We start from the raw sequence: 57,671 nt of genomic DNA on the forward strand, positions 1-57,671 counted from the left end.
TTTGTATATGGTATGGCTAATGGACTAGTTTCTGTTTCTGCATCTAATTGCGTTAGGTAATAACTTACCGCATAGTCTGGGTTACCTCCACTAATCTCATTGTTTTTAAGACTTAAATCTATACTTGTAAATCCGTCTGGTGTACCATCATCACAAACTTCTAATGGTGTTGGTGTGATTGCTGTAGGTTCAGGAAAAGATGTAATAGATTGATTAGTTGTAGTCGGACAAGGTCCATTTGTAGTGTAATCAATGCTATAAGTTGTATTTGGATTACCTCCAGAAATTAAACCTGTAGCAGCATCTAACATAGCGCTATCACCTGCTGCTGGTGGTGTATTAAATGTAAATGTACCTCCTGACAAACCATCTACTGTCGCTATAGCACCATCACATGTTGGCACATAACTAAATGACGAATCATCAGCAGCCAAAACGTTTAATACTTGTGTACTTGAATCGATACAAGCTCCAGCTGTTGTATATAATATAGTATAGCTTGCGCCTGGAGTTGCAAAAGTAACTGTTCCTGTAGCTGCATCAATAACTGCTGTATCTGTTACAAGAGTATCAAAAGAAAATGTTCCGCCTGGAGTAGCTACAAAGTCAACAGTTCCACCATTACAATCAGCAATTAATGTAAATGCAGGATCGTCTTGATTTAAAACTGTAATATTTTGGAAACTATTATCTGGACACGGTCCTGATGTAGTATATTCTACAGTATAAGTTACACCTGAAACTCCATTAGTTACCTCTCCTGTTACAGGATCGATAGACGCTCCGTCTGAAACAGCCGGATTAAATGTAAATGTCCCTCCTACATCTCCAATAATGGTAGCAGTACCACCATCACAATTTTCAAAGACAGAGAATGTTGCATCTTCTGTTGGATAAACAGTAACATCTTGCGTAGAACTAGCAGAACAAACGCCTCCTGTAGTGTATTCCACGGTATAAGTTGTTCCTGGAACACCATTAGTAATAGTTCCTGTCGTTGGATCTATGGTTTCGGTTCCAGTTGGTACTGGGTTAAAAGCAAAAGTACCTCCTGTTGTCGCTATTGTATCTACCACTGCTCCATCACAAGTAGGCAACATTGTAAACGATGGATCATCAGTCGCTAACATTGTTAATGACTGATCTGTAGATGAAGGACAAATTCCTGTAGTAGTATATTGAATAGTATAGTTTGTACCTACAACACCGTTAGTTACTTCTCCTGTTGCTGGATCTATTGTTGCTCCATCTGCTAAATCAGGATTAAATGAAAATGTCCCTCCTGTTGTTGCAACAGCAGTAACTGTTCCTCCATCACAGGTTGGATCTATAGCAAAAGAAGAATCATCAACAGCATTAACAATCAAGTTAAAAACTGGTAAAGGAGAAGCTATATAACACGCATCGTCTCCAATTACTTGAACTCTTACGTAAATAGGCTGTGGGTTAACTGTATTTGTATAATCACTAACTAAAGCTGTACTTGCTACTCCAGCATCTGCATCTGCAAATGACAAATAATAAGTTACCACAAAGCTAGCAGGTGATTGAGTGCCCAATATAGCAGCATTTTGACTTTCTAAATCAAAAGGCTCAAAACCATCATTTGAAGCATCATCACAAACCTCCATATCTGGAGCCGGATTTATAGTTGGTTGTGTTGTAATATTTAGTGTAAAAGATTCTACTTCATAACATCCTGAACTCAAATATTCAACTCTTACATAAACAGTTTGAGGTACTCCTAAAACTGCAGACGAAGTATAGTTAGTTGGCGTTGCAATTGCTGCTGTGTCAGCCTCTGCATCTGCAAGCGTTTCATAATAAGTAATTACTAAGTCACCAGGAATAGCAGATGGACCTGTTATAGCTGAATCATTTTCAGTTAGATCAAAAATATATGGTGGTGCTCCAGGATTACATAAAAATAAATCGTTTGGTAAACCATTATCAATTTCTGGTAAAACATCAATACACACTACTTCTGTATATTCGCAACCAAAGTCATCTGTTGTTCTATAAGTATAACAATGTGTTCCAGCTGTTGTTGGTTGAACAGTAATATCATTTCCTGTCGTGCTTGTTATTGATGGATCTGCATCCCAAGCTTCAGAGACTGTGACTGGAGTAAATGATAATTCTGGAGGTTGTAAAGCTGGATCAAATTCAATTCCCCAAGAAAATATGTAACCATTATCAACATTTAAATTATCAATAATTTGAATACACCAATCTCCATTTAATGGGCTACCTAACAAAGTATTTAAAGAGCCTTCAGGAAGATAAGTACCAGGTGTGTATGATGCTCCTGGAGGATTAGATCCCGCTGTTATTGTTGGTGCGTTTTCCAAAATAACCGTACCACTTGCAGAAAAACAATAATCTGCTCCAACACCTGGTGTTATTGAGCCATCATCATTAGCTCCTCCAAGATAAGTACCACCTCCTCCTGGATATTCTTTTAAAACAGCTATTTGTCCTGTTGGACTAATAATATTAATATCTAAATCTCCTGCAAAAGAGTGTTCCATATTTACACATATAGAAACAATTTGATTTATATCTGTTAAAGTCTGACCTGAGTCATAGCAATCTACTGTAACACAAGTTTGATAAACAGCTCCTCCACCATCTGGCAAAAAAGTTGTACCACTAATAGGTGGTGTACAATCATTAATAAACTCGGTTGGAGTTACAACACCATTTAGTGTTGTTGAGTCTCCAAAACAAATAACACTATCTACAGCTTGTGTACCTGTAAAATCTGGCTCTGTACCAACCTGAACAACTTGATTGATCAAATTCGTGTTAGAACAACCTGCAGGATCTGGATCTGTGTTTGTATCAGTTACATTTAAATTGACAATGTAAACTCCAGGTGTTGCATATGAAAAGGTTGCATTTTCTCCACTTATAAAATTACCATCTCCTAAATCCCATTCATAAGTAGCACCAGTTCCATCATTTGAAAAAGTTGCACTTCCGTTTAATGTAATATCTTCACCTGGACATACCCAAATATAACCATCTCCATTTGGAGCTGGCGTTGCACTATCTATTTGAGACACTATGGTTTGACAAGGCTCGTAACAAGCAACTGTCGCTGCCCAACCGGAAGTATTTGCACTTCCATCAGAGGTAAACTCTATTGTTAAACATCCTGTTGGGTTAGTCGGAGTTGCAGAGAACATTCCAGGATTTGCTGCTGCTCCACCTCCAGAAAATGTTCCAAAAGCGTTTGCAGTGTTATCATCTCCATCATATATTGTTAACTCATCTGCATTTAATTGTGTACTAAAAGCAGTAAAATCTAATTGCACTTGTTGTCCAGGAGAATCTGGACAAATCGTTAAAATAAAACTTTCTCCATCTGCATAATTTGCAGAAGGTCCTCCTGAATCATAAAAAACGCCACCACATTGACTGACAGTTGTTGTTTGCATTAAAATATCCTGAGAGAAGGATATAAACGAATTTAAAAATAATAGTGCTAGTAAAAATTTTTTCATTGGTATGTGTTTAAAATACAACGTTAAAAAAAAACGTAAATATTATTTTTTATAGGTTTGTGGTTTAATAATTACAAAAAAATTGGTTCCGTCTATCTTATATATAATGGATCCCATTCTGTAAAACTCTAAATTATACTTTAAAGGATTAAAAGTACTTTTATTAAAAGCAACATCTCTTTTAAGGCTTGGATTATAAATATCAAATAACTCAACTTCTGATAAAAGTGTATACTTATCATCATCCTTTAAATTTGTAATTTCTTTAATTACAATTCTATTACGTAAAAGATGTTTTAAATTTTTTAATTTTTGAGGCTTACTTAATACGTATGCATCTAATTTATCTTGATACACTTCCTTCATCATTGACAACTCTTGAGCTGTTAATGGTGCATCTACATTTTTACCAAATTTAACTAATTGCGTATTTTGTTTTTTCTGAGTTTGAGCTATTCCGTTTTGTGTAAACATCACAAATCCAAATAAAAGGGGTAAGAAGATTCTAAGAGTCATTGTTTCTAAGATAAAATTAAGTGGGAAAATTAAGAAAATTTTAATAAAGTAAATGTTAATATGGGTATCTAATTATGTTTTTTATGATTTATAATAGTATAACAGCTATAATTAATAAATACCTACCCTTATTCAAATTTATTTATTGTTTATCTTTGCAAACTATTTTAAACACCTTTTACAGACTTTATTTAAATGAAGATTGATAACAATATAGATAATACAGATGCTATCGGAGAAAACCACATTAGCACTAATCACGATACGCCTTTAAGAGATGATGCTTTTGAATTATCAGACACTGATAAAATTGATAGCATAAAAAAAGACGTAACAAATATTTTACAAACATTAGGTTTAGATCTTACTGACGACAGTTTAAAAGGAACACCTAATCGTGTAGCTAAGATGTTTGTTAACGAAATTTTTGGTGGGCTTCATCCTGACAAAAAGCCAAAAGCTTCAACTTTTGATAATAAATACCAATATGGCGAAATGCTTGTAGAAAAAAACATTACTGTTTATTCTACCTGTGAGCATCACTTACTACCAATAGTAGGTCGTGCACACGTAGCATACATATCTAACGGAACCGTTGTTGGTTTATCTAAAATGAATCGTATTGTAGATTATTATGCTAAACGACCTCAAGTACAAGAGCGTTTAACAATCCAGATAGTAAAAGAGTTACAAAAAGCTTTAGGCACAGATGATGTTGCTTGTGTTATCGATGCTAAGCACTTATGTGTAAATTCTAGAGGAATTAGAGATATTGAAAGCAGTACAGTAACCTCAGAATTTGGAGGACAATTTAAAAAGAAAGCAACAAGACGCGAATTTTTAGATTACATCAACTTAGAAACAAAATTTTAGAAAAACAGTAATGGAACTTTACAAACAACAACACATAAAAATATATAATTCGCTTTCTGGCGAAAAAGAGAATTTTAAAGCTATTAACGATGGTTATGTTGGTATGTACGTTTGTGGTCCTACTGTATACAGTAATGTACATTTAGGTAATGTCAGAACATTTATGTCTTTTGATGTTATTTTTAGATACCTAAAACACCTAGGATATAAAGTACGTTACGTTAGAAACATAACAGACGCTGGACATTTAGAAAATGATGCAGATGTTGGAGAGGACAGAATTGCTAAAAAAGCAAGACTAGAAGAGATCGAGCCAATGGAAGTCGTGCAACGTTACACGGTAGATTTTCATAATATACTAAACACCTTCAATTTTCTTCCCCCAAGTATAGAGCCTACCGCTACTGGACATATTATTGAGCAAATAGAACTAATAAAAACCATCATAGATAATGGTTTTGGATATGAAGTAAATGGCTCTGTATATTTTGATGTCCATAAATATAACCAAACTAATAATTACGGAATTTTAAGTAAGCGAAAGTTAGAAGACTTAATCCATAATACTAGAGAACTAGAAGGACAATCAGACAAGAAAAATCCTCAAGATTTTGCACTTTGGAAAAAAGCCGAGCCAACACATATCATGCGTTGGCCTTCTCCTTGGAGCGATGGATTTCCTGGATGGCATCTAGAATGTACAGCTATGAGTACCAAATACTTGGGAGAGCATTTTGACATACATGGTGGCGGAATGGATTTAAAATTCCCTCATCACGAATGTGAGATTGCACAAAACCAAGCTGCCAAAGGAAAAACACCTGTTAACTACTGGATGCATGCCAACATGCTAATCATGAACGGTAAAAAAATGGCAAAATCTACAGGTAACTTTATATTACCAACCGAGATTTTTACAGGTGAAAACAAAAACATCACCAAAGCATTTACACCAAGTGTCGCTAGATTTTTTATGCTTCAAGCACATTACAGAAGTATTTTAGATTTTACAAATGATGGGTTATTAGCTAGCGAGAAAGGCTACAACAGATTAATGGAGGCTATAAGTCAATTAGAAGATTTAAAAACATCAGACAATACAACGTTAAACATTGCTGCATGGACGCAAAAATGTTACGATGCCATGAATGACGATTTTAATACACCTATCCTAATTGCTAATTTATTTGAAGGTGTAAAATACATCAACCAAATAAAAGAAGGCACAGAAACTATTACTACAAAAGATTTAGAAGATTTTAAAAACACAATCAACGCTTTTGTATACGATATATTAGGATTAAAAAATGACAAAACCAATGCTGCAAACGGAACAGATAAACTATCTGGAGCAGTACAATTATTAATAAAACTACGTCAAGAAGCCAGAATTAATAAAGATTTTGCACTGTCAGATCAAATCAGAGACGAACTAGCAGAAGCTGGCATACAACTTAACGATGGTAAGGAAGGCACAACCTTTTCTACCAATTAAAACTAATTAAGTCCTTTCGGTAAGAGAGGACTTTTTTATTATGAAAAAAATAATATTAGCTCCATTTCTATTTTTAATCAAGGTTTATCAAACCCTAATTTCTCCATTTACACCAGCCACTTGCAGGTACCAACCAACCTGCTCACATTACACCAAAGAAGCCCTATTAAAACACGGTTTATTAAAAGGACTAAAACTAAGCATAAAACGTATTTTAAGTTGCCATCCTTGGGGAGGAAGCGGTTACGATCCTGTACCATAAATACATTTTTTTAAATTTGGGCGTTTTAACAGGCTGTCCGTTATATCTTTTTTAAGAAAAATAAAAAAGGATGCCACTTCCATCCTTAACGCACTAGCGCCAAGAATTAGCACAAACATTAATTTATTGCTAAACCTTTGTCAAGTAATTCTAATAAATAAAGCATAAATACTATATTTACACTTACAAAAATTAAACTATGTACTTACTTAAATTCGATTGGAATCCTTTAACTGGAATCGATATTATCGGAAATTTTAAAATTCATTTTTACAGTGTCATGTGGATTGCTGCGTTTGTTATTGGACATGCCATAATGAAACGTATTTTTAAACGCGAAAAAATAAATATAGAATTTTTAGACCCATTATTTATTTACACTGTTTTAGCAACCATGTTAGGTGCGCGTTTAGGACATGTCATTTTTTACCAACCAGAACTAATTACCCAAGACCCATTAAGTGTTTTATTACCTTTTAAATTTAACGGTGGATTCGAGTTTACCGGTTTTCAAGGATTAGCTAGTCATGGTGCAGCTATTGGTATAATCATAGGAATGATATTATATCGTCGCAAATACAACTACAAATCCTTAATGTGGATTTTAGATCGCATTGTAATACCTGTAGCGTCTGGAGCAGTTTTTATTAGAATAGGTAACTTTATAAATTCCGAAATTATTGGAAAAGTAACAGACTCTGATTTAGGTGTTAGATTTGTGCAAGAGTATTATAATAAGTATGAGATTGTACAAAAAACAGGAATTAAAGACGTAAAAAAGGCATACGCATCTATAACAGACAATCCTAACATGTCAGAGTTATTAAACGCTATACCTTATAGACACGCAGCACAGTTATACGAGTCGTTTTGCTACATATTTGTATTTTTAATTTTATGGTTTGTATATACTAAAACAACTAAAAAAGATCAAACAGGATTTTTATTTGGATTATTTTTAATACTACTATGGAGTGTTAGATTTTTTGTCGAGTTTGTTAAAGAGCCACAAGGAGAAGAGTTTATTAATTGGTTTGGACTTAACACAGGACAATGGTTAAGTATCCCATTTATATTAATTGGATTATATTTTATGTTTTTATTTAAACCAAAAACAAGTATCAAATAATGAGAAATTTAAAAAACTATACGACTATACTTTTTAGCTTAGTTTTACTTGTAAGCATTACGTCTTGTAAAAAAGAAAAGGAAGCTATTGCTCCTGTTGAAGTAAACTTTAAAAAGGAAGGAGAGTTAACTTTGTTTAAAGGGACTACAGATACTATTATTAAGGTTTTTAATATAGAGATTGCTAAAACAGATTACGAAATCCAAACAGGCTTGATGTATCGTGATAGTATGAAAGATGATCAAGGTATGTTGTTTGCTTTTAATGACGTACAAATGCGATCATTTTACATGAAAAACACGCGTATACCATTGGATCTTATCTTTTTTGATCATAATAAAACTATTGTTAGTTTTCAGGAAAACGCAAAACCAATGGATCAAAGCAGCTTACCATCTAACACTCCTGCACAATTTGTGTTAGAGGTTAATGCAGGAACAGCACAAAAACTTTTACTTGACGTAGGAGATAAAATGGACTACTTTGAGTATATGTTAGAAAAATAAAACCATTATTTATAGATATAAAAAGCCTAATTGTAACTTTTACAATTAGGCTTTTTTTGTGCTTATATTTTAGGTTATAAGTTATTACATTAATAACCTCATCTATTTAAAGCATGACTAATACAATACAAACTAATTACGCATGATAGTGCTTAAGACTCTATGTGGTTTAAAGCTTTAATTGATAATATACTTATGGCTTAGTCATTAGTTTAAACTTTAGTGTTGGTTTAATGTAAGGTCTGCGTTTGCGTTAAGGATAGATGTGGAAATCCTTTTTGTGAGGCACGAGCAAAAAGATTGTAACGGAAAGCCTGACGTACTTTTGCTACTAAAAGCAAAAGTAGGTAACGCCCAAAAAAATATCATATGGCCTGATTTAAAAAGATTCCTTCGTGCTACTGACAATGACGCAAAACAAAAAAGCCTTTCTAAATTAATAGAAAGGCTTTTTTTATACTGTTTAGTTTATGACTACTTCACTACTGTTTCGTCAACTACTACTTCTTTCTTTTTTAACGCATCTGCTGCATTTCCTTTTTTAACAAAGTCAAACATGATTGGCGTTGCTATAAATAAAGATGAGTACGTACCTACTACTACACCAATTATTAATGCAAACATAAATCCTCTGATTGAGTCTCCACCAAAAATAAAGATTGCTAATAACACAACCAAAGTAGTTAAAGACGTATTTAATGTACGACTTAATGTACTGCTTAATGACGTATCAATTACTTTATTAAATGGCCAGTCAGTGTGCTCGTTAAAAAATTCACGAATTCTATCAAATACTACAACCGTATCATTTAATGAGTATCCAATTACTGTAAGGATTGCTGCAATAAATGCTTGGTCGATTTCCATTGAGAATGGCATAAACTTGTATGTTAAAGAGAATACTCCTAATACGATGATAACATCATGGAATACTGCTGCTACTGCACCAAGTGAGAATTGCCATCTCTTGAAACGGAATAAGATATATAAGAACACTACAACTAAAGATCCTAAGACTGCCCAGAAAGACGCTTGCTTAATATCATCTGCAATTGATGGACTTACTTTGTATTGATCCATAATCCCTACTTGCTTGTTAGCTTTAGATAGGTCTTTAAAATCTTCAAACGACACACCTTTTAAGTAAGGTTGTAATGCATCATACATTTTAACTCTAACTTCTTCGTCAATTTCGTTAGCTGTTTCGTTAATCTTATACTTAGTCGAAATTTTTAAGTTATTATCGTCTCCAACAGTTTTTACTGTAGCACTTCCAAATACCTCTTGAGAGGCTAAAAGCCCTTCAATCTCTACTGCACTTACTGGCTCTGCAAATCTAACTTGTGTTGTACGTCCTCCAACAAAGTCAATACCTTGATCTAATCCGTTTGTAAATAAAGATCCTAAACTTACTACTAATGCTACTGCAGAAATAATGTAAGCTACTTTACGTTTTGTAAGGAACGCGATATTAATGTTTCTGAATAAGTTTTTAGTTAATCCAGTTGAGAAGTCTAATTTACCACCTCTGTTAGCATACCAATCTACTAATAATCTAGTGATAAAAATAGCTGTAAATAAAGATGTACCAATACCTATTAATAAAGTAGTTGCAAATCCTTTAATTGGTCCTGTACCAAAAACAAATAAGATTAATGCAGTTAAACCTGTTGTAATGTTGGCATCCAAAATAGATGATAATGCATTACTAAATCCATCTTGAATTGCTGACTTCTGATCTTTTCCTTTTGATAGTTCTTCCCTGATACGCTCAAAGATAAGTACGTTTGCATCCACAGACATACCAATTGTTAAAACGATACCTGCAATACCTGGAAGTGTTAACACTGCTCCAATACCTGATAATACTCCAAAAATTAATAAGATGTTAAATAACATTGCAATGTCTGCAAATAAACCTGCTTTACCATAGTAAAATGCCATCCAAATTAAAACTAATGCTAATGCAATACCAAATGACATTGTACCACTTTCAATAGCTTCTTGACCTAATGAAGGTCCAACTATACTACTTTGAATAATCTCTGCACGAGCTGGTAATTTACCTGCACGTAAAACGTTTGCTAAATCCGTAGCCTCACTTAATTTGAAGCTTCCAGAAATCTCTGTGCTACCTCCTGCAATTGGTCCAGAAGATGATGTAGGTGCAGAATATACTGTGTTATCTAAAACAACTGCAATTTGACTTTGAGTTTTAAAAGCATCACCTGTCATTTTTTCCCAGATTTTTGCTCCTTTACTATTCATTTGCATGCTAACTACAACCTTGTTTGCTTGGTTGTACGATTGACGTGCATCTGTAACTACTGCTCCATTTAATGGTGGCTCATTATCTCTGTTTCCATTTAATACAAATAGGTCTACTAACTCACTGTCTTCAGCTGGCTTACCAAATAAAAACTTAGTATATTTTAATTCTGATGGTAATAATGCCACAACTTCTGGCATAGCTAAATAGCTTAATACTTTGTCTTTATCTTCAATATTAAACTGTGCTAAAGTTGCTCCAAAACCAGGACCTGCAATTAGATCTAATAATGGGTTTACTTCATTTACTGTTTCGTTTTCTTCACCTGTAAGCGCAGCGATAGCTTTCTCTTCATCAGTCATTTCTGCATCTGCAGCAGGAGTTTCTCCTTCTGTAGTTTTAGTTTCAAGCTTTGCTTTTAATACATCGTTAGCTTGAACTAAAAATTGATTAAACTGCTCTGCTTTTAATCCTTCCCAAAACTCTAATTGTGCAGTAGTTGTAATTAACTCTGTAGCACGTGCTACGTCTCTAACACCTGGTAATTCTAATAATACACGTCCAGAGCTACCTAAACGTTGGATGTTTGGAGATGTTACACCAAACTCGTCAATACGTTTACGTAATACTTCAAAAGCAGAAACAATAGACTCGTCTACTTTAGTTGCTAATACAGCTTTAGCATCACTATCTGACATGTTTAAATCAATCTCGCCAACTAAAGATCTGTTAGCAAAAATATCTGGAGATGCTAATTTTTTGTCTCCTTTGATTGCATCAAATGCAGTAAAGAAGTCATCTAAATAAGTATTTTGACTATCTTTTTGCATTTCGTCAGCATCATCTAATGCTTTTCTAAATGTAGGATCCTTACTCTCGTTAGATAATCCCATTAATAAGTCTCTTACAGAGATTTGAAGTATTGCCTCTAAACCTCCTCTAAGGTCAAGACCTAACTTCATTGAGTTTTGCTTAACGTCTCCATAAGTGTTTCCTAAAAATACACTTTCTTTTGATGTTGCCAACGAGTCTAAATACTTAGTAGCATACTCACTTACTTGGTTTTTACGGTCATCTGCTGAAGCATCAATTTTGCTTTCAGCCACTTGTGCTGCATTGTTTTCAATCGCATTATTTTTAAATGTGAAAGACAATTGGTAAATACTTACCAATCCAAACAATACTGCAAATAGTTTTACTAATCCTTTATTTTGCATGGTTTTGTTTATTTAGTCAAATTTTTAATCGCGCAAATATATAGTTTACACGAAGATTTGACAATTATTTTTAATGGTTTAAAATGAATTGTTTAACGCCTAAATAGCAAGCACTATATAGCGAAAAAGGTTTTACTAGAAAAGATTAAGCTTGTGGTCCTGCTCTACCTTCTGGAATGTTGAAGTTTCCTTTATCTATACTAATAGAGTTATTAGTATTTACTTTTGGAGTTACTTTTACAGGACTGGTTAATTGTAATATATTTTCTGTAATCCCAGAAAATGATAGCACTACCTGTGATGCTCTAGTATACTCTTGTTTTGCTTCTACTATAAACTTTCCGTCAAAACCAATTCCTGATTGTGTGTTGGTTTTAATTTCAAAAACATCTACGTTATAACCATTATCTAAAGGACTATTTGGGAGATTTTCTTTACCGCTATTGTAGATTAGTTTTTCTTTTAATAAAAAAGATTTCACCTCAGTTATTGCTATATCGCTGTAATAGGTGATTTTTAAAATTCCGTTTTGCTCAAAAACTTGTGTGTTTTTTACACCAATATTTTCAAGTTGCGCTTTTATAGCGTGTATTGCTTTTTCTGTTTGAGAAACAGTTGCTTGATTATCGGAAAATTGAAATACAATTTGTTGGTTAGGTACAGTGATTTGTTGTTGACTAACAACAAAAAATGTAAGCGCAGTGATTACAATACCAAAGTACCATTTAGACTTCATGTGCCAAATATAAAAAATAAGACTTTATTAGTATAGTCTTTAAGTCATTAAATAAACTTTTAAAGCAAAAAAAAGAGTGACTTTTTAAGGTCACTCTTTTAAATATCTAAAAAATGTAATTATTACATTCCTTCCATTAACTCATATCCTTCTGGAGGCGTCATAGAAAACTTATCGTCTGCAACAGTTTCTTTTTTAACTTCTGTTACTTCATAAGTCATTGACATATCCATACCAGCTTGATTTACATTAATATTCATTAATAATGGAAATCCTTTAAAATCTTCTCCAAACTCTACAGTCTGTTGGTTTGCAGCAACAATAGCTTCGGTAGTATAAACATCCATTTTCATGTCAACACCATCTTGATTCATTACAACGTTATACTCTTGACACTCGTAACCTAAGATAGTCTTAGTTTCGTCACCTTTAGTGATTTTAACATCAGACTTATCAGGAGATTCTGCTATATCAGTTAACGAATACATTTTACCCATCATTGGGTTATTAAGTAAAGTTAACATCTTTTTAGATTGTGTATCAATAATAGAAACTGTTTCTCCAGACATTGGATTGTTAGTTTCTGATCTTGTTTTGTCTGCTTTAAAATAAGTAACAATAGCAATATCGCCAATCATAGCAAACTGCTCATTCATTTGTTCATTACTACTTGACATTGTCATTTTAGAAGACACTACACCTTCTGTAATCTGCTCTTGAGCAACCATAGACAAACTAAAAGTTGCCACTAATAAGAATACTAATTTTTTCATTTTTGTAAAATTTGTTAAGGTTAATTAAAATTTATGTTGTTTTTACTTATTATAGGCAATTACCTTGCCATAACAAATTTTACAACTGGTATTAAAAATTAAAGTTCTAATAATCCGTTTGTTGCAGATACACCTTTTGCACTTTCTTGCATGTGTGCTTTTTCTGCATCACTAAGGTTTATCTCTACAATTTTTTCGATTCCGTTACGACCTAAAATTACTGGAACACCAATACATAAGTCTTTTAATCCGTATTCTCCATCTAATAATACAGAACATGGGAACATTTTTTTCTGGTCACAAGCAATAGCCTGAACTAATCCGCTTACTGCTGCTCCTGGTGCATACCAAGCAGAAGTACCTAATAATTTAGTTAAAGTTGCTCCACCTACTTTAGTATCTTCTTTTACTTGATCTAATCTGTCTTCAGATAAAAACTCAGATACTTTTACACTGTTTCTAGTTGCGTGTGCAGTTAATGGTACCATCCCTTTATCAGAGTGTCCACCAATTACCATACCGTCAACATCGCTTATTGGCGCACCTAAAGCTTCTGCTAATCTGTATTTAAAACGTGCAGAATCTAAAGCTCCACCCATTCCGATAATTCTATTTTTTGGTAAACCTGTAGTTTTGTGTACTAAATAAGTCATTGTATCCATTGGATTACTAACAACTATGATTATTGTATCTGGCGAGTTTTTAATTAAACTAGCTGATACTGTTTTAACTATTCCTGCATTAATACCAATTAACTCTTCACGAGTCATCCCTGGTTTTCTAGGAATACCAGAAGTAATAACGCAAATATCACTACCTGCAGTTTGACTATAGTCATTAGTTACACCTGTTATTTTTGTATCAAAACCGTTTAAAGAGGCTGTTTGCATTAAATCCATTGCTTTACCTTCCGCAAAACCTTCTTTAATGTCTAATAAAACAACTTCTGATGCAAAGTTTTTAATGGCAATATATTCTGCACAACTTGCTCCAACTGCTCCTGCTCCAACTACTGTTACTTTCATATGTATTTTGTATTTAAAAAATTAATTGTGTTTGTTTTCAGTTTTACAAAATTAACATTTTAAAATTACTTTTTATTAAGAAAATAATAATTCTAGAACATGAAATTAATTCCAAGGGATGCTGTGTCAAAATCTGCTAAGGTATATGATGCATTTATGCCAAAAAATCCAGCCTTCACATTTGCACCAAGTGTTGCTGTAACTCCGTTTGTTTTGGAGTCTACAGAAAAAGGATCGACAATTTCTTCTGAAAATAAAATACCATCAGACACTCTGTATGTACCCAATAAATCAGTTTCTGATGTTGCACTTAAGTAACCTACTGCACCATAAAAGTTTAATACCTTAAAATTTGTTCCTGCTATTAACTGAAACAATAAACTGCTAACATTGGTTTGTACTTGTTGATTTTCGCCATCCACTACTTCAGTATTTGTAAAATCATAATTTGCGTCTAAATGTGTGTACGATACTAAACCTGATATGGCTAACGGAAAATTACTGTCTTCTGGTAACCAGGTGGTAAATTCTTGCTGTATACCAACACCATACAATCCTATCTTAACGTCATCAGTTTCTACTTTTGGAAAAAATCGACCTTTGATTTGTGTCCCTTCAAACAATGCAAAACTACCTTGCAAAAAAGCTGTTGGAATTAAATCTACATTTGATGATCCAATTCCTGTTGGTAAAGTCAATTCTACTTCTTGATTTCCAAATATTGGATCTTGATAGGTTACCAAAACAGTAACCTCTGGATCATTATGGCCTAATGCTGTCGCTACATTTTTTGAAGGACTATTGTCCGGAAATCTAATGTTTTCGAAATCAGAAACATTTAAATTAAAACTTTTATTTTCATCTTTAATAAAAGAAGTATTACCAACAATAGACAATTCAAAACTATGCTTTTTAGGGGTTTTTGCATTGTTAAACCAACCCGAACTTATACCATAAGCCAATCCATTTGTGGCTGGTAATAAATAGCTTTCAGAGAAGGTTTTTGCATCATTAACACCTGCTGCTAACAAATCGTTTAAATTTTGCTGAGCGACATTGCTTTGAGAAAAAAGTATTAAACTTATTACTGTAAGTAGTTTTTTCATTTTAAAAATTTTTAATTATAATATATTTTACGATAATTTTGATGAAATGGTTTTAAATAAAATTATAATTTAAACCAATAACAATGTTAGAGTAAGCGCCAAAGGTCAACATTGTATTTATTGAAAAATTATTTAAGTTGTAGTTAACAGACAAATCTGATTTAAAATTTGTTTTACTTTTACTTAACGTTTTTAAACCTGTATTAAGTATCTCTAGCAGCAAATCACCTTCTCCTCCTACTTTATAATCAAAATTTGATGTTGTCAAACCCAAGCCTAGTGAGACGTCAAAATTGCTAAAGGTTTTAGATGAAATAAGATTAAATCCATACGATTGACCATCCACTTTTATTGCGTTAATCTTACCTATTATTAAATCTGCTTCGTTAAAATCCTCGTCAACAGAATAATTAGAATACGTTCCTAAAAAAGCAAAATTATAAGTGCTATTTTTAATTCCTTTAAACCACTGATTTAGATTATGCATTACTCCAAAACCTAACGATTTATATACAGAGCTATTAATTTTAATACTTGGAGCTAACCTGACAATTACATTTGTTTTTTTCCATAAACCAATACTTGCTTGGACTTGACCATGCTGTACTGTATTCGCATTTACACCTTCTGGTGCGTCAAATTCAAAAACCTCATCATTTATTGAGCCTTCTAAAACCACAGTATTATCTCCTCCTAAAGCGGATGGTATTAGTGACGAAGTAGCACTACCCTGAATTGCAATATTTTGAAGTTGTGCTTGGTTTACTAAAAACGTTTTTTGATTATCTGGAATTAGTAACATGTTATATTGAATAGATAACTCTACATCAAATTTATTTTTTGGATTAGCACTAGTATACCATCCTCCAGAAGCCTGAAATACTGATGCATTGGCTGCTGGTGTAATGTATTGATCTGTTAAAAAAATTAAATCTTCGGCTACAGCTTTGACATCTTCAAATTGAGAATAAGCCGAGTTACAAAATACAATTGCAACAATAAATAAAAGCTTTTGCTTTAACATGTTTAAGTTACTTTTAGTTTAGATTTGGGCGTAAAAAAAAGGAAACATTTAAAAAAATGTTTCCTTTGCAATATAAAATTATATTTATTATTTAAGCATCGATGTTTGCGTAAATAGCATTTCTCTCAATAAAATCACGACGTGGTGGCACCTCGTCTCCCATTAACATAGAAAATACACGATCAGCCTCAACACCATTATCGATTTGGATTTGACGTAGCGTTCTAAATTCAGGATTCATTGTTGTATCCCAAAGTTGTTCTGCATTCATCTCTCCAAGACCTTTATAACGTTGGATTTTTGCTGATTCTCCAAAATCTTTCATAATAGCAACACGCTCTTCATCTGACCAAGCATATTGTTTTTTAGCTCCTTTTTTAACTAAATATAAAGGTGGAGTTGCAATGTAAATGTGTCCATTTTCAATTAACTCTTTCATAAATCTAAAGAAGAACGTTAAAATAAGTGTTTCAATGTGCGAACCATCAATATCGGCATCACACATGATTACTATTTTGTGGTATCTTAATTTAGAAAGGTTTAATGCCTTACTATCTTCTTCGGTACCAATAGTTACACCTAAAGCTGTAAAGATATTTTTAATCTCTTCGTTTTCAAACACCTTGTGTGTCATTGCCTTTTCAACATTCAAAATCTTACCACGTAATGGTAAAATGGCTTGAAATGCACGATCACGACCTTGTTTTGCAGTTCCACCTGCCGAATCTCCCTCGACTAAGTAAACCTCACACTTTGATGGGTCTTGCTCTGAGCAATCCGATAATTTTCCAGGTAAACCACCTATACTCATTACTGTTTTACGCTGTACCATTTCACGCGCTTTTTGAGCTGCATGTCTAGCTTGGGCTGCAAGAATTACTTTTTGAACAATGATTTTAGCATCATCTGGATGTTCTTCTAAATAATCAGATAACATTTCTGATACTGCCTGACTTACAGATGCAGACACTTCGCGGTTACCTAATTTAGTTTTAGTTTGTCCTTCAAATTGTGGCTCTTGTACTTTTACAGATACAATTGCTGTAAGACCTTCACGGAAGTCATCTCCTGCGATATCAAACTTTAACTTGTCTAACATTCCAGACTCGTCAGCATACTTTTTAAGTGTATGCGTTAATCCACGTCTAAAACCTGAAAGGTGCGTACCACCTTCATGTGTATTAATATTATTTACATAAGAGTGTAAGTTTTCTGCATAACTAGTATTATATACCATTGCAACCTCAACAGGTACTCCATTTTTTTCTCCTTCAAAAGAAATTACGTCTTTCATTAAAGGCTCTCTGTTTCCGTCTAAAAACTTGATAAACTCTTTAAGACCTTCTTCACTATGAAATGTTTCTCCTTCAAAAGAACCATCTTCTTTAGTAAATCTTTTGTCTACTAAATGGATTGTAATTCCTTTGTTTAAGTATGCCAATTCACGCATTCTACTTGCTAATGTATCGTAATTATACTCTAGCGTTTGTGTAAAAATTGTCGAATCTGGTTTAAAAGTTACAGTTGTACCTCTTTTATCTGTATCACCAATTGCCTTAACAGGATATAAAGATTTACCTCTTTCGTATTCTTGTTCCCATATTTTACCGTCTCTATAAACGGTTGCTGTTAGGTGCTCTGATAATGCATTAACACAACTTACACCAACACCGTGAAGTCCTCCAGAAACCTTATAGGAATCTTTATCAAATTTACCTCCAGCACCAATTTTAGTCATTACAACTTCTAATGCAGAAATACCTTCTTTTTTGTGAAGATCTACAGGAATACCACGTCCATCATCTTCTGTAGTGATTGAGTTATCCTCGTTAATTGTTACTGTGATGTTATCACAATGACCAGCTAAAGCTTCGTCAATCGAGTTATCTACAACTTCATATACTAAATGGTGTAAACCACGTACACCAACATCTCCAATATACATAGAAGGACGCATACGTACATGCTCCATCCCTTCTAGCGCTTGGATACTATCAGCAGAATAATTGTGTTTGTTAAACTCTTCCTTTTTTTCGCTCATATTTATATTATTTATGATCTATTTCTGTTATTAAGGCATAAAAAAAGATGCGATTAAGCATCCTTTTGAATACAAACAAATATACACAATTAAAAACGTTTTTCAAGTGTATTTAAGCGTTCTCCTTAAAAATTATTAACATTTGTTAATTATTAAAAAAGTGTCTTAAAAGGCTTAAAAACCACTTTAAAATAGATTTTGATAATCTTAATTGTTTTTTTAAAGACCAAAAAACACAAAACCTCGCATTTGCGAGGTTTTGAAGCTATTAATATATATACTTTATGCTAATTTTTACTTAATTAAGATGTAGCATAAGACTTATCATGGACGTTTGCTATTGCACGACCACTTGGCTCATTCATGTTTTTAAAAGCCTCATCCCACTCTAACGCTGTAGCTGTACTACACGCTACACTTGCTTCTTGAGGTACACTTTTTGCTGCAGCATCACTTGGGAAGTGCTCTTCAAAAATAGAACGATAGTAAAACTCTTCTTTGTTTTGTGGTGTTTGTATTGGAAAACGGAATTTAGCATTAGCCATTTGATCATCTGTGACTGCTTCATTAACAACTTCTTTAAGTGTGTCAATCCAACTGTAACCAACACCATCGCTAAATTGTTCCTTTTGTCTCCAAGCTACACTTTCTGGTAACATATCCTCAAAAGCCTTACGTACTACCCATTTTTCCATACGTTCTCCATTAATCATTTTATCTTGAGGGTTAATGCGCATCGCTACATCCATAAACTCTTTATCTAAAAATGGGACACGTCCTTCAATTCCCCAAGCAGCTAAACTTTTGTTTGCTCTTAAACAATCATACATGTGTAATTTATCTAGCTTACGCACTGTTTCTTCATGAAATTCTTTTGCATTTGGTGCTTTATGAAAGTATAAATAACCTCCAAAAATTTCATCTGCACCTTCTCCAGATAACACCATTTTAATTCCCATAGATTTAATAACTCTAGCCATTAAATACATAGGTGTTGACGATCTTATGGTTGTTATATCATAGGTTTCTATGTTATAAATTACATCTTTAATAGCATCTAAACCTTCTTGGATTGTAAATTTAATTTCATGGTGCACAGTACCAATATGGTCTGCAACTTTTTGTGCTGCAGCTAAATCTGGCGAGCCTTCTAACCCAACAGAGAAGCTATGTAATTGCGGATACCAAGCATCTGACTGGTCATCTGACTCTATACGTTTTTGCGCGTATTTTTTTGCAATTGCAGAAGTCACAGAACTATCTAATCCTCCTGAAAGTAAAACTCCGTAAGGCACATCACTCATTAACTGTCTGTGAACTGCTGCTTCTAAAGCTTCTTTAACTTCAGCGATACTAGTTTCGTTATCTTTTACAGCCTCATAATCACTCCAATCTCTATTATACCATTTTACAAATTCACCATCTTTACTTGACATGTAATGTCCTGGAGGAAATAATTCAATTTTAGTACAAATACCTTCTAAAGCTTTTAATTCTGAGGCTACATAAAATGTTCCGTTTTGATCCCAACCAATGTATAATGGGATAATTCCCATGTGGTCACGTGCTATAAAATATTCATCTTTTTCTACATCATAAATTGCAAACCCAAAAATTCCGTTCATTTCATCTACAAAATCAACACCTTTTTCTTGGTACAATGCTAAGATTACTTCGCAGTCACTTTGCGTTTGAAAATCATATTTACCTTCAAATTGCTTACGCAAATCTCTGTGATTGTATATTTCGCCATTTGCAGCTAAAACCAATTTATTATCAGGACTAAACAATGGTTGTTTTCCTGAAGCAGGATCAACAATTGCTAAACGTTCATGCGCTAAAATAGCTTTATCATCACTATAAATACCTGACCAATCTGGTCCACGATGACGAATAGTTTTAGACATTTCTAACACTTGAGGTCTTAAATCTTCACTTTTTTGTTTTAGGTCGAAAGCACATACAATTCCACACATAATTTTATAATTTAAATTCTTTAATTCTAATTGATGAAGCAAATATTAGCTTTATGTTTCATAATTAAAACACTAAACGTATTAATGCTTACATTTTTACATCATTAAATAATATTATGTTACAATATGTTACTTTTTAGTTAGTTAAAAGTATTCTTAACTTTACAATCTGATAGTTAACCCCAAACCACAATGAGATTATTTGTTCTTTTATTTATTTTGTTTAGCTTAAATGTAACTGCTCAAGCTACTTGGCAACCATTACCTAATATTACTTCTAATCCTAATAATCAACGTTTTGATGACGTGTTTTTTTTAAATGATAATTTAGGTTGGGCTGCAAATGGCTTTTATGCGTCTGTTTATAAAACTACAGATGGTGGTATAACATGGTCAGAACAACTAAATCAAACGGATTTGGGTAGTAGTCATTATTTTAGAAATATTGAATTTTTAAATGAAGACGTAGGCTTTTTAGGCACTTTAAATGGTCTTTTTTACAAAACTACAGATGGTGGTATAACATGGACAACTATAACTAATATAACACCAAATCCAGTTGCTATTTGCGGATTAGATGCAGTTGGAACCTCAACAATTTATGGTTGTGGTGCTTACTTTAGTCCAGCTTTTATAATTAAATCTTCAGATAGTGGTAACAATTGGACATTTATAGACATGACTGCGTACGCTGATGCTTTAGTAGAAATTTATTTTGAAACTGAAACTATTGGTTATGCTTCTGGAAAAAGTGCAACAGGAGGCATCATTTTAAAAACTATAGATGGAGGAACTTCCTGGACAGAGATATACAACTCTAACATTATTGGAGATTACGTTTGGAAAATACAAATATTAGAAAGTAATACAAATGTAATTTTTGGAGCTGTGGAGTCCACAGCAACTACATTAGGTCAGTTTATTAAGTCAACAGATGGTGGTGCAACTTGGTTTAGTACCAACGCACCAGAAACCCACTTGCAAGCAGTTGGATTTACATCCGAAACCCATGGATGGATTGGAGGACACACCACAGGTTTTTACGAAACCACAGATGGAGGACTAACTTGGACCAACTTAAACATTGGCAATAATTTAAACCGAATATTTGTTACCTCATCAGGTCAAGCTTACGCATCAGGTACTACTATTTACAAATACACAGACCAAACTTTAAATACTGAAGATTTCTCTGTACCAGCAAAATCGCCATTACAGATTATATTACTAAAAAATCCAGTTGAAAACAATCTTGAATTTTCAATAGATTTTAAAAGTGATGATAATTTATTAATTGAGCTTTATGACGCTAACGGTAGATTTGTCAAACAACTTTCTAGAGAAATAATTAAAACTAATGGTACCCAAAAACAGTATAAATTTCCGGTTACAGACTTAGCAACTGGAATCTATTTCTTAGATTTTCATAATAATAGTGGACGTCAAACAGTTAAGTTTATAAAACAATAGTTACACTTTTACATGTCCCCAATTTTCACCAGTTTTAATACGATGTAATTGCATTTCTGAAACCCCAAATTGTCGCGCTAAAATCTTTAATCTAGTACGTCTATTTGGATCAAAAAGACGCTTTTTAAGTCTAATCACCTCTGTTTCGGTTAATTTAGAGGACGTTATCACTTTTTTTCTAGTAAGATAATGCGGATTTTTAAATTGATGGATTTCCTTTTCACGTTTAGTTGCCCATTTTAAATTTTCGACTGCATTATTACATTTATCGTAATCTAAGTGGATTACAAATTTTGCGTCTTGTGGTTTATCTAAATGATGTTGTGCAACTAATTTGTGAATATATCTTGCTGTACGCTTGCCATCTTTTTTTATAACAGGAACTGTACTATACCCATTAATAGGGTATTGGTTTTCTATCAAAACATCTACTCCATCTTCAACTTTACTAAGTCGTCCATGGTTTGATATTTTAAAAGACATATTTTCAGAAACATTGTCATCAAATTGGACAGGCTTCCATTTTTCATTGTAAAAATTTCTAATCATAATGTTAAGTTTATAAGGATTACTTACGCTATGATTAATAGCTATAGTTGCAAAATACAACTATTTTACGGAATATTAAGATACTTGTGTGTTTGTAGTGACACTTTCCATTTAGGATTAGCCATAACATAATCTACAATCATTGGTATCATTGTATCACGTTTACTCCATTCTGGTTGTAAATATAAAATACAATCTCCATTAACTTTAGCTGCTTGCGCTTCCGCAAACTTAAAGTCATCTTTGTTATAGATTATACATTTTAGCTCATGTGCCTTATCATAAACACCTTGAGTAGGCAGTTTCATTTTTTTTGGAGACAAGCAAATCCAATCCCATTGACCAGTTAACTCATAAGCACCAGAAGTTTCTATATGGATTTTACAACCTTCAGCCTTAAGCTTATCGGTTAATGCTGTCATATCCCAAGTTAATGGTTCTCCTCCTGTTACTACTACAGTATCGCTATACTTTTTAGCATTGGCAACTATTACATCTGTACTAGTTGGAGGATGTAAATCTGCATTCCAACTTTCTTTAACATCACACCAATGACAACCAACATCACAACCACCAATTCTTATAAAATAAGCAGCAGTTCCTTTATGGAAACCTTCACCTTGGATAGTGTAAAACTCTTCCATTAAAGGCAACATTAATCCTTTGTTAACTAAATCTTGTGTCTCTTGCTTCATAGCTTGCAAATATAATCTTATCTAATGGAAAATTTAAGCATTTAAAGTTGAAAGTTTTCAATGATTTACGGTAAGATTAGTATTTTTACATCAAATATTTTTAGAATGAGTAGACAAGACGAATTTTTTAATCATATCACAGAAGGAAACACCTGTAAAGGCGACTACATTACGTTAGGTTCGGCAATGTTAGATGGTCAAACTATAAAAGATGCTTTTGTAAACGTACCATTAAAAACTATGAATAGACATGGTTTGATAGCTGGTGCAACTGGAACAGGAAAAACAAAAACACTGCAAGTGTTGGCAGAAAACCTTAGTGACAAAGGGATTCCGGTCTTACTTATGGATATTAAAGGAGATTTAAGTGGTATTGCACAACCTAGTCCAGGACATGCTAAAATTGACGAACGTCATGCCAAAATAGGTTTACCATTTGAAGCTAAAGGGTTTCCTGTAGAAATCATGAGTTTATCCGAACAAAATGGTGTAAGATTACGTGCAACTGTTAGCGAGTTTGGTCCTGTATTACTATCTAGAATTTTGGATCTTACAGACACGCAATCTGGCGTTGTAGCAGTTATTTTTAAATATTGCGACGACAACAAACTACCTTTATTAGATTTAAAAGATTTTAAAAAAATATTACAATACTGCACTAACGAAGGTAAAGAAGAGTTTCAGGACGAGTATGGTCGCATCTCGTCTGCTTCAACAGGAGCAATTTTAAGAAAGGTTATCGAAATTGAGCAACAAGGAGGTGATTTATTTTTTGGCGAAAAAAGTTTTGAAGTCGAAGATTTATTACGCACCACTAGAGATGGTCGTGGTTACATAAACATTATTAGACTTACAGACATACAAGACAGACCAAAATTATTCTCGACATTTATGTTAAGCTTATTGGCCGAAATATATGAGACTTTACCAGAACAAGGTGACTCTGGAAAACCAGAATTAATCATGTTTATTGATGAAGCGCATTTGATATTTAACGAAGCTTCAAAAGCCTTATTAAATCAAATAGAAAGCATTGTTAAACTAATACGTAGTAAAGGTGTTGGTTTATACTTTGTAACACAAAACCCAACAGATGTACCAGAAGGTGTTTTAAGCCAATTAGGGTTAAAAATCCAACATGCTTTGCGTGCCTTTACAGCAAAAGACAGAAAAGCCATTAAGCTAACAGCACAAAACTATCCAGATACTGAATACTATGATACAGCAGATGTATTAACGTCATTAGGTACTGGAGAAGCGTTAGTGTCTGCTTTAGATGAAAAAGGAAGACCAACACCATTAGCTGCCACAATGATGCGTGCACCAATGAGTAGAATGGATGTGTTAACAGACGTAGAGTTGCAAAACTTATTGGACGACTCGAAGTTAGTTTTAAAATATAACGAAACCATAGATCGTGAAAGCGCGTATGAGCTTTTAAACAAAAAAATAGAAGCTGCTGAAGCCTTACAACTTGAAGAAGACAAAAAAGCTGAAAAAGAAAAAGCTGAAAAACAATCTAGATCAACAACCACAAGAAGACGTAGCACTGCACAAAACCCAATTATCAAAGTATTAACAAGTGCTACATTTATTAGAAGCGTTTTTGGAATTTTAAAACGCGTGATGAAATAATCAATTTAAAAACAGAATAACAAACAAAATAATTTCGCTTAAGCGGAAACAAAACCAATATAACCTCAATGAAAAAAACAATAGTAACCTTAGGTCTTTTAGCTGTGCTAGTAACGTCATGTAACAAAGCTGCAGATCCATATTTAGTGCAAAACCAAAATATTGGATTATTAACAGACTCAACCCAAGTCAAGGATTTAAAAACTATCTTTATCAACGACTCAGTAATAAGTCCTATTGCTGGAGACGAGTTTACAGGTGCTTTAAATACTATTGAAATTTACGAAAAAGGAGGTAAACACCTATTAAGCATAACACCAAAACAAGCGTTAGACTCTACTGCAACAATCTCTAGTATCAAGATAAAAGACTCGAGATTTAAAACAGACAAAGGGATAACTAGCAACAGTACTTTTGGAGATATTAAAGCAAAATATACTATTACAAGCATTCAAAATTCATTTAAAAGTGCTTCCGTCTTTGTTAAAGAAAGTGATGCCTTTTTCTTAATTGATAAAAATGAATTACCATCAGAGTTTAGATTTGATATGAACAAAAAAATAGAGGAAGCAAACATACCAGAAACCGCTAAGATTAAACACTTTATTTTAGGTTGGTAGTTATAATATAAAAGCTAAAATGAATACCAAGAATTTACCTAATGACATTATAAAATGGTGGGAAAGTAAACGATGGCTATTTAACTTACTAAATGCTTTATTTGGTATTATAGGTTTAATAAGTTTTGCTGACTATTTTCAAATAGAAGAAGCTATAGGACTAGTTATCTATATTGTAACAGCAAACGTCTTGTATTCCTCAGGAATGCTTTTAGAAATTGCTGATTTTTATTATTTTAATAATAAATTAGGTGTCAATAAAATAAGACTTTTACTTTTAACATTAGGACTACTATTTTCATGTGGTATAACAATACTTGGCGTGATTATACATTACGCTGCTAATTTTTAATAAAATGAAAGAAAAAAAATATAAAATCCAAAACAGTCCATTTGTTGTACCAACAACTGATGGTAAAGTTATTGAAGAACACTTTGGATTAGCCACAGATGGTAATAAAGATATTAGCATAGCACATATGATTGCTCCAGCAGGTTGGAGTGAACCATTTCAAACACCAGCTTTTGATGAGTACACTTATATTATTAAAGGTAAAAAACAGTTTATTATTGAAGGTGAAGAAATAATACTTGAAGCTGGACAATCTATTAAAATTGAAAAAAATACTCGTGTACAATACTCCAATCCTTTCACAATAGCTTGCGAGTATATTGCAATTTGTACTCCAGCATTTTCAATGGATTTGGTAAACAGAGAAGACTAAAAAAAAATGAAAAAGAAAATCGCAAAAGTACTTCCTAAAATAATTGGTAACGGATTAAATGCGGTTAGTTATGTTGCACCTAAATTTGCTAGCGCAAAAGCATTAGACATTTTTGCAACACCTAGACAAGGACGTTTTAAAGACAAACATCAACCGTTTTTAAATACAGCTAACCAATACACTTTAAACTACCAAGACCATACCATACAAACTTACCATTGGGTAGGTACAAAAAAAACCATCTTGCTTGCACATGGTTGGGAAAGCAATACTTTTAGATGGAAAAAATTAGTCGAAGCTTTACAGGATTTAGATTACAATGTGGTATCCTTAGATGGTCCTGCTCATGGTAAATCTAGTGGTACGCAGTTTAATGCTATTTTGTATTCCGAGTTTTTAAATGTTGTTGCAAAGCACTACAAGGCTAATGTAATTGTTGGACATTCAGTTGGTGGAATGGCATCTGTGTTTTTTCAACATAAATACCAAAATGACGCTTTACAAAAAATGATTTTGCTTGGCGCACCTTCAGAGTTTACAAATGTTTTTAAAAACTATGTTAACATGTTAGGGTTTAATAAGCGCATTGAAAATGGACTAAATCAGCTAGTTTTAGAACGTTTTAATTATATGCCTTCACATTTTTCGGCAGCTAAATTTTCAAAAGAAATTAATTTAGAAGGACTTATCATCCACGATAAAGGTGATAAGATTATACAATATGATGAGGCTGAGCTAATTTCATCTAACTTTAAAAATTCAACATTACTAACTACAGATGGTTTTGGTCATGGATTACGTGACGATAGCGTAAACAAAGCTGTTATTAATTTTATTAAAGCGTAATATATTTTGGAAGAAAAATTAACAAGACTTAATAAATACCTCAGCGAAGCTGGTTTTTGCTCGCGTCGTGAAGGTGATAAATTAATTGACGCTGGACGTGTTACAATTAATGGCGTTGTGCCAGAAATGGGTACAAAAGTAAGTCCAAATGATGTTGTTGCTGTAGATGGTGAAATTATTAAAAACAATACTGACAAGCCAATTTACTTAGCTTTTAACAAACCTGTAGGTATTGTTTGCACTACAGACACCTCTGTTGAAAAAGACAATATTATAGATTACATAAACTATCCCAAACGTATTTTTCCTATTGGTCGTTTAGATAAGTTAAGTGATGGATTAATTTTTATGACTGACGATGGTGATATTGTAAACAAAATTTTACGTGCTAGTAACAATCACGACAAAGAGTATGTTGTGACTGTAGACAAACCAATATCACAAACCTTTATAAACAGAATGGCAAGTGGTATTTATCTAGAAGATTTAGATCGTACGACTAAAAAATGTTCGGTTAAAAAAATAGACTCGCATACCTTCAGGATTATTTTGACACAAGGTTTAAATAGGCAGATTAGACGTATGTGCGAATATTTAACTTATGAAGTGACTTCATTAAGACGTGTTAGAATCATGAATATTAAGTTGGATGTTCCTGTTGGAGAATACAGAGAATTTACAGAAAAAGAACTAAAAACATTGCATTTGCTTTTAGAGGATTCGACCAAGATACACGAAGCTAAAACAGCAAAAGACAGTCCTTCTAGATCTAGTAGACCTGTTAAAGACACACCAACTAAAGACAGAGTCAAACCAAAAGATCAACCTAATAGAGAATCAACTAAAGGAGGGCGACCTAATCGTGAGCGACCAATTAGAAACAGACGCAAAGACCATTAAATTATGAGTACAGTATCACCTTTTCATTTAGCCATTCCTGTTTACAACCTAGAGGAGTGTCGTCTGTTTTACAGAGATGTTTTAAACTGCGAAGAAGGAAGAAGTAGTGACCATTGGGTAGACTTTAACTTTTTTGGCCACCAGTTAGTAATACATTATAAAGCAAAAACTAACGATATTGAAACTGCAAATCAAGTGGATGGTAAGCACGTACCAGTACCACATTTTGGTGTGGTTTTAGATTGGGACGCTTTCGCGGAATTTGAAGCCCACTTAAAAAATAAAAATATTCAGTTTATTATTGAACCTTATGTAAGATTTGAAGGTTTAGTTGGCGAGCAAAAAACAATGTTTTTTAAAGACCCTTCTGGTAATGCTTTAGAGTTTAAAACATTTAGAGATCAGTCACAGTTGTTTGCAAAGTAACATTCACTGGGTTTAGTCTAGGCAAACCCAACTAGTATTATAAAATTTAGACCTTACAGATTTTAAAAACCTGTGAGGTCTTTTTTTACACTCATGCTTTCCAAATCTGGCTATAAAAATTGTCAGTTTTTAATAATTTTTGAAGTGATAATCTATTATTGTTTAGTTAACAAAATCTTTTCAGTGGGTAAAACTTAATCTGCTAAACCAGTTTGTTGTAATGGAGTAACTTGTGCCTTACAGCTATAAAAAGTTAAGATAAATAAACCTAAAATTACTATTCTTTTTTATTTTAAGTGTTATTCATATATGCTGTTATTGTTCTTATTTAGTGTTATAATATTTGTTAGACCAAAAAAAAGGCACGTAAATAAGCAAAAACAATGGTAATAAAGCTAATTGAACTATAATTACATAATTTGGCCAATCACCCAACAAATCTAGTACTGATTCAGAAAGTGGTTTATTATTTAAATAAGAATAGTTGGCATCCAACAGGTAGTTAATTACCATAATTATCAAAACATAAACCTGCAGTACTACAAAAGATTTAAATACACTTTTAAATTTTGGTCGCATTTTTAAGACCACTATAGCATAGGCTATAATAGTTAAAAGTCCAAGATGAACAATCCAATATCTTAAATAATCATAACTAGGAAAACCTACCTCAATATCTGGAGTAATAACGCCTTGCGACGTACCGACTATAGTCCAAAATAATAAGATTTCGAAAAGTAAAAATCGTCTTGTTAATGTGAATATAAAAATAAACAAAGCCATAAAGCTACATAAAAACAAGGGTAAATCTGTTTGTAAACTGTAACCACCTTGTCCAATTTTATACAAATGAAAAATAGCCATAAAACCAGACACAAAAATACCTAAGCCTTTAAATACTTTAAACTTTAGATGATCTGATTGTGTTTTGATTTGATAAAATAAAAACCAACACAAAATTACAGCCACAACTATTGGCAGAAGATGCTCTAAACTTCCAAACTGAACACGAGATAGTATTTGCATAAAAAAACCTGAAATGATTAATTTCAGGTTTAAAAATAAGTAATTAATTTTTATTAGATTTTCTGTGACGCTCTCTAGCTAATAAAGTGTTTTTTAATAACATGGCTATAGTCATTGGTCCTACTCCACCAGGAACAGGTGTGATGTGACTAGCTTTTTTACTAACATTTTCAAAATCAACATCACCAGTTATACGGTAACCTCTTTCTTTAGTGTCGTCAGGCACTCTAGTAATACCTACATCTATAATAACAGCATCATCTTTTACCATTTCTGCTTTTAAAAAGTTTGGTACACCTAACGCAGAAATTATAATGTCTGCTTGACTTGTAATTTGTGTAATATTTTTAGTGTGACTATGTGTTAAGGTTACTGTACTGTTACCAGGAAACCCTTTACGACCCATTAAAATACTCATAGGACGCCCAACAATATGAGAACGACCAATAACCACTGTGTGCTTACCTTTAGTGTCTACGTTATATCTATCTAATAGCTCTAAAATACCAAATGGTGTTGCTGGAATAAAGGTAGACATGTCTAATGCCATTTTACCAAAATTCATGGGATGAAACCCATCCACATCCTTATCTGGATGCACAGCCATTAAAACTTTTTGTGTATCTATTTGTTCTGGTAATGGTAACTGTATAATAAAGCCATCAATATCAGGATTATTATTAAGCTCGTCAATTTTATCTAACAATTCAACTTCACTGGTTGTATTAGACAATCTAACCATAGTAGATTCAAAACCAACACGCTCACAAGCTCTAACTTTACTTCCTACGTAAGTCAAACTTGCACCATCGTTACCTACAATAACTGCTGCTAAATGAGGAACTTTTTCGCCATTAGTTTTCATCTTGTCGACTTCAGCTTTGATTTCGTTTTTAATATCGTTGCTGACTTTTTTACCGTCTAGAATTGTCATATTTTATAGTTGTGTGTGTTAGTTAATTATATAAAATAAAAAAACATGAGTTACCTCATGTTTTTCATTGCATTCATCATTGCTTTTCCTTTTCCACCTTGCATCATTTTCATCATCTTACTCATTTGATCAAATTGCTTAAGTAATTGGTTAACTTCTTGAACCGAAGTACCAGATCCTTTACCAATTCGTTTTTTACGACTAGCATCAATAATAGATGGATTAGTACGCTCTTTAACTGTCATCGAGTGGATAATAGCTTCGATACCTTTAAAAGCATCATCGTCTATATCTATATCTTTCATCATTTTTCCAGCACCAGGAATCATTCCAATAAGGTCTTTCATATTACCCATTTTCTTGATTTGCTGAATTTGCTTTAAGAAGTCGTCAAAACCAAATTGATTTTTAGCGATTTTCTTTTGTAATTTTCTAGCTTCTACCTCATCAAATTGTTCCTGAGCACGTTCTACTAAAGAGACAACATCTCCCATTCCTAGAATACGATCTGCCATACGTGAAGGATAGAATACGTCAATCGCTTCCATCTTCTCTCCTGTACCAATAAACTTAATTGGTTTATTTACTACAGATTTAATAGATATTGCTGCTCCACCACGTGTATCACCATCTAATTTGGTTAAGATAACACCATCAAAGTTTAAAACATCATTAAAGGCTTTTGCTGTATTTACAGCATCTTGACCTGTCATAGAGTCTACTACAAATAATGTTTCTTGTGGTTGAATTGCTTTGTGAATATTAGAAATCTCTTTCATCATCGCTTCATCCACAGCTAAACGACCTGCTGTATCAATAATAACGACGTTATGTCCATTTTGCTTTGCATGTGCAATACCTGCTTGTGCAATAGCTACTGGATCTGTGTTTCCTTTATCACTATAAACATCAACTTTTATTTGATCTCCTACAACGTGTAACTGATCAACAGCTGCTGGACGATAAACGTCACACGCAACTAATAAAGGTTTTTTAGTTTTTTTGGTTTTTAAAAAGTTGGCTAATTTACCAGAAAAAGTAGTTTTACCAGACCCTTGTAAACCAGACATTAATATAATAGTTGGAGTACCAGACATGTTTATGCCTTCTACATCTCCTCCCATTAATTCTGTTAATTCGTCTTTAACGATTTTAACCATTAATTGTCCTGGTTGTAACGTTGTTAATACGTTTTGACCTAGTGCTTTTTCTTTTACTCTGTTAGTAAATTCTTTAGCAATTTTAAAGTTAACATCGGCATCTAAAAGTGCTCTACGTACTTCTTTTAGGGTTTCGGCAACGTTTACTTCTGTAATGCTACCATGTCCTTTTAGTACGTGTAACGCTTTATCTAACTTTTCGCTTAAATTATTAAACATAATTTTTTCTGTTTTTAAGAAGCACAAAAATAGCAATTTGAAGCGTATTTACGAAGTTTCATATATAAATAATTCCATAAAAAAAGGCTACTAAAATTAGCAACCTTTTAAACATGATAATAATTAACTTAACTAAAACTAAATTTTTAATAGTTAGACTATCTAATGACTATATTATAATTATGTGATTATTTAATTATGTGCAGTCTTCAACCGTTATAACTATTGTAAATATTTGATATATATCTGGATTACTATATTGCGCTACCCTAACGTAAATGTTCTGCGGATTTGTAACATTTGTAAAGGTCGATGTCAATGAATTGGTGTTATTAACAGCATCATCATAAGATATATGATAACTAACACCAACATTACTTTGATCGCAATCTTGATAAAATTCATCTAAATTAAACGTTTCTATTAAATCTCCATCCGCATCACAAATGGTGAGATTTATATCTTCAAAACAACTCAATGGATTTGAATTACAACTTTGGATAAATATCAACTCTGTATCATTCTGTTCTAAAACTAATTGTTCTGATTCACATTGTATAACTTCCCATTGTCCATTATAATTGTCCAATCCATTAATGGTAATAAATACATAAACATTACCATCTATAGTCGTAATATCCCAAACACCATTAAATAACAAATCCCCTTCGTATAAAATAGTAATGTCATTGTCTTCCAGAAAATTAAAATGGGTTAAGTATGGTGAAAACCCATTTATTGTTGGTAACTGATCACAATCCATCAAATAATTGGCTATAGTTGTTTGGGTACAAGAATTTACACTGTCGCAGCTATTACCTTCTAAGGTTATACTAGATTGTAACGCTTGATTAGAATTTACAACAATTTGTTGCTCATCAGGTAAAACCATGGTGATAGGAAAGTTTAAACTAGCTACAATAGAGGCATCTAACGTTTGCAAAAATAAATATAATGCTTCATCATTATCTATAGTTACGATATCTGCTAACTGGAAATCTGCATCATAAATAGAAACAGTCAATGGATATTCAAAATCCAAGCAATTGATGTCTTCATCCAATGCAATTGTGCTAATTAAATTAAACAAAGTAGAATTATATTCTAGTGTTTCACTTTGTTCATCAACGCTATTTACAGTTTCATTTTGACAATTAAAAAACAAGCCAAACACTAGTAATAATCCAAAAAGAGGTTGTTTAATTTTCATTAATATTACATTTTTAACACACTGGTAGTCAGTATATGTTTTACATGGTTTTACATGGTTTCAAATATAAAACAGTTGTTTATTTAAAATACCTACCTGATTATCAAAAAAAATAGTTCTATTTTGTAGTACTTTAATAAAATTATGTCAAAACAGTTAAATAAAAATATTTGTGATAAATCCCGATTCGAGGCATTTTTTAAAAAGCACGCAAAAAGCTTACATAGCTTTTTATATTACAAGTTTGGAGACCGTTTAAATCCAGAAGACAAAACCCAAGAAGCTTTTATAAAGCTGTGGGAAAATTGTAAAAAAGTAAGTCCTGAGAAAGCTAAAAGTTATGTTTTTACAATTGCAAATAACTTAATGCTAAATGAAGTTGCACACCAAAAAGTAGTCCTAAAACACCAACAGACAAAAACAACACATCAAACAAATGTATCTCCCGAATTTTTAATGGAGGAAGATGAATACCGTCAAAAGTTAGAAAAAGCTATAGCTAATTTAACTGAGGCACAACGGATTGCCTTTTTAATGAATCGTGTGGAAGGTAAGCGTTTTAAAGAAATTGCTGCACTTTTGGACATTAGTACCAAAGCTGTAGAAAAACGCATTTATGGTGCCTTAAAAAAATTAAGACAAGAAATAGATGGGTTATAAATTTTATTTTTTTACCCTAAGGGTAGGAATTTTCCGGATGGTCTTGTTATATAGTTAGATTAAAGTTATGAATAAAGAAGCACTAATATTAAAATGGTTGGACAACGACCTAACTCCTCAAGAACTTGAAGCGTTTAAAGCGCTTGAGGACTATGAGGCTATAGTAAAATTATCTAATTACAGTCAAGGGTTTAAAGCGCCAGAGTTTAACACTGACCAAGCTTTACAAACTATACTTACCAGTATTGAACAACCACCAAAAAGACAAACTAATTGGCTATCTCCTATACTTAAAATTGCAGCTATTTTAGCAATTTGTTTTGGCGCCTATTATTATACCACAACGTTAGACACCACTATTAATACATATTATGCAGAAAAGTCATTAATACAACTACCTGACAACTCTGAAGTTAATTTAAATGCGTTATCTAAAATCACTTATAATCCAAAACAATGGACAGACAATACACGCAGCCTTAAATTGGAAGGCGAAGCCTTTTTTAAAGTTAAAAAAGGAAGCTCCTTTAATGTTGTTACAACATCAGGAATAGTAACCGTTGTTGGAACAGAATTTAATGTTAAGCAACGTCAAAATTATTTTGAAGTTACCTGCTATGAAGGCTTAGTTAATGTGACTTTTAACAGTACTGAAACCAAATTAAAAGCAGGAGATTCCTTTTTAATAATTAATAACAAGCCTATTGAGCGGTTAACTTTAAATGCAAAAAAACCAGATTGGTTAAACAGTCTAAGTAGTTTTATTAGCGTACCTTTAAGCGAAGTTTTAGACGAGTTTGAAAGACAGTATAATGTAAAGATTGATGCTAAAACGATTAAACAAGACGAATTGTTTTCGGGTAAGTTTACACACAATGATATTAATATTGCATTACAGTCCATAACACAACCACTACAATTACGCTATAAAAAAGTTAACAAAACCATTATTTTAACGCGTGAATAAATCGTTAAAAAAGACCCTATTATTAATTATTACATTAGCCTTTAGCTTTTCTTTTTATGCCCAAAATAAAAAACTTCCTTTATTAGATGTCCTATCTACAATAGAGTATCAGTATAAAGTTAGTTTTTCTTATGCAGACAAAGTTATTAAGGGTGTTTTTGTGACGTTTGATAGCAAGGATTCTTTAGATGATATGTTATCAAAAATAGAACTCCAAACTGATATAAAATTCAACAAATTAGACGACCATTTTATTACCGTTACAGGCAATATAAATGGTTTTTCTTTTCAAAAATTAGACGAAATTACTATCTCTAATTACTTAACCACTGGTATAGACAAAAACAAATCTGGTCACATAACCATATCACCAAAATCCTTTGAAATTTTACCTGGTTTAATTGAACCTGATATATTACAAACCATACAAGCCATACCTGGTGTTTTAAGTGTAGATGAAACCGTATCTAATATTAATGTTAGAGGAGGAACACATGATCAAAACCTTATTTTATATGACGGAATAAAAATGTATCAATCAGGACACTTTTTTGGATTAATATCGGCTTTTAATCCGTATTTAACAAAACATGTCTCTGTTATAAAAAATGGAACAAGCGCACGATTTGGTGACGGAATTAGTAGTATGATTGACATGAAATTATCGGATAATATAGATGCCGATTTTAGCGCTGGAATAGGCATAAATATGATTACTGCAGATGGTTTTGCTATTATTCCATTAACACCAAAAACACAACTACAATTAGCAACTAGACGTGCTATTACTGACCTACTAAATACACCAACGTATAATCAATATTTTAAACGTGTGTTTCAGGACTCTGAAGTGTCTAATACAGAACATTCGTTTAAAGATAATCAAACCTTTAGGTTTAGTGATATCTCATTAAAACTCTTACACAATATTACAGAAAAAGATAAATTACGTTTTACATTATTAAATGTATTTAATCAATTAGATTTTGAGGAGTCCTCAAATAGTGATGCCTCAGTAAATAACAGTAATCAACTAAAACAACAAAACAGAGCATCTGCTATACAATATCAACATATTTGGAATAATAAATTCAATACCACAATAAAAGGGTATTACTCAAATTACGATTTAAGATCTTCGGATTATGATATGGCAAATAACCAACGCTTAATACAAGAAAATAAAGTAGTTGATACTGGTTTTAATATTGATGCTTACTATGATTTTAATACCTCTTTTTCAATTAATGGAGGTTATCAATTTAACGAAGTTTCGGTAAGTAATTTAGAAGAAACAAATGACCCTTTTTTAGATGTAAACCTAAAGCGAAACTTAACAGCACATAGCGTCTATGCCGAAACGATATTACAATCCAAAAACAAAAAGTCTTTAATTAAACTAGGATTTCGTCATAATTACTTCAAAAATTTTAAAATAGGTGTTTTAGAGCCAAGGTTACATATTAGTCAAAGCTTTTTAAAACATTTTAGAGCCGAACTTTCAGGTGAATATAAAAGTCAAACCACTTCACAGCTAATAGATTTACAAAACGACTTTTTAGGTGTAGAAAAGCGTCGATGGGTTTTGGCTAACAATAATACCATTCCAATTCAAAAAAGTAAGCAGTTAGGTTTAGGACTAACTTATAATAAAAACAAATTATTATTAAGTATTGAAGGCTATTATAAAACGGTTAATGGCGTGACTACCCGAAGTCAAGGATTGCAAAATCAATATCAATTTATTAATGTTAATGGAGGTTATGATGTTAAGGGTATTGATGTATTAGTTAACAAACAAATTAACCGTTTTAGTACATGGATAGGCTATAGTTATAGCAATAATAATTATACGTTTAAAGACTTAAATAACAGTAACGCTTTCCCTAGTAATTTTGATATAAAACATCAAATTAATTATGGTAGCACGTATAGTTGGCAACAACTAAAATTAGCTTTTGGTATCAATTGGCATTCTGGTAAACCTTACACGCAAGTCAATGACAATACACCTATAATTAATAACACTATTAATTATAATGCACCAAACAGTAGTAGGTTAAGCTCCTATATTAGAGCAGACCTATCTGCTACATATCAATTTAAATTAGGCGAAAACAAAGCTGTTGTTGGAGCGTCGGTATGGAATATTCTTAACAGAGAAAATATACTTAATACCTATTATACTATTGATAATAATCAAGTCACTACTATTGAAAACACATCATTAGGGTTTACACCAAATGTTAGTTTTAGAGTTTCGTTTTAGTTTGACTTTCTGAAAAAAATCCTATAATTTCGTTAACTCTTATAATAGTCTCTATAATTTTATGAGGCTAGATAAACAATATAAAAACATATAGATACTAAAACAATTATGGAACATTTAAAAAATAGAAAAGCAATAATTACAGGAGGAAGTAAAGGTTTAGGTAAAGCTACTGCTATTGCTTTTGCTAAAGAAGGGATTGATGTTGCAATTACTGGAAGAAATGAAGCAGACTTACAGGAAACCGTAACCCAATTAAAAGCATTAGGTGTCAATGCAATTTATGCTGTTTTTGATGTAGGTAATTACGAGGCTGTTAAAGACGGAATAAAAACTATTATAGACCAATTAGGAAAAGTAGATATTTTAGTAAATAATGCAGGAATAGCTGCTTTTGGGTCTTTAAATGATATGGAAGTTGACCAATGGAGTAAAATTATTCAAACCAACGTTATGGGAATGTATTACGTAACTAAAGAGGTTTTACCATATTTAATAAACCAAAATGAAGGAGATATTATTAATATATCATCAACTGCTGGATTAAATGGTAATGCTAATACATCTGCTTATTCTGCATCAAAATTTGCTGTGATTGGTATGTCAGAGTCTTTAATGAAAGAGGTAAGAAAAAATAATATTAGAGTTTGTACTTTAACTCCAAGTACAATTGCATCTGATATGTCTATTAATTTAGGTATCGCAGATAAAAACTCTGAAGACAGTGTTTTACAACCAGATGATTTTGCAGAGTTAATTGTAGCTGGACTAAAACTGCCTAGAAGAGCAATGCTTAAAAGCGCTGCATTATGGTCTACAAATCCTTAAAAAATTGACACAAAAAAAAAGCCTCTTTATTTAAAGAGGCTTTTTATTTATAACTATTGTCTTTTAATCCCTAATTAAAGGCATTGTGCTGCATCGCAACAAACCTTCTTGTTTTGCTATTTCGGCATAAGGCACTTCTTCTACTGTAAACCCTTTGTCGCGCAACCAAGTATTAAGTCTAGTAAAATTTTTTTCTGAAATAATAACGTCTTCAGAAATACTAAAAATATTACTATTCATGTTAAACATTTCTTCTTTAGATATAATAAAACAATTGTCCTTTCCAAAGTAATTTAACAACCATTCATACTCAGTTTGATCTCTAAAACCTTCTTTATGTAAAATTGCTTTATCAGTACCTATTGGTTGAAAACAACAATCTAAATGCAATGCATTATCATAAGCATTAGTTTGCGATTTATTTAAATCAAAACTTTTAACTTTTTTATGCGGAAACTGTTGTGTTATATAATCTACTCCTGCCTGATTTGTTCTAGCTACGATATAGTCTGAATAATCGTCACCTCTATAAGTTCCAATAAAGATATAGTCATTGCAAAGCATTACGTCTCCTCCTTCGATGTGCACGTCCTCAGGTGGACGTATCACTTTTTCAGGGTCTATTGTATCAATTAAGTATTGAATAGCATCTAACTCATTTTCTCTTTCGGGTAGTATGTTTGCTTTTACAAACACATCATCAATTACAAAAGCAATATCTCTTGCAAAAATCTGATTGCAATCCTTTATTAATTCTGGTCTGTAAACTTTTACATGGTATTTTTCAAAAATCTTAGCTACAGCCTCCATTTCATTGACCATATCTGCTTCAATTGGGTAAGTACCTGCTTTGATATGCAAATACGATTTTGGGTCGTATGCTTCTTCTAGTTTTGGTGTTGGACCATTACTAACTGCTGTTCCTAAAACGACTGCTCTTAATCTAGAGGTTTCGTTTTTTACGTTTAGTTTTAACATAAAGTAAAGATATAAAAAAGCTTCATAATGATTTATGAAGCTTTTTTTAATATTAATAATTGAAATCTATCTTTCAGAAATTGATTTGAAAGACCTTAAGTTTTCTCCAATATATATTTGTCTTGGACGTCCAATTGGTTCCTTACGGTTACGCATTTCTTTCCATTGTGCAATCCAACCTGGTAAACGTCCTAAAGCGAACATAACGGTAAACATTTCTGTTGGGATTCCCATACCTCTATAAATAATACCAGAATAGAAATCTACGTTTGGATATAATTTACGATCTACAAAATATGAATCGCTTAAAGCTTCTTCTGCTAACCCTTTAGCAATATCTAATACAGGATCATCGATTCCTAAATCTCCTAATACTTCATCAGCAGCTTTTTTAATGATTTTTGCTCTTGGATCAAAGTTTTTATATACTCTGTGTCCAAAACCCATTAAACGGAAAGGATCTTCTTTATCCTTAGCTTTAGCCATATATTTTTTAGTGTCTCCACCATCTTCTTTAATTGCTTCAAGCATCTCTAAAACTGCTTGGTTTGCTCCACCATGTAATGGTCCCCAAAGTGCTGAAATACCTGAAGATAAAGATGCAAATAAACCTGCGTGAGATGATCCTACTATTCTTACTGTAGATGTAGAACAGTTTTGCTCATGATCTGCATGTAAAATTAATAACTTATCTAAAGCATTAACTAGGATTGGATTTTGTGTATAGTCCTGATTAGGTTTTTTAAACATCATTTTAAGGATGTTTTCTACATAGCCTAAGTTATCATCTCCATAATCTAATGGTAAACCTTTTTGCTTACGCATTGTCCATGCCACTAACACCGGAAATTTACCCATAATTTTACATACAGTATTGTACATATCCTCTTCTGAGTCTACGTTTACCGATGAAGGGTTAAATGCTGTTAAAGCACTTGTTAATGAAGAAAGGACACCCATTGGATGTGCTGACTTAGGAAATGCATCTAAAATTTTCTTTACATCGTCATCAACAACTGACTGCTCCTTAATATCTTTTTCAAATTTACTAAGTTGCTCTTTAGTTGGTAATTCACCAAAAATTAATAAAAACGCTACCTCAAGGAAATCTGCTTTTTCAGCTAATTCTTCAATAGAATAACCTCTGTATCTTAAAATTCCTTTTTCTCCATCTAAAAAAGTAATAGCACTCTCACATGATCCTGTATTTTTATAACCTGGATCAATAGTTGTCACACCACCTGTAACAGCTCTAAGATTTTTGATATCTATTCCTATTTCATTTTCAGTACCTACAATTAAGGGAAATTCGTGTTTTTCTCCATTAATTTCAAGCGTTGCTTTATTTGACATGTATATTGATTTAATGTATGTTTATTAGAATTGTAAATTTACAAAAACTATAACGATTTAGAAAGGGTATTTATAATGGTTTTAACAATTTTAGTATAGGTTTAATTTATCAATATGAATAAAACTAAAAAAGCCTTTCAACTTACGCTGAAAGGCTTTGTATTTAGAATAGTAAATTACTTATCTTTTAATCTTGAATGCTTTATCTTTTGGATAGTAAGCCACTTCTCCTAATTCTTCTTCAATACGAAGTAATTGATTGTATTTAGCCATACGATCACTACGAGATGCAGATCCTGTTTTTATCTGTCCACAATTAAGTGCTACTGCTAAATCTGCAATTGTATTATCCTCAGTCTCTCCTGATCTATGAGACATTACTGAAGTATAACCTGCGTTATGAGCCATATTTACAGCAGCAATAGTTTCGGTTAATGTACCAATTTGATTTACTTTAATTAAGATAGAATTGGCAATATCTTCTTTTATACCTCTTGATAATCTTTCTACGTTAGTAACAAATAAATCATCACCTACTAATTGCACTTTATCTCCAACTTGTTCAGTTAAATATTTCCAGCCTTCCCAGTCGTTTTCATCCATACCATCTTCAATAGAAATAATAGGGTAGTTTCTAGACAATTCTGCTAAGTAATCTGCTTGTTCTTTACTTGAACGTACTTTACCAGTTTCGCCTTCAAATTTAGAATAATCGTAGTTTCCATTAACATAAAATTCTGCAGCAGCACAATCTAGAGCAATCATTACATCGTCTCCAAGTGTATATCCTGCATTTTTAACAGCTATTGCGATAGTATCCAAAGCATCCTCAGTACCATCTAAAGTTGGTGCAAAACCACCTTCATCACCTACAGCTGTACTTAAACCTCTGTCATGTAATACTTTTTTCAGGTTATGAAAAATTTCTGTTCCCATTTGTAATGCATGAGAAAAGTTTTTGGCTTTGACTGGCATAACCATAAACTCTTGAAATGCGATAGGTGCATCACTATGTGATCCTCCGTTAATGATATTCATCATTGGCACTGGTAATGTATTTGCACTAACACCTCCAATGTATCTATATAATGGCATCCCTAGTTCTGCAGCAGCAGCTTTAGCAACAGCTAAAGATACTCCTAAAATAGCATTGGCACCTAACTTAGATTTATTAGGTGTACCGTCTATTTTACACATTAGTGTATCTACATAATTTTGTTCAAAAACATTAACTCCTAAAAGCTCTTCAGCTAGAATATTATTTACATTATCTACAGCTTTACTAACTCCTTTACCCATGTATTTAGGTCCTCCATCACGTAACTCTACAGCTTCATGTTCTCCTGTTGAAGCTCCAGAAGGTACTGCTGCTCTACCAACATAACCGTTTTCTGTTTCAACATCTACTTCTACCGTTGGATTTCCTCTGGAATCAAAAATTTGTCTTGCGTGAACATTAATTATAATACTCATATGTGTGTGATTTTAGTTTATTAATTTCAAATTTAACGTTTAATTTTCAGCTATATATAGGATTTATAATAGAAATACATAAAATTTTATCTATAACGTTTTAGTAAAATAAAAAAGACAACGAAACTTTAAAATCGTTGTCTTATTAATATTATTTATTTTTTATATTACTTATAAATTGGTCAAATAAGTAGGATGAGTCATGTGGACCTGGACTTGCTTCTGGATGATATTGTACAGAGAACACGTTTTTAGATTTCATCTTTAAACCTGCAACTGTATTATCGTTTAGATGCACATGTGTTATTTCAATGTCTGGATGCGCCTCAGCCTCTTCCCTATTTACTGCAAATCCATGATTTTGAGATGTAATTTCACCCTTACCTGTAATTAAGTTTTTAACGGGATGATTTATTCCTCTGTGTCCATTATGCATTTTGTAAGTAGAGATTCCGTTAGCTAGAGCTATTACTTGATGTCCTAAACAGATACCAAATAATGGTAAATCTCTTTTTATGACTTCTTTAGCTAATGCTTGAGCCTCTACCAATGGTTCTGGGTCACCTGGTCCATTAGACAAGAAATATCCATCAGGATTCCATGAATTTAAATCTTCAAATGTTGCATTGTAAGGAAACACTTTAACATAAGCCTCTCTTTTAACTAGGTTACGTAAAATATTCTTTTTTATACCTATGTCTAATGCAGCTATTTTGATTGGAGCATTTTCATCACCAATAAAATATGGCTCTTTGGTAGATACTTTTGATGCTAATTCTAGTCCACTCATAGATGGTACATCTGCTAACTGTTGCTTTAAACCATCTATATTATCTACATTTGTTGATATAATCGCATTCATTACACCATTGTCTCTAATATAGCTAACTAAGGCTCTGGTATCCACATCTGAAATTGCAAGTAGATTATGCTTGTTAAGAAAGTCCTCTAAAGATCCGTTTGAGTCAACTCTTGAAAAATCATAACTAAAATTTTTACAGATTAATCCCGAAATTTTAATCGAGTCCGATTCGTTTTCGTTATCATTAACACCATAATTACCAATATGAGCATTGGTTGTTACCATAAGTTGACCAAAATATGAAGGATCTGTAAAAATTTCTTGATATCCAGTCATTCCTGTGTTGAAGCAAATTTCTCCAAATGCTGTTCCTTCTTTTCCAACAGCTTTTCCATGAAAAATGGTGCCATCCTCTAATAAAATCAGAGCTTTTTTTAATCTTTGATATTTCATAATTCTAAAAGTTTCACAAAATTGCATAAAAAAAAGGATAATCTAAAATAGATTACCCTTTTTTAATGTCTTGCATATTAATTAATGCTATAATAATTAAATATCTTGACAACATCTGCTTCCTCTTTGTAAGATAAATCATTATCGTCAACAAATTTTTCAACTAACTTTTTCTTGTCACCAAGTAACTTTAAAATTGATTTCTTTTTCAATTTAAACTCTTCCGTAGTTACTCCATCTTTTGAAACAGCATAACTGTCATTAACAACATATTTATCTGGAGATGTTTTTTGCTTAGTCATTACATTAATCTGACCATCTTTAATTATCGCTTCGTATCTTTTTAAAAGCTTAACCGTAGCATGTGGCGTTAACTCAAAAAAGAATTTAGCCCTGCTATCTTCATCTCTATAAATCTTAGCAACATACTTATCAAATTTAACTGACTCTATTGCTTTTGCGTCAAAAACAAAAGAAGAGTCTTTGGCAAAATTTGAAACGATTTGGTTTGATTTAGCATTATAATTTCCGTTTGGCACTTTATAAACTTTACCTTCCTTTGAAGTGATTTCAATTGTAGCATCCTCAAATGCAAAAGGCGATCCTATAACAGCGCTTGATTTACCATTTGCTAAGTAAGCACCTTGGTAATTAACCGCATTAAACATATTTTGCTGACTATTATCTATAGTTGCAGATGATAAATTTGAGCTAAAACCGTTACTTCCTTGTGCAAAGGATAAGGTTGATAATAATAAAGTAAAAATAAATAAGTAGTTTTTCATGTGTGATTTTTTGAATGTGTGTGTGTGTGTGAATTATATTTAATTTGATTTTGAAATAATACTATAATAATTTAGCATTCTTATAACGTCATATTCTTCTTTGTATGATAAATTTTCATTTTTAACAAAGTCTTGAATTAACTTTTTATGACTAGACAATAGTTTTAAAACAGCCTTTTTGTTCAGCTTAAATTCTGTTACTGTTTTATCATCAATAGTTATGCCATAGCTGTCTGATAAGCTATACATATCAGAAGACGTTTTTTGTTTTGTTAAAACATTAATTTGACCATCAATAATTTTAGCTGAATACTTTTTTAACAACCTGATAGAAGCATGAGGAGTTAATTCAAAATAGAAACTAATTTTACTAGTAGCATCAATATATGGCTTAGCAGTATATTTTTGAAACTTAACAGACTTAATCATGTTAGATTGAAAAACAAAAGAAGAATCTTTTGCAAAATTAGAAACTACTTCATCTGTGCTAGCATTATAATTACCATTAGGTACTTTATATGCTTTACCATCTGTAGTGTTAATTATAATAACAGCATCTTCAAAAGGAAATGGCGAACCAGAAACATCAGGTAGACTTGCATTAGCCAAATAATATCCTTGATAGTTTACAGCATTAAATTTGTCTTGTAATCTAGAATTAAGATCTACTAAAGGAAGATTAGGATGTTTAGCTTGACCTGTAGAAATCTCGTTTTTAATAACTTGTGCTGACACCGAAGTCATAACAATAAAAGCAATAAGTAATAAGATAGGTTTCATACAAATATGTTTGCTTAAATGTAAAAAAAAAGAGATAAACTTATAAAGCTTATCTCTCTTTTAATAATAATTTAACAGCAAATTAAGAAACTATTCTTCTTCATTTGAAGCGACTGGAGGAGTAACAGTATTACTACTACCACCTCTACGACTTCTACGAGTAGTTTTCTTAGCTTTTTTATCTGCATTGTAGATTTCGTTGTAATCTACTAATTCAATCATTGCCATATCAGCGTTATCACCTAAACGGTTTCCTAACTTGATAATTCTAGTATATCCACCTGGACGATCACCAATTTTAGCAGCAACATCTCTAAAAAGTTCAGTTACAGCTTCTTTTTGACGTAATTTAGAAAATACAAGACGTCTATTGTGCGTTGTATCATCTTTAGCCTTAGTGATTAATGGCTCAATAAATCCTTTTAAAGCTTTAGCTTTAGCAACAGTTGTGTTAATACGTTTATGTTCTATTAAAGAACAACCCATATTTGCCAACATTGATTTTCTGTGAGCAGTTTTTCTACCTAAATGGTTTACTTTTTTTCCGTGTCTCATGACATTTGTTTTTAATCATCATCTTGCTCAAACTCTTTATGAGGAGCAAAATATGATGTATTAGTCTTTATCTAGTTTGTATTTTGAAAGATCCATTCCGAAATTTAATCCTTTAACATTTACTAGCTCTTCAAGCTCTGTTAAAGATTTCTTTCCAAAATTACGGAACTTCATTAAATCATTTTTATTAAAAGATACTAAGTCTCCTAAAGTATCTACCTCTGCTGCTTTTAAACAATTTAGAGCACGAACAGAAAGGTCCATATCTACTAATTTAGTTTTAAGTAACTGTCTCATGTGAAGTGATTCTTCATCATAAGTTTCAGTTTGAGCAATCTCATCAGCTTCCAATGTAATACGCTCATCAGAGAATAACATAAAGTGGTGAATCAGAGTTTTTGCAGCTTCTGTTAATGCATCTTGAGGCGTAATAGAACCATCAGTCTGGATTTCGAAAACTAATTTTTCGTAATCCGTTTTTTGTTCTACACGATAATTCTCAATGCTGTACTTAACATTTTTAATTGGTGTGTAAATTGAATCAGTAAAAATAGTACCTATTGGTGCTGAAGCTTTTTTGTTTTCTTCTGCAGGAACATATCCTCTACCTTTTTCAACAGTAATTTCCATGTTGATATTTACCTTAGAATCTAAGTTACAAATCACTTGATCTGTATTTAATACTTGGAAACCTGAAATAAATTTCTGGAAATCTCCTGCTACAATTTTGTCTTGACCAGAAATTGAAATCGATATAGATTCGTTATCAACATCTTCAATTTGACGCTTGAAACGAACTTGTTTAAGATTTAAAATAATTTCTGTTACATCTTCAACAACACCTGCTATTGTTGAAAATTCGTGGTCTACACTTTCTATTCTAACAGATGTGATAGCAAATCCTTCTAGAGAAGATAATAAAACTCTTCTTAAAGCATTTCCCACTGTTAGTCCATAACCTGGTTCTAAAGGTCTGAATTCGAATTTACCTTCGAAGTCAGTTGAATCAATCATTATTACCTTATCCGGTTTTTGGAAATTAAATACTGCCATAATTTTTCTTCGTTTTAATTGTTATTTAGTTGCGCGGTTTATAAGTTTGAAGAAATACAAATAAACCCTTTGGCTAAACACCAATGTTAATAATTTATTATTTAGAGTATAATTCTACGATGAATTGCTCATTAATATTTTCTGGAATTTGGATTCTAGCAGGAACAGAAACGTAAGTACCTTCCTTTTTCTCGCTATTCCAAGTAATCCACTCATATACATTGCTAGAGTTTGATAAAGATCTATCGATAGACTCTAAAGATTTAGACTTCTCTCTTACAGCAACAACATCTCCAGCATTAAGTTGGTATGAAGGTATGTTTACTAACTCTCCATTAACCGTAATATGTCTGTGAGATACAAGTTGTCTTGCTCCACTTCTAGAAGGAGATAATCCCATTCTAAACACTACATTATCTAATCTAGATTCACAAATTTGAAGTAATACTTCACCTGTGATTCCTTGAGCTGCAGTTGCTCTTTTGAACATGTTTCTGAACTGACGCTCTAAAATACCGTAAGTATATTTAGCTTTTTGCTTCTCCATTAATTGGATTGCGTACTCAGATTTTTTACCACGTCTTCTGTTGTTACCATGTTGACCTGGTGGGTAATTTCTTTTCTCAAAAGACTTATCGTCTCCGAATATAGCTTCACCAAATTTACGAGCTATTTTAGTTTTAGGACCAGTATATCTTGCCATTTTTAAATTGATTTAAGAGTGATTATGAATTAAGGTCTAAATCTTATCCTTCGATAATCGTTAATCTCTTTGTTGATACTTGTTTTAAATTTTCAGTTTGCAAATTTATACAAAAAATTAATACCATCTGATAAACAGACGATATTAATTTTTTTTTATTGCTTAAGTAAAGTACTATGTAGTAAACTTATACTCTTCTTCTTTTAGGAGGACGACAACCATTATGAGGTAATGGAGTAACATCAATTATTTCTGTTACTTCAATTCCTGCATTGTGAATAGATCGTATAGCAGATTCTCTACCATTTCCAGGTCCTTTAACATAAACCTTTACCTTTTTTAATCCAGCTTCTTTAGCTACTTCAGAAGCATCTTCTGCTGCTAATTGTGCTGCGTAAGGTGTGTTTTTCTTAGAACCTCTAAATCCCATCTTACCAGCAGATGACCATGAAATGACATCTCCTTTTTTATTTGTAAGTGAAATAATGATATTGTTAAAAGAAGCAGTAATGTGAGCTTCTCCAACAGCGTCAATAATAACTTTACGTTTTTTTGTGCTTTTAGCGTTTGTCTTTGCCATACTACTTATTATTTAGTTGCTTTTTTCTTGTTAGCAACTGTTTTTCTTCTTCCTTTTCTTGTTCTAGAGTTATTCTTAGTACGTTGACCTCTTAAAGGTAAACCAACTCTATGACGAATTCCTCTGTAACAACCAATATCCATTAAACGCTTAATGTTTAATTGTGTTTCAGAACGTAATTCACCTTCAATAGTATAAGTACCTACAGTTTCACGGATTGCTCCAATTTGATCATCTGTCCAGTCTTGTACTTTGATGTTTTCGTCAACTTTAGCCTCAGCTAAAATTTCTTGAGCTCTACTTCTACCTACTCCGTAGATATAAGTTAATGAGATCACTCCTCTTTTTTGTTTTGGTATGTCTACACCTGCGATTCTTGCCATAATTACCCTTGTCTTTGTTTGAATCTAGGATTCTTTTTGTTAATGACGTAAAGTCTACCTTTTCTGCGCACAATCTTACAATCTGCACTTCTCTTTTTAATTGATGCTCTTACTTTCATCGTATTAGTATCTATAGGTTATACGAGCCTTAGTTAAATCATAAGGACTCATTTCTAATTTAACTTTATCTCCTGGTAACAACTTAATATAATGCATACGCATCTTACCCGAAATATGTGCGGTCACAATATGACCATTTTCTAATTCAACACGGAACATAGCATTTGATAATGCTTCAATGATAGTTCCGTCTTGTTCTATTGCTGCTTGTTTTGCCATAGTTAAAATATTAAGCTACTGCTTTTCTGTTTTTACCAGTCTTCATCAAGCCATCATAGTGTCTATTTAACAAGTAACTATTTACTTGTTGCATAGTGTCAATTGCAACTCCAACCATAATTAATAAAGATGTACCTCCGAAAAATAAAGCCCAACCAGATTGAACGTTAAGTAACTTAACAATAAATGCTGGGAACACAGCTATTAATGCAAGAAAAATAGAACCTGGTAAAGTTATTTGAGACATAATTTTGTCTAGATATTCAGAAGTTTCTGACCCTGGACGAATACCTGGAATAAATCCTCCACTTCGTTTAAGATCATCAGCCATTTTATTTGTAGGAACGGTAATCGCAGTATAAAAATATGTAAATATTATAATCAATAATGCAAATACTAAATTATACCAAAATCCGAAGATGTCGGAGAAATTAGATTGTAACCACAATCCAGAAGCAGTATCTTTTAATAAAGATGAACCACCAATTAAACCAGGAACAAACATAATCGCTTGAGCAAAAATGATTGGCATTACACCAGAAGCATTAAGCTTTAAAGGAATATATTGTCTTGATCCAAATACATTTTTCTCGTAACCTCCAGTTGCTGAACGCCTAGCATATTGTACTGCTATCTTACGAACTGCCATTACTAACAAGATTGAAAGAAGAATAATAACAAACCAAATAACGATTTCAAATAAAATCATCATTACATTATTACCCGTTTCTAATCTAGAAGCAGCATTTTGTAAGAAAGATTTAGGAAGTGTTGCGATAATACCAACCATAATTAATAGTGAGATACCATTACCAATTCCTTTATCTGTTATTTTCTCACCTAACCACATTGCAAAAATACAACCAGTTACTAATATAACTATTGATGAAAAATAAAACATACCACCTTGCCCTAATAAAAAGGCAGAGTTTGGAATACCAAACATAGGTTGTAAACTAGCTAAATAACCTGGTGCTTGAACTAAACATATTGCGATAGTTAACCAACGTGTTATTTGAGTAATCTTTTTCTGACCACTAGCGCCTTCTTTTTGTAGTTTTTGCAAATAAGGAATTGCAATTCCCATTAATTGAACTACAATAGAAGCAGAAATATATGGCATAATTCCAAGTGCAAATACGGAAGCATTAGCAAATGCACCTCCTGTGAAGGCATTTAATATCCCAAAAATACCTTCTGATGTTCCAGTTTGTAGGCTTTCTAATTGGGTTGCGTCAATACCTGGTAATACTACTTGTGCTCCGAAACGATAAACTAAAAGTAGACCTAGTGTTACTAGAATTCTATTTCTTAATTCTTCAATTTTCCAAACATTTTTTAATGTCTCTATAAATTTCATGCGTTCGATTGTTCTTATAAAGTTACAGCTTCTCCTCCTGCAGCTTCAATAGCAGCTTTTGCAGTAGCAGTAAATTTATGAGCTGTGATACTTAATTTAGCTTTTAACTCTCCTCTTCCTAAAATCTTAACTAGCTCGTTTTTACCAGCTAAACCAAGACCTACTAAAGTATCAAAATCTAAAGTATCTTTAATTTTCTTATCGTCAACTAATTGTTGAATAACATCCAAGTTAACACCTTGATGCTCTATACGATTAATGTTAGTAAAACCAAACTTAGGTACTCTACGTTGAAGTGGCATTTGCCCTCCTTCGAAACCTACCTTCTTAGAATAACCAGATCTTGACTTAGCTCCTTTGTGACCACGTGTCGCAGTACCACCTTTACCAGAACCTTGTCCTCTTCCTATTCTTTTACCTTGATTTTTAACTGAACCTTCTGCAGGTTTTAAATTACTTAAATCCATTTTCAGTATTATTATTTAGTTTCTTCTACAGAAACTAAGTGGTTTACTTTTGCTACCATACCTAAAATATTAGGAGTAGCCTCATGTTCTATAGTTTGTCCAATCTTCTTAAGACCAAGAGCTAATAAAGTTCTTTTTTGTCTTTGAGTTCTGTTGATTGCACTTTTAACTTTTGTTACTTTTATCTTCGACATTGCTGTTGGGATTATCCGTTAAAAACTTTTTCTAAAGAAACACCTCTTTCACGAGCAATCGTTTTAGGGTCTCTTAATTGTAATAAAGCATCAAAAGTAGCCTTAACAACATTATGTGGATTTGATGAACCTTGAGATTTAGATAAAACATCATGTACACCTACTGCCTCTAAAACTGTTCTCACAGCTCCACCAGCAATAACTCCTGTCCCAGGAGCTGCAGGAATAATATTTACTCTTGCTCCACCAAATTTACCTTTTTGTTCATGAGGTAATGTTCCTTTCATGATAGGGATACGAACTAGGTTTTTCTTAGCATCTTCTATTGCTTTTGCAATTGCACTAGCAACATCTTTTGATTTTCCTAAACCTTGACCTACAACACCAGCTTCATCTCCAACCACTACGATTGCAGAAAAACCAAATGCTCTACCTCCTTTAGTTACCTTAGTAACTCTTTGCACACCAACTAAACGATCTTTAAGATCTAATCCACTTGGTTTTACTAACTCTGCGCTTTTGTATTTTTGATACATAATTTCTTAGAATTTAAGTCCTCCTTCTCTAGCTCCTTCAGCTAACGATTTTACTCTACCATGATATAAATAACCACCTCTATCAAAAGCGATCGTTTCAACACCAGCCTTCAAGGCTTTTTCTGCGATAGACTTACCTACTAATGCAGCTAGTTCTACTTTATTTCCTTTTGCAGCAATATCTTTATCTCTAGAAGATGAAGCAGCTAATGTTTTACCAGTAACGTCATCTACTAATTGAGCATAAATTTCTTTATTACTTCTAAAAACAGCTAATCTAGGTCTTGCTTCTGTACCAGAAACAACCTTACGGATTCTGTTTTTAATTCTTATTCGTCTTTCGTTTTTTGTTAACGCCATAACTAATTATTATGCTGATTTACCTGCTTTTCTTCTTAATACTTCTCCAACAAACTTAATACCTTTTCCTTTGTACGGTTCAGGTCTTCTAAATCCTCTGATTTTAGCAGCAACTTGTCCTACTAATTGTTTATCATGAGAAGTTAATTTGATTATTGGATTCTTACCCTTATCAGAAACAGTTTCTACTTGTACTTCTGGTGCTAAACTTAAAATAATATTATGTGAAAAACCTAAAGCTAGTTCAAGGACATTACCTTGATTAGAAGCTCTATAACCTACACCAACTAATTCTAATTGTTTAGTCCAACCTTTAGAAACACCTTCAATCATATTAAAAACTAATGAACGGTATAAACCATGCTTAGCTTTTTGATCTTTAGTATCTGTAGAACGTGTTACTAATACATTTCCATCTTCAACTTTTACTTCAACAGTATCAAAATCTTGAGTTAACTCACCTAATTTTCCTTTTACTGTTATTGTATTGTTATCAACTGTTACAGTTACTCCTTCTGGAATGGCAACTGGATTATTTCCTATTCTTGACATTTTCTTCTGGATTTTAAATTAGTAAACGTAACATAAAACTTCACCACCAACGTTTTCTCTTTGCGCTTGCTTTCCAGTCATTACTCCGTGAGAAGTAGAAACGATTGCAATACCCAATCCATTAAGTATACGTGGTAATTCTGTAGAACTAGAATATTTACGTAAACCAGGCTTACTGATTCTTTGCAATTTTCTAATTACAGGTTCTTTTGTTTCCTTATTGTATTTTAAGGCAATTTTGATTGTACCTTGAACAGTAGAATCATCGAACTTATAACTTAAAACATATCCTTGATCGAATAATATTTTAGTAATGTCCTTTTTTAAATTTGAAGCAGGAATTTCTACAACTCTGTGATTAGCACGCACTGCGTTTCTAATTCTAGTTAAGTAATCTGCTATTGGATCTGTATACATATGTATTTATTTGCGGACTTGGTTTTCAGAATATCCCGAACCTAAGACCAATTAAAATTTTACCAACTTGCTTTTTTAACACCTGGTATTAAACCTTGATTTGCCATTTCTCTAAACATAACACGAGAAAGTCCAAAGGTACGCATATATCCCTTTGGTCTACCTGTTAATTTACATCTATTATGTTGACGTATAGGCGATGCGTTTTTAGGTAACTTTTGTAATGCTTGATAATCTCCAGCTTCTTTAAGAGCTTTACGTTTTTCAGCATATTTAGCTACTGTCTTCGATCTTTTAACCTCGCGGGCTTTCATTGATTCTTTAGCCATAACTTAGTTTTTTTGAAAAGGTAACCCTAATTCTGTTAATAATGATTTTGCTTCTTTATCTGTTTCAGCAGAAGTTACAAATGTAATATCCATTCCGTCAATTTTATTAACTTTGTCAATATTTATTTCTGGAAAGATAATTTGTTCAGTAACTCCTAAATTGTAGTTACCTCTTCCGTCAAAACCTGTAGCTTTTATTCCGTTAAAATCTCTAACACGTGGAAGTGCTGAAGTTATTAAACGATCTAAAAACTCATACATTCTTTCTCCTCTTAACGTAACTTTAGCACCAATTGGCATCCCTTTACGTAATTTGAAAGTTGCAACATCTTTTTTAGATAAAGTAGATACAGCTTTTTGACCTGTGATAGTTGTAAATTCATCAACTGCATAGTCAACCAATTTCTTATCAGCAACTGCAGCCCCTACACCTCTAGATAATACTATCTTTTGTAGTTTTGGCACTTGCATTACATTACTGTATCCAAATTCTTCTGTAAGAGCAGCAATTACTTTGCTTTTATACTCTTCTTTTAGTCTCGGTGAATATTCCATAACTATATTACTTCATTTGATTTTTTAGAAAATCTGACTTTCTTATCACCTTCCATTCTAAATCCTACTCTAGTCTCTTCTCCTTTAGAAGTTAATAAAGATAGGTTAGAAATGTTGATAGATGCCTCTTTTTCTACAATACCACCTTGAGGATTTTGTGCACTTGGTTTAGTATGTTTCTTAACCATGTTTACTCCTTCAACTATAGCTTTGTTCTTCTCAATAAATACTTTTTGTACTTTACCTTCAGAACCTTTATGATCACCAGCTATAACCTTGACGATATCTCCTGTTTTTATTTTTAGCTTTGTCATTTTTTTATCAATTAAAGCACCTCTGGTGCCAATGATACAATTTTCATGAATTGTTTATCACGAAGTTCTCTAGCTACAGGTCCAAAAACACGTGTACCTCTCATTTCTCCCGTAGGATTTAAAAGGACACAAGCGTTATCATCAAATCTGATATAAGATCCGTCTGGACGTCTAACTTCTTTTTTAGTACGCACAACTACTGCTGTTGATACTGCTCCTTTTTTGATGTTTCCATTAGGAGTAGCATCTTTAACAGTGACAACAATTTTGTCACCTACAGAAGCATATCTTCTTTTAGTACCACCTAAAACACGGATAGTTAATACTTCCTTTGCTCCAGTGTTATCTGCTACTCTTAGTCTTGATTCTTGTTGTACCATAATTACTTCGCTCTTTCAATTATTTCAACTAATCTCCAACATTTAGATTTACTTAAAGGTCTTGTTTCCATGATCTTTACTGTATCTCCAATATTACAATCGTTTGTCTCATCGTGTGCAACATATTTTTTTGTTTTCAACACGAATTTTCCGTACATAGGGTGTTTTACTTTTTTAACTTCTGCAACAACAATTGATTTTTGCATTTTGTTACTAGTAACGATCCCGATACGCTCTTTTCTTAAGTTTCTTTTTTCCATCTTGTAAGCAGAATTATTTTAAATCTCTTTTAGTTAATTCTGTTGCAATTTTTGCAACCGTACGTCTTACTTGACGTAATTGAATAGGATTCTCTAAAGGAGAAACTGCATGAGCCATTTTTAAATCTGAATAGCTCTTCTTTGTTTCACTAAGTTTCTCTTGTAACTCAGCTACAGATAATTCTTTAATTTCTGATTGTTTCATAATATCAAATAAATTATGCTTCGTAATCTCTAGCGATTACAAACTTAGTTTTTACTGGTAATTTTTGAGCTGCAAGTCTTAATGCTTCTTTAGCTACTTCTAAAGGCACTCCTCCAACTTCAAAAAGGATTCTTCCTGGTTTAACAACTGCTGCCCAATATTCTACTGCTCCTTTACCTTTACCCATACGTACTTCAAGAGGCTTTTTTGTAATCGGCTTATCTGGAAATATTTTAATCCAAAGTTGACCTTCTCTTTTCATGTAACGTGTAGCGGCAATACGAGCTGCTTCTATTTGACGTGATGTTAAAAAATTAGAATCTAATGATTTTATTCCAAAAGTTCCGTTTGAAAGCAAGTGACCTCTACCAGAGTTCCCTTTCATACGTCCCTTTTGCATTTTTCTAAATTTTGTTCTTTTAGGCTGTAACATTTTTTCTGTTCTTTAAAAAATTACTTTCTACGACGTTGTTGTGGTTTTCCACCTCCTTGACGTCCACCTTTTCCTTGCTTCTTAGCTAAGCCAACAAGAGGAGAAAGCTCTCTTTTACCATATACTTCACCTTTCATGATCCATACTTTAACCCCTAATCTACCGTAAGTAGTATGAGATTCAACTAAAGCATAATCAATATCGGCTCTAAAAGTTGATAAAGGAATACGTCCTTCTTTGTAGTGTTCTGAACGTGCCATTTCAGCTCCATTCAAACGACCACTAATCTGTACTTTAATTCCTTCAGCATTCATACGCATTGTTGCAGCAATAGCCATTTTAATTGCACGTCTATATGAAATTCTATTTTCAATTTGACGAGCAATACTAGTTGCTACTAAAAACGCATCAAGTTCAGGTCTCTTAATTTCAAAGATGTTAATCTGAACTTCTTTACCTGTAATTTTCTTAAGTTCTTCTTTTAACTTGTCTACCTCTTGTCCACCTTTTCCGATAATAATACCAGGTCTAGCAGTAGTGATAGTAACGGTTACAAGTTTTAAAGTTCTCTCAATAATTACACGAGATACACTAGCTTTAGATAAACGCGCGTGAACGTATTTTCTAATCTTATCGTCTTCGGCAAGCTTATCACCATAATCGTTTCCTCCGTACCAGTTAGATTCCCATCCTCTGATAATTCCTAAGCGATTTCCGATTGGATTTGTCTTTTGTCCCATATCTATCTTAGCTTTGTGTTTTATTATTAGCTCCAACCACGATAGTTACGTGGTTTGAGCGTTTTCTTATTCTGTGAGCACGTCCTTGTGGTGCTGGACGTAATCTTTTTAACATAGATCCACCATCTACTCTTATTTCTTGAACAAATAATTCAGCATCTTCGATACTTGCATCTTCATTCTTAGCTTGCCAATTAGCTATCGCAGAAAGTAATAATTTCTCTAAACGATTTGAAGCTTCTTTTTGACTAAACTTTAAAATATTAAGTGCCTTTTCTACGCGTTCACCTCTTACTAAATCGGCTACTAAACGCATTTTTCTTGGTGACGTAGGACAGTTATTAAGTTTAGCGAAAGCTATTTGCTTTTTACCTTCCTTAATAGCGTCTGCCATTTGTTTTTTACGACTTCCCATAGCTTACTTTTTACCTTTATTTTTAGCACCAGCGTGACCCCTAAAAGATCTTGTTGGTGAAAATTCTCCTAACTTATGTCCAACCATGTTTTCTGTAACGTAAACTGGAACAAACTGACGACCGTTATGAACTGCAATTGTTTGCCCAACAAAATCAGGTGTTATCATACTTGCTCTTGACCAAGTTTTAATAACAGTCTTTTTGTTAGCTTCCACATTGTCAGCTACTTTTTTCTCTAATTTATAGTGAACGTAAGGTCCTTTTTTTAATGATCTTGCCATGATTTCTTATTTCTTTCTACGTTCTACAATATATTTATTACTCGCTTTAGTTTTAGAACGTGTTCTATATCCTTTAGCTGGTATACCGTTTCTAGAACGTGGATGTCCACCTGATGACTTACCTTCACCACCTCCCATTGGGTGATCAACTGGATTCATTACAACTGGTCTTGTTCTTGGTCTTCTACCTAACCATCTACTACGTCCAGCTTTACCTGAAACAAGTAATTGATGATCTGAATTAGAAACTGCTCCTATCGTTGCCATACATGTAACTAAAATTAATCTAGTTTCACCTGATGGTAATTTAATAGTAGCAAACTTACCATCTCTAGCCATTAACTGAGCAAAAGCTCCAGCACTTCTTGCCATTACAGCACCTTGTCCTGGTCTTAACTCAACACATGAGATAATTGTTCCTAATGGAATATTAGCTAATGGCATTGCATTTCCAATTTCCGGAGAAGAACCTTCGCCTGAAACAACAGTTTGACCTACTTGTAAACCATTTTGAGCAATGATATAAGTTTTCTCACCATCTTGGTAATTCAATAATGCGATAAACGCTGTTCTGTTTGGATCGTATTGTATTGATGCTACTTCTGCAGGAATACCTGCTTTAGATCTTTTGAAATCAATTATACGATATCTACGTTTGTGCCCACCACCTTTATAGCGCATGGTCATACGTCCTTGACTGTTTCTACCACCTGATCGTTTTTTCGGAGCTAATAAGCTTTTTTCCGGCTTGTCAGTAGTAATGGCGTCAAATCCGTTTACTACTCTAAATCGCTGACCTGGTGTGATTGGTTTTAATTTTCTTACTGACATTTGTCTTTAATTACATGTTAGTGTATAAATCAATCATTTCACCTTCCGCCAGTTGTACAATTGCTTTTTTCTTAGCATTTGTTTTACCATGTTGAATACCAGTTTTAGTAAACTTGGTACTTCTATCTGGACGGACATTTATAGTACGAACTTTTTCAACAGAAACTCCATAAGCAGCTTCCACTGCTTTTTTGATTTCTACCTTGTTCGCCTTAGTGTTCACAAAGAAACTATAGCAGTTGTTTAACTCGCTATTAGCAGTTGCTTTTTCTGTGATTATAGGTTTAATTAAGATATTCATTTTGCTTCTATTTACTTAAATTCGACTCAATTCCTTCTAAAGAGCTCTCTAAAAGGACAACTTGATTTGCATTTAATATTTTGTAAGTACTTAATTCTGAGGCGATTATAACTTCTGAGCCTTTCAAATTACGTGACGACAAATATACATTATTATTTGACGTACCCAACACAAACAGTGATTTTTTGTTTTGTAGGTCTAACGCATTTAATACAGCTGTAAAGTTTTTAGTCTTTGGAGCATCAAAATTAAAGTCCTCTAGGACAATAATAGACTTTTCATTTGCCTTAATACTTAAAGCTGATTTACGCGCTAAACGTTTTAAGCTTTTATTAAGTTTGAATGAATAGTTTCTAGGTCTTGGTCCGAACATACGTCCTCCACCTCTAAAAACTCCTGACTTAATACTACCTGCTCTGGCAGTACCTGTACCTTTTTGTTTTTTAATCTTACGTGTACTTCCAGTAATCTCAGCACGCTCTTTAGCTTTGTGAGTTCCCTGTCTTTGATTTGCTAAGTATTGCTTAACATCCAAATATACAGCATGATTATTAGGTTCAATAGCAAAAACACCATCAGAAAGGTCTGCCTTTCTACCTGTTTCTTTTCCGTTTATATCTAAAACTGCTACTTTCATTATTTTCTGATAATTACATAAGCGTTTTTATGTCCAGGTACACAACCTTTAACAACTAGTAAGTTCTTTTCAGGAACTACTTTTAAAACTCTTAAATTTTCAACTTTAACTGAATCTGTTCCCATTCTACCTGCCATACGCATTCCTTTGAATACTCTTGCTGGGTAAGATGCTGCTCCAATAGATCCTGGTGCTCTTAAACGGTTATGTTGTCCGTGAGTAGCTTGACCTACACCGCCAAATCCATGACGTTTTACAACCCCTTGAAAT

Annotated in this window: 67 protein-coding genes (1 of these 67 running past the window's edge); 17 read left to right on the top strand and 50 right to left on the bottom strand. The window is 32.7% G+C overall.

The window, feature by feature from the left end:
* A partial coding sequence (locus tag V6251_RS11310; protein WP_341588317.1) for a PKD domain-containing protein occupies positions 1-3,509 on the bottom strand: 3,509 nt, incomplete at its 3' end.
* Positions 3,510-3,551: 42 nt separating this feature from the next.
* Positions 3,552-4,025, bottom strand: a complete 474-nt coding sequence (locus tag V6251_RS11315) for a hypothetical protein (RefSeq protein ID WP_341588318.1) — start codon at positions 4,023-4,025, stop codon at positions 3,552-3,554.
* Between the two features lie 195 nt (positions 4,026-4,220).
* Here V6251_RS11315 and folE point away from each other — a divergent pair, with 195 nt between their 5' ends.
* From folE to V6251_RS11340, 5 genes are all read left to right on the top strand, one after another.
* Positions 4,221-4,898, top strand: coding sequence for a GTP cyclohydrolase I FolE (folE, locus tag V6251_RS11320; protein ID WP_341588319.1), 678 nt, complete (start codon positions 4,221-4,223; stop codon positions 4,896-4,898).
* A 10-nt stretch (positions 4,899-4,908) separates the two neighbouring features.
* Complete coding sequence (gene cysS, locus V6251_RS11325) at positions 4,909-6,393, top strand: cysteine--tRNA ligase (protein WP_292946372.1); 1,485 nt, start codon at positions 4,909-4,911, stop codon at positions 6,391-6,393.
* Positions 6,394-6,433: 40 nt separating this feature from the next.
* Positions 6,434-6,655 carry a membrane protein insertion efficiency factor YidD gene (yidD, locus tag V6251_RS11330; protein ID WP_145000826.1) on the top strand — a complete coding sequence of 74 codons (222 nt, stop codon included), beginning with the start codon at positions 6,434-6,436 and terminating at the stop codon, positions 6,653-6,655.
* A 199-nt stretch (positions 6,656-6,854) separates the two neighbouring features.
* Positions 6,855-7,784 carry a prolipoprotein diacylglyceryl transferase gene (gene lgt, locus V6251_RS11335; RefSeq protein ID WP_292946368.1) on the top strand — a complete coding sequence of 310 codons (930 nt, stop codon included), beginning with the start codon at positions 6,855-6,857 and terminating at the stop codon, positions 7,782-7,784.
* Positions 7,784-8,290 (top strand): DUF192 domain-containing protein, encoded by a 507-nt coding sequence (locus V6251_RS11340; RefSeq protein WP_341588320.1) that lies wholly within the window; start codon positions 7,784-7,786, stop codon positions 8,288-8,290. Before lgt ends, V6251_RS11340 begins: the two co-directional genes overlap by 1 nt.
* A gap of 474 nt (positions 8,291-8,764) precedes the next feature.
* Here V6251_RS11340 and secDF read toward each other — a convergent pair whose 3' ends face one another.
* The 8 genes from secDF to asnB all read right to left on the bottom strand — a co-directional run bounded on the left by secDF (position 8,765) and on the right by asnB (position 20,457).
* On the bottom strand, positions 8,765-11,776 hold the full coding sequence (gene secDF / locus V6251_RS11345; RefSeq protein WP_341588321.1) for a protein translocase subunit SecDF: 3,012 nt from the start codon (positions 11,774-11,776) through the stop codon (positions 8,765-8,767).
* Positions 11,777-11,921: 145 nt separating this feature from the next.
* Positions 11,922-12,512 carry a hypothetical protein gene (locus V6251_RS11350; RefSeq protein ID WP_341588322.1) on the bottom strand — a complete coding sequence of 197 codons (591 nt, stop codon included), beginning with the start codon at positions 12,510-12,512 and terminating at the stop codon, positions 11,922-11,924.
* Positions 12,513-12,634: 122 nt separating this feature from the next.
* Entirely contained in the window at positions 12,635-13,285 is a 651-nt protein-coding gene (locus V6251_RS11355) for a DUF4412 domain-containing protein (RefSeq protein ID WP_145000837.1), read from the bottom strand.
* A gap of 98 nt (positions 13,286-13,383) precedes the next feature.
* Positions 13,384-14,310 (bottom strand): malate dehydrogenase, encoded by a 927-nt coding sequence (gene mdh / locus V6251_RS11360; protein WP_145000839.1) that lies wholly within the window; start codon positions 14,308-14,310, stop codon positions 13,384-13,386.
* Positions 14,311-14,402: 92 nt separating this feature from the next.
* The gene (locus tag V6251_RS11365) at positions 14,403-15,416 is read right to left on the bottom strand and encodes a DUF6588 family protein (protein ID WP_341588323.1); all 1,014 of its coding nucleotides are present in this window, start codon (positions 15,414-15,416) and stop codon (positions 14,403-14,405) included.
* A gap of 52 nt (positions 15,417-15,468) precedes the next feature.
* On the bottom strand, positions 15,469-16,440 hold the full coding sequence (locus V6251_RS11370; protein ID WP_341588324.1) for a DUF6588 family protein: 972 nt from the start codon (positions 16,438-16,440) through the stop codon (positions 15,469-15,471).
* Between the two features lie 91 nt (positions 16,441-16,531).
* Positions 16,532-18,481 carry a DNA topoisomerase (ATP-hydrolyzing) subunit B gene (gene gyrB, locus V6251_RS11375; RefSeq protein WP_145000845.1) on the bottom strand — a complete coding sequence of 650 codons (1,950 nt, stop codon included), beginning with the start codon at positions 18,479-18,481 and terminating at the stop codon, positions 16,532-16,534.
* A 302-nt stretch (positions 18,482-18,783) separates the two neighbouring features.
* Positions 18,784-20,457 carry an asparagine synthase B gene (gene asnB / locus V6251_RS11380; protein ID WP_341588325.1) on the bottom strand — a complete coding sequence of 558 codons (1,674 nt, stop codon included), beginning with the start codon at positions 20,455-20,457 and terminating at the stop codon, positions 18,784-18,786.
* 192 nt (positions 20,458-20,649) lie between these two features.
* Here asnB and V6251_RS11385 point away from each other — a divergent pair, with 192 nt between their 5' ends.
* The gene (locus tag V6251_RS11385) at positions 20,650-21,927 is read left to right on the top strand and encodes a YCF48-related protein (RefSeq protein ID WP_341588326.1); all 1,278 of its coding nucleotides are present in this window, start codon (positions 20,650-20,652) and stop codon (positions 21,925-21,927) included.
* On the opposite strand, the gene V6251_RS11390 is transcribed toward V6251_RS11385, so the two are convergent.
* Complete coding sequence (locus V6251_RS11390) at positions 21,928-22,476, bottom strand: HNH endonuclease (protein ID WP_341588327.1); 549 nt, start codon at positions 22,474-22,476, stop codon at positions 21,928-21,930.
* Positions 22,477-22,541: 65 nt separating this feature from the next.
* A complete protein-coding gene (locus tag V6251_RS11395) occupies positions 22,542-23,171 on the bottom strand; it encodes a 7-carboxy-7-deazaguanine synthase QueE (protein ID WP_145000853.1) in 630 nt (209 codons plus the stop codon).
* Positions 23,172-23,276: 105 nt separating this feature from the next.
* On the opposite strand from V6251_RS11395, the gene V6251_RS11400 reads away from it, so the two are divergent.
* From V6251_RS11400 to V6251_RS11430, 7 genes are all read left to right on the top strand, one after another.
* On the top strand, positions 23,277-24,806 hold the full coding sequence (locus V6251_RS11400) for a helicase HerA-like domain-containing protein (RefSeq protein ID WP_341588328.1): 1,530 nt from the start codon (positions 23,277-23,279) through the stop codon (positions 24,804-24,806).
* 68 nt (positions 24,807-24,874) lie between these two features.
* Positions 24,875-25,426, top strand: coding sequence for a hypothetical protein (locus V6251_RS11405; RefSeq protein ID WP_145000857.1), 552 nt, complete (start codon positions 24,875-24,877; stop codon positions 25,424-25,426).
* Between the two features lie 19 nt (positions 25,427-25,445).
* Positions 25,446-25,778: a hypothetical protein gene (locus V6251_RS11410; RefSeq protein WP_292946339.1), complete on the top strand. Its 333-nt coding sequence runs from the start codon at positions 25,446-25,448 to the stop codon at positions 25,776-25,778.
* Between the two features lie 4 nt (positions 25,779-25,782).
* The gene (locus V6251_RS11415; RefSeq protein ID WP_341588329.1) at positions 25,783-26,151 is read left to right on the top strand and encodes a cupin domain-containing protein; all 369 of its coding nucleotides are present in this window, start codon (positions 25,783-25,785) and stop codon (positions 26,149-26,151) included.
* A gap of 6 nt (positions 26,152-26,157) precedes the next feature.
* On the top strand, positions 26,158-26,997 hold the full coding sequence (locus tag V6251_RS11420; protein ID WP_224742455.1) for an alpha/beta hydrolase: 840 nt from the start codon (positions 26,158-26,160) through the stop codon (positions 26,995-26,997).
* A 6-nt stretch (positions 26,998-27,003) separates the two neighbouring features.
* Positions 27,004-27,897: a 23S rRNA pseudouridine(2604) synthase RluF gene (gene rluF, locus V6251_RS11425; protein WP_341588330.1), complete on the top strand. Its 894-nt coding sequence runs from the start codon at positions 27,004-27,006 to the stop codon at positions 27,895-27,897.
* Between the two features lie 3 nt (positions 27,898-27,900).
* On the top strand, positions 27,901-28,323 hold the full coding sequence (locus V6251_RS11430) for a VOC family protein (protein ID WP_341588331.1): 423 nt from the start codon (positions 27,901-27,903) through the stop codon (positions 28,321-28,323).
* Between the two features lie 324 nt (positions 28,324-28,647).
* Here the strand turns inward: V6251_RS11430 and V6251_RS11435 are convergent, their stop codons facing one another.
* The 4 genes from V6251_RS11435 to V6251_RS11450 form a co-directional block, all read right to left on the bottom strand.
* Positions 28,648-29,349 (bottom strand): YwaF family protein, encoded by a 702-nt coding sequence (locus V6251_RS11435; RefSeq protein WP_341588332.1) that lies wholly within the window; start codon positions 29,347-29,349, stop codon positions 28,648-28,650.
* 43 nt (positions 29,350-29,392) lie between these two features.
* Positions 29,393-30,283 carry a bifunctional 5,10-methylenetetrahydrofolate dehydrogenase/5,10-methenyltetrahydrofolate cyclohydrolase gene (locus V6251_RS11440; RefSeq protein WP_341588333.1) on the bottom strand — a complete coding sequence of 297 codons (891 nt, stop codon included), beginning with the start codon at positions 30,281-30,283 and terminating at the stop codon, positions 29,393-29,395.
* Positions 30,284-30,333: 50 nt separating this feature from the next.
* Positions 30,334-31,662, bottom strand: coding sequence for a signal recognition particle protein (ffh, locus tag V6251_RS11445; protein ID WP_339808450.1), 1,329 nt, complete (start codon positions 31,660-31,662; stop codon positions 30,334-30,336).
* A gap of 196 nt (positions 31,663-31,858) precedes the next feature.
* A complete protein-coding gene (locus V6251_RS11450; protein ID WP_341588334.1) occupies positions 31,859-32,872 on the bottom strand; it encodes a hypothetical protein in 1,014 nt (337 codons plus the stop codon).
* 144 nt (positions 32,873-33,016) lie between these two features.
* On the opposite strand from V6251_RS11450, the gene V6251_RS11455 reads away from it, so the two are divergent.
* The 4 genes from V6251_RS11455 (at position 33,017) to V6251_RS11470 (ending at position 37,596) form a co-directional block, all read left to right on the top strand.
* Complete coding sequence (locus V6251_RS11455; RefSeq protein WP_341588335.1) at positions 33,017-33,532, top strand: RNA polymerase sigma factor; 516 nt, start codon at positions 33,017-33,019, stop codon at positions 33,530-33,532.
* 67 nt (positions 33,533-33,599) lie between these two features.
* The gene (locus V6251_RS11460; RefSeq protein ID WP_341588336.1) at positions 33,600-34,499 is read left to right on the top strand and encodes a FecR family protein; all 900 of its coding nucleotides are present in this window, start codon (positions 33,600-33,602) and stop codon (positions 34,497-34,499) included.
* Positions 34,492-36,768, top strand: a complete 2,277-nt coding sequence (locus V6251_RS11465; protein WP_341588337.1) for a TonB-dependent receptor plug domain-containing protein — start codon at positions 34,492-34,494, stop codon at positions 36,766-36,768. Before V6251_RS11460 ends, V6251_RS11465 begins: the two co-directional genes overlap by 8 nt.
* Before the next feature lie 108 nt (positions 36,769-36,876).
* Entirely contained in the window at positions 36,877-37,596 is a 720-nt protein-coding gene (locus V6251_RS11470; RefSeq protein WP_292946303.1) for a 3-ketoacyl-ACP reductase, read from the top strand.
* Positions 37,597-37,659: 63 nt separating this feature from the next.
* Here the strand turns inward: V6251_RS11470 and V6251_RS11475 are convergent, their stop codons facing one another.
* The 34 genes from V6251_RS11475 to rplC all read right to left on the bottom strand — a co-directional run.
* Complete coding sequence (locus V6251_RS11475) at positions 37,660-38,574, bottom strand: dimethylarginine dimethylaminohydrolase family protein (protein ID WP_341588338.1); 915 nt, start codon at positions 38,572-38,574, stop codon at positions 37,660-37,662.
* A 66-nt stretch (positions 38,575-38,640) separates the two neighbouring features.
* Positions 38,641-39,927 carry a citrate synthase gene (locus V6251_RS11480; protein ID WP_145000881.1) on the bottom strand — a complete coding sequence of 429 codons (1,287 nt, stop codon included), beginning with the start codon at positions 39,925-39,927 and terminating at the stop codon, positions 38,641-38,643.
* A gap of 180 nt (positions 39,928-40,107) precedes the next feature.
* Positions 40,108-41,400: a phosphopyruvate hydratase gene (gene eno / locus V6251_RS11485; RefSeq protein ID WP_099570092.1), complete on the bottom strand. Its 1,293-nt coding sequence runs from the start codon at positions 41,398-41,400 to the stop codon at positions 40,108-40,110.
* A gap of 151 nt (positions 41,401-41,551) precedes the next feature.
* Positions 41,552-42,655: a glutamine-hydrolyzing carbamoyl-phosphate synthase small subunit gene (carA, locus tag V6251_RS11490; protein WP_341588339.1), complete on the bottom strand. Its 1,104-nt coding sequence runs from the start codon at positions 42,653-42,655 to the stop codon at positions 41,552-41,554.
* Between the two features lie 77 nt (positions 42,656-42,732).
* Positions 42,733-43,440 (bottom strand): hypothetical protein, encoded by a 708-nt coding sequence (locus tag V6251_RS11495; RefSeq protein ID WP_341588340.1) that lies wholly within the window; start codon positions 43,438-43,440, stop codon positions 42,733-42,735.
* Positions 43,441-43,479: 39 nt separating this feature from the next.
* Positions 43,480-44,220, bottom strand: a complete 741-nt coding sequence (locus V6251_RS11500) for a hypothetical protein (RefSeq protein ID WP_341588341.1) — start codon at positions 44,218-44,220, stop codon at positions 43,480-43,482.
* Positions 44,221-44,310: 90 nt separating this feature from the next.
* The gene (rplQ, locus tag V6251_RS11505) at positions 44,311-44,775 is read right to left on the bottom strand and encodes a 50S ribosomal protein L17 (protein WP_145000889.1); all 465 of its coding nucleotides are present in this window, start codon (positions 44,773-44,775) and stop codon (positions 44,311-44,313) included.
* A gap of 60 nt (positions 44,776-44,835) precedes the next feature.
* On the bottom strand, positions 44,836-45,828 hold the full coding sequence (locus V6251_RS11510; protein ID WP_028283893.1) for a DNA-directed RNA polymerase subunit alpha: 993 nt from the start codon (positions 45,826-45,828) through the stop codon (positions 44,836-44,838).
* 97 nt (positions 45,829-45,925) lie between these two features.
* Complete coding sequence (rpsD, locus tag V6251_RS11515; protein WP_145000891.1) at positions 45,926-46,531, bottom strand: 30S ribosomal protein S4; 606 nt, start codon at positions 46,529-46,531, stop codon at positions 45,926-45,928.
* Between the two features lie 187 nt (positions 46,532-46,718).
* The gene (gene rpsK, locus V6251_RS11520; protein ID WP_028283891.1) at positions 46,719-47,111 is read right to left on the bottom strand and encodes a 30S ribosomal protein S11; all 393 of its coding nucleotides are present in this window, start codon (positions 47,109-47,111) and stop codon (positions 46,719-46,721) included.
* Between the two features lie 8 nt (positions 47,112-47,119).
* A complete protein-coding gene (gene rpsM / locus V6251_RS11525; RefSeq protein ID WP_028283890.1) occupies positions 47,120-47,494 on the bottom strand; it encodes a 30S ribosomal protein S13 in 375 nt (124 codons plus the stop codon).
* Between the two features lie 2 nt (positions 47,495-47,496).
* Positions 47,497-47,613, bottom strand: a complete 117-nt coding sequence (ykgO, locus tag V6251_RS11530) for a type B 50S ribosomal protein L36 (protein ID WP_010519235.1) — start codon at positions 47,611-47,613, stop codon at positions 47,497-47,499.
* Between the two features lie 4 nt (positions 47,614-47,617).
* Positions 47,618-47,833 (bottom strand): translation initiation factor IF-1, encoded by a 216-nt coding sequence (gene infA, locus V6251_RS11535; RefSeq protein ID WP_007094967.1) that lies wholly within the window; start codon positions 47,831-47,833, stop codon positions 47,618-47,620.
* 10 nt (positions 47,834-47,843) lie between these two features.
* Entirely contained in the window at positions 47,844-49,193 is a 1,350-nt protein-coding gene (gene secY, locus V6251_RS11540) for a preprotein translocase subunit SecY (protein ID WP_145000893.1), read from the bottom strand.
* 14 nt (positions 49,194-49,207) lie between these two features.
* Positions 49,208-49,660 (bottom strand): 50S ribosomal protein L15, encoded by a 453-nt coding sequence (rplO, locus tag V6251_RS11545; RefSeq protein WP_090841251.1) that lies wholly within the window; start codon positions 49,658-49,660, stop codon positions 49,208-49,210.
* A gap of 11 nt (positions 49,661-49,671) precedes the next feature.
* Positions 49,672-49,854: a 50S ribosomal protein L30 gene (rpmD, locus tag V6251_RS11550; protein ID WP_028283887.1), complete on the bottom strand. Its 183-nt coding sequence runs from the start codon at positions 49,852-49,854 to the stop codon at positions 49,672-49,674.
* Positions 49,855-49,865: 11 nt separating this feature from the next.
* The gene (rpsE, locus tag V6251_RS11555; protein ID WP_099570084.1) at positions 49,866-50,390 is read right to left on the bottom strand and encodes a 30S ribosomal protein S5; all 525 of its coding nucleotides are present in this window, start codon (positions 50,388-50,390) and stop codon (positions 49,866-49,868) included.
* 6 nt (positions 50,391-50,396) lie between these two features.
* Complete coding sequence (gene rplR, locus V6251_RS11560; protein WP_145000895.1) at positions 50,397-50,750, bottom strand: 50S ribosomal protein L18; 354 nt, start codon at positions 50,748-50,750, stop codon at positions 50,397-50,399.
* A 9-nt stretch (positions 50,751-50,759) separates the two neighbouring features.
* Positions 50,760-51,302 (bottom strand): 50S ribosomal protein L6, encoded by a 543-nt coding sequence (gene rplF, locus V6251_RS11565; RefSeq protein WP_145000897.1) that lies wholly within the window; start codon positions 51,300-51,302, stop codon positions 50,760-50,762.
* Positions 51,303-51,320: 18 nt separating this feature from the next.
* The gene (gene rpsH, locus V6251_RS11570; protein ID WP_145000899.1) at positions 51,321-51,719 is read right to left on the bottom strand and encodes a 30S ribosomal protein S8; all 399 of its coding nucleotides are present in this window, start codon (positions 51,717-51,719) and stop codon (positions 51,321-51,323) included.
* Positions 51,720-51,778: 59 nt separating this feature from the next.
* Positions 51,779-52,048, bottom strand: a complete 270-nt coding sequence (rpsN, locus tag V6251_RS11575; protein WP_028283882.1) for a 30S ribosomal protein S14 — start codon at positions 52,046-52,048, stop codon at positions 51,779-51,781.
* Positions 52,049-52,051: 3 nt separating this feature from the next.
* Complete coding sequence (gene rplE / locus V6251_RS11580) at positions 52,052-52,603, bottom strand: 50S ribosomal protein L5 (RefSeq protein ID WP_292946133.1); 552 nt, start codon at positions 52,601-52,603, stop codon at positions 52,052-52,054.
* A gap of 2 nt (positions 52,604-52,605) precedes the next feature.
* Complete coding sequence (rplX, locus tag V6251_RS11585) at positions 52,606-52,917, bottom strand: 50S ribosomal protein L24 (RefSeq protein WP_292946130.1); 312 nt, start codon at positions 52,915-52,917, stop codon at positions 52,606-52,608.
* A gap of 11 nt (positions 52,918-52,928) precedes the next feature.
* Positions 52,929-53,297 carry a 50S ribosomal protein L14 gene (gene rplN, locus V6251_RS11590; RefSeq protein WP_028283879.1) on the bottom strand — a complete coding sequence of 123 codons (369 nt, stop codon included), beginning with the start codon at positions 53,295-53,297 and terminating at the stop codon, positions 52,929-52,931.
* 2 nt (positions 53,298-53,299) lie between these two features.
* Entirely contained in the window at positions 53,300-53,557 is a 258-nt protein-coding gene (gene rpsQ, locus V6251_RS11595; protein ID WP_028283878.1) for a 30S ribosomal protein S17, read from the bottom strand.
* A 13-nt stretch (positions 53,558-53,570) separates the two neighbouring features.
* A complete protein-coding gene (gene rpmC / locus V6251_RS11600) occupies positions 53,571-53,762 on the bottom strand; it encodes a 50S ribosomal protein L29 (protein WP_028283877.1) in 192 nt (63 codons plus the stop codon).
* A 13-nt stretch (positions 53,763-53,775) separates the two neighbouring features.
* The gene (gene rplP, locus V6251_RS11605) at positions 53,776-54,195 is read right to left on the bottom strand and encodes a 50S ribosomal protein L16 (protein WP_028283876.1); all 420 of its coding nucleotides are present in this window, start codon (positions 54,193-54,195) and stop codon (positions 53,776-53,778) included.
* 20 nt (positions 54,196-54,215) lie between these two features.
* Complete coding sequence (gene rpsC / locus V6251_RS11610) at positions 54,216-54,935, bottom strand: 30S ribosomal protein S3 (protein WP_028283875.1); 720 nt, start codon at positions 54,933-54,935, stop codon at positions 54,216-54,218.
* A 7-nt stretch (positions 54,936-54,942) separates the two neighbouring features.
* A complete protein-coding gene (gene rplV, locus V6251_RS11615) occupies positions 54,943-55,350 on the bottom strand; it encodes a 50S ribosomal protein L22 (protein WP_145000908.1) in 408 nt (135 codons plus the stop codon).
* Between the two features lie 3 nt (positions 55,351-55,353).
* Positions 55,354-55,632 carry a 30S ribosomal protein S19 gene (gene rpsS, locus V6251_RS11620; protein ID WP_028283873.1) on the bottom strand — a complete coding sequence of 93 codons (279 nt, stop codon included), beginning with the start codon at positions 55,630-55,632 and terminating at the stop codon, positions 55,354-55,356.
* A 6-nt stretch (positions 55,633-55,638) separates the two neighbouring features.
* Positions 55,639-56,463 carry a 50S ribosomal protein L2 gene (rplB, locus tag V6251_RS11625; protein WP_145000910.1) on the bottom strand — a complete coding sequence of 275 codons (825 nt, stop codon included), beginning with the start codon at positions 56,461-56,463 and terminating at the stop codon, positions 55,639-55,641.
* A gap of 10 nt (positions 56,464-56,473) precedes the next feature.
* Complete coding sequence (gene rplW, locus V6251_RS11630; protein WP_028283871.1) at positions 56,474-56,764, bottom strand: 50S ribosomal protein L23; 291 nt, start codon at positions 56,762-56,764, stop codon at positions 56,474-56,476.
* A gap of 7 nt (positions 56,765-56,771) precedes the next feature.
* The gene (gene rplD / locus V6251_RS11635; RefSeq protein WP_145000912.1) at positions 56,772-57,401 is read right to left on the bottom strand and encodes a 50S ribosomal protein L4; all 630 of its coding nucleotides are present in this window, start codon (positions 57,399-57,401) and stop codon (positions 56,772-56,774) included.
* Positions 57,401-57,671 carry the end of a 50S ribosomal protein L3 gene (rplC, locus tag V6251_RS11640; RefSeq protein WP_028283869.1) on the bottom strand. It continues 347 nt past the right edge of the window, so the window shows 271 of its 618 coding nt (coding positions 348-618); its start codon lies beyond the right edge, outside the window; its stop codon occupies positions 57,401-57,403. Before rplC ends, rplD begins: the two co-directional genes overlap by 1 nt.

Source organism: Olleya sp. Ti.3.14 (assembly GCF_038154885.1).
Taxonomy (GTDB): domain Bacteria; phylum Bacteroidota; class Bacteroidia; order Flavobacteriales; family Flavobacteriaceae; genus Olleya.

Coding starts and splice junctions, on each gene's coding strand:
- ykgO (WP_010519235.1), bottom strand. CDS start 47,613: ATGAAAGTAAGAGCATCAATTAAAAAGAGAAGTGCAGATTGTAAGATT.
- folE (WP_341588319.1), top strand. CDS start 4,221: ATGAAGATTGATAACAATATAGATAATACAGATGCTATCGGAGAAAAC.
- rplN (WP_028283879.1), bottom strand. CDS start 53,297: ATGGTACAACAAGAATCAAGACTAAGAGTAGCAGATAACACTGGAGCA.
- rpsQ (WP_028283878.1), bottom strand. CDS start 53,557: ATGGAAAAAAGAAACTTAAGAAAAGAGCGTATCGGGATCGTTACTAGT.
- rplE (WP_292946133.1), bottom strand. CDS start 52,603: ATGGAATATTCACCGAGACTAAAAGAAGAGTATAAAAGCAAAGTAATT.
- V6251_RS11500 (WP_341588341.1), bottom strand. CDS start 44,220: ATGAAACCTATCTTATTACTTATTGCTTTTATTGTTATGACTTCGGTG.
- rplV (WP_145000908.1), bottom strand. CDS start 55,350: ATGGGAAGTCGTAAAAAACAAATGGCAGACGCTATTAAGGAAGGTAAA.
- V6251_RS11435 (WP_341588332.1), bottom strand. CDS start 29,349: ATGCAAATACTATCTCGTGTTCAGTTTGGAAGTTTAGAGCATCTTCTG.
- V6251_RS11370 (WP_341588324.1), bottom strand. CDS start 16,440: ATGTTAAAGCAAAAGCTTTTATTTATTGTTGCAATTGTATTTTGTAAC.
- rpmD (WP_028283887.1), bottom strand. CDS start 49,854: ATGTCGAAGATAAAAGTAACAAAAGTTAAAAGTGCAATCAACAGAACT.
- rpsM (WP_028283890.1), bottom strand. CDS start 47,494: ATGGCAAGAATCGCAGGTGTAGACATACCAAAACAAAAAAGAGGAGTG.
- rpmC (WP_028283877.1), bottom strand. CDS start 53,762: ATGAAACAATCAGAAATTAAAGAATTATCTGTAGCTGAGTTACAAGAG.
- V6251_RS11390 (WP_341588327.1), bottom strand. CDS start 22,476: ATGATTAGAAATTTTTACAATGAAAAATGGAAGCCTGTCCAATTTGAT.
- rplB (WP_145000910.1), bottom strand. CDS start 56,463: ATGTCAGTAAGAAAATTAAAACCAATCACACCAGGTCAGCGATTTAGA.
- V6251_RS11495 (WP_341588340.1), bottom strand. CDS start 43,440: ATGAAAAACTACTTATTTATTTTTACTTTATTATTATCAACCTTATCC.
- V6251_RS11440 (WP_341588333.1), bottom strand. CDS start 30,283: ATGACAATTCTAGACGGTAAAAAAGTCAGCAACGATATTAAAAACGAA.
- V6251_RS11510 (WP_028283893.1), bottom strand. CDS start 45,828: ATGGCAGTATTTAATTTCCAAAAACCGGATAAGGTAATAATGATTGAT.
- V6251_RS11460 (WP_341588336.1), top strand. CDS start 33,600: ATGAATAAAGAAGCACTAATATTAAAATGGTTGGACAACGACCTAACT.
- carA (WP_341588339.1), bottom strand. CDS start 42,655: ATGAAATATCAAAGATTAAAAAAAGCTCTGATTTTATTAGAGGATGGC.
- secDF (WP_341588321.1), bottom strand. CDS start 11,776: ATGCAAAATAAAGGATTAGTAAAACTATTTGCAGTATTGTTTGGATTG.
- V6251_RS11400 (WP_341588328.1), top strand. CDS start 23,277: ATGAGTAGACAAGACGAATTTTTTAATCATATCACAGAAGGAAACACC.
- rpsE (WP_099570084.1), bottom strand. CDS start 50,390: ATGTATCAAAAATACAAAAGCGCAGAGTTAGTAAAACCAAGTGGATTA.
- rpsS (WP_028283873.1), bottom strand. CDS start 55,632: ATGGCAAGATCATTAAAAAAAGGACCTTACGTTCACTATAAATTAGAG.
- V6251_RS11415 (WP_341588329.1), top strand. CDS start 25,783: ATGAAAGAAAAAAAATATAAAATCCAAAACAGTCCATTTGTTGTACCA.
- rpsK (WP_028283891.1), bottom strand. CDS start 47,111: ATGGCAAAGACAAACGCTAAAAGCACAAAAAAACGTAAAGTTATTATT.
- V6251_RS11395 (WP_145000853.1), bottom strand. CDS start 23,171: ATGAAGCAAGAGACACAAGATTTAGTTAACAAAGGATTAATGTTGCCT.
- asnB (WP_341588325.1), bottom strand. CDS start 20,457: ATGTGTGGAATTGTATGTGCTTTCGACCTAAAACAAAAAAGTGAAGAT.
- secY (WP_145000893.1), bottom strand. CDS start 49,193: ATGAAATTTATAGAGACATTAAAAAATGTTTGGAAAATTGAAGAATTA.
- infA (WP_007094967.1), bottom strand. CDS start 47,833: ATGGCAAAACAAGCAGCAATAGAACAAGACGGAACTATCATTGAAGCA.
- V6251_RS11410 (WP_292946339.1), top strand. CDS start 25,446: ATGAATACCAAGAATTTACCTAATGACATTATAAAATGGTGGGAAAGT.
- rplO (WP_090841251.1), bottom strand. CDS start 49,660: ATGGATTTAAGTAATTTAAAACCTGCAGAAGGTTCAGTTAAAAATCAA.
- V6251_RS11480 (WP_145000881.1), bottom strand. CDS start 39,927: ATGTCAAATAAAGCAACGCTTGAAATTAATGGAGAAAAACACGAATTT.
- lgt (WP_292946368.1), top strand. CDS start 6,855: ATGTACTTACTTAAATTCGATTGGAATCCTTTAACTGGAATCGATATT.
- rplQ (WP_145000889.1), bottom strand. CDS start 44,775: ATGAGACACGGAAAAAAAGTAAACCATTTAGGTAGAAAAACTGCTCAC.
- rplP (WP_028283876.1), bottom strand. CDS start 54,195: ATGTTACAGCCTAAAAGAACAAAATTTAGAAAAATGCAAAAGGGACGT.
- V6251_RS11430 (WP_341588331.1), top strand. CDS start 27,901: ATGAGTACAGTATCACCTTTTCATTTAGCCATTCCTGTTTACAACCTA.
- V6251_RS11355 (WP_145000837.1), bottom strand. CDS start 13,285: ATGAAAAAATTAGTATTCTTATTAGTGGCAACTTTTAGTTTGTCTATG.
- yidD (WP_145000826.1), top strand. CDS start 6,434: ATGAAAAAAATAATATTAGCTCCATTTCTATTTTTAATCAAGGTTTAT.
- V6251_RS11385 (WP_341588326.1), top strand. CDS start 20,650: ATGAGATTATTTGTTCTTTTATTTATTTTGTTTAGCTTAAATGTAACT.
- V6251_RS11365 (WP_341588323.1), bottom strand. CDS start 15,416: ATGAAAAAACTACTTACAGTAATAAGTTTAATACTTTTTTCTCAAAGC.
- rpsC (WP_028283875.1), bottom strand. CDS start 54,935: ATGGGACAAAAGACAAATCCAATCGGAAATCGCTTAGGAATTATCAGA.
- V6251_RS11455 (WP_341588335.1), top strand. CDS start 33,017: ATGTCAAAACAGTTAAATAAAAATATTTGTGATAAATCCCGATTCGAG.
- ffh (WP_339808450.1), bottom strand. CDS start 31,662: ATGTTTAATAATTTAAGCGAAAAGTTAGATAAAGCGTTACACGTACTA.
- cysS (WP_292946372.1), top strand. CDS start 4,909: ATGGAACTTTACAAACAACAACACATAAAAATATATAATTCGCTTTCT.
- V6251_RS11315 (WP_341588318.1), bottom strand. CDS start 4,025: ATGACTCTTAGAATCTTCTTACCCCTTTTATTTGGATTTGTGATGTTT.
- V6251_RS11420 (WP_224742455.1), top strand. CDS start 26,158: ATGAAAAAGAAAATCGCAAAAGTACTTCCTAAAATAATTGGTAACGGA.
- rpsH (WP_145000899.1), bottom strand. CDS start 51,719: ATGTATACAGATCCAATAGCAGATTACTTAACTAGAATTAGAAACGCA.
- rpsN (WP_028283882.1), bottom strand. CDS start 52,048: ATGGCTAAAGAATCAATGAAAGCCCGCGAGGTTAAAAGATCGAAGACA.
- V6251_RS11340 (WP_341588320.1), top strand. CDS start 7,784: ATGAGAAATTTAAAAAACTATACGACTATACTTTTTAGCTTAGTTTTA.
- V6251_RS11405 (WP_145000857.1), top strand. CDS start 24,875: ATGAAAAAAACAATAGTAACCTTAGGTCTTTTAGCTGTGCTAGTAACG.
- V6251_RS11470 (WP_292946303.1), top strand. CDS start 36,877: ATGGAACATTTAAAAAATAGAAAAGCAATAATTACAGGAGGAAGTAAA.
- rplD (WP_145000912.1), bottom strand. CDS start 57,401: ATGAAAGTAGCAGTTTTAGATATAAACGGAAAAGAAACAGGTAGAAAG.
- eno (WP_099570092.1), bottom strand. CDS start 41,400: ATGAGTATTATAATTAATGTTCACGCAAGACAAATTTTTGATTCCAGA.
- rplR (WP_145000895.1), bottom strand. CDS start 50,750: ATGGCGTTAACAAAAAACGAAAGACGAATAAGAATTAAAAACAGAATC.
- V6251_RS11475 (WP_341588338.1), bottom strand. CDS start 38,574: ATGTTAAAACTAAACGTAAAAAACGAAACCTCTAGATTAAGAGCAGTC.
- rplW (WP_028283871.1), bottom strand. CDS start 56,764: ATGAATATCTTAATTAAACCTATAATCACAGAAAAAGCAACTGCTAAT.
- rplF (WP_145000897.1), bottom strand. CDS start 51,302: ATGTCAAGAATAGGAAATAATCCAGTTGCCATTCCAGAAGGAGTAACT.
- V6251_RS11450 (WP_341588334.1), bottom strand. CDS start 32,872: ATGAAAATTAAACAACCTCTTTTTGGATTATTACTAGTGTTTGGCTTG.
- V6251_RS11350 (WP_341588322.1), bottom strand. CDS start 12,512: ATGAAGTCTAAATGGTACTTTGGTATTGTAATCACTGCGCTTACATTT.
- rplX (WP_292946130.1), bottom strand. CDS start 52,917: ATGACAAAGCTAAAAATAAAAACAGGAGATATCGTCAAGGTTATAGCT.
- gyrB (WP_145000845.1), bottom strand. CDS start 18,481: ATGAGCGAAAAAAAGGAAGAGTTTAACAAACACAATTATTCTGCTGAT.
- rpsD (WP_145000891.1), bottom strand. CDS start 46,531: ATGGCAAGATATACTGGTCCTAAAACTAAAATAGCTCGTAAATTTGGT.
- mdh (WP_145000839.1), bottom strand. CDS start 14,310: ATGAAAGTAACAGTAGTTGGAGCAGGAGCAGTTGGAGCAAGTTGTGCA.